47 protein-coding genes are annotated in these 57,671 nt (G+C 31.6%); 18 read left to right on the top strand and 29 right to left on the bottom strand.

Going from position 1 to position 57,671, the window contains the following annotated elements:
* Positions 1-387: 387 nt before the first annotated feature.
* Positions 388-1,830 (bottom strand): tetratricopeptide repeat protein, encoded by a 1,443-nt coding sequence (locus tag IEW40_RS01580; RefSeq protein WP_188616321.1) that lies wholly within the window; start codon positions 1,828-1,830, stop codon positions 388-390.
* 327 nt (positions 1,831-2,157) lie between these two features.
* Complete coding sequence (locus IEW40_RS01575) at positions 2,158-2,967, bottom strand: enoyl-ACP reductase FabI (RefSeq protein ID WP_188616787.1); 810 nt, start codon at positions 2,965-2,967, stop codon at positions 2,158-2,160.
* A gap of 266 nt (positions 2,968-3,233) precedes the next feature.
* Between IEW40_RS01575 and IEW40_RS01570 the strand changes: the two genes are divergently transcribed.
* Positions 3,234-3,788: a DNA-3-methyladenine glycosylase I gene (locus tag IEW40_RS01570; RefSeq protein ID WP_188616320.1), complete on the top strand. Its 555-nt coding sequence runs from the start codon at positions 3,234-3,236 to the stop codon at positions 3,786-3,788.
* A gap of 156 nt (positions 3,789-3,944) precedes the next feature.
* Positions 3,945-6,896 (top strand): VPS10 domain-containing protein, encoded by a 2,952-nt coding sequence (locus tag IEW40_RS01565; RefSeq protein WP_188616319.1) that lies wholly within the window; start codon positions 3,945-3,947, stop codon positions 6,894-6,896.
* Positions 6,897-7,095: 199 nt separating this feature from the next.
* On the opposite strand, the gene IEW40_RS01560 is transcribed toward IEW40_RS01565, so the two are convergent.
* Genes IEW40_RS01560 through IEW40_RS01550 form a run of 3 tightly spaced genes read right to left on the bottom strand, consistent with a single transcriptional unit; the run spans position 7,096 to position 10,816 of the window.
* Positions 7,096-8,436, bottom strand: a complete 1,341-nt coding sequence (locus IEW40_RS01560; protein WP_188616318.1) for a M28 family metallopeptidase — start codon at positions 8,434-8,436, stop codon at positions 7,096-7,098.
* 25 nt (positions 8,437-8,461) lie between these two features.
* On the bottom strand, positions 8,462-9,493 hold the full coding sequence (locus IEW40_RS01555; RefSeq protein ID WP_188616317.1) for a threonine aldolase family protein: 1,032 nt from the start codon (positions 9,491-9,493) through the stop codon (positions 8,462-8,464).
* Between the two features lie 15 nt (positions 9,494-9,508).
* Complete coding sequence (locus IEW40_RS01550; RefSeq protein WP_188616316.1) at positions 9,509-10,816, bottom strand: peroxiredoxin family protein; 1,308 nt, start codon at positions 10,814-10,816, stop codon at positions 9,509-9,511.
* A gap of 134 nt (positions 10,817-10,950) precedes the next feature.
* On the opposite strand from IEW40_RS01550, the gene IEW40_RS01545 reads away from it, so the two are divergent.
* From IEW40_RS01545 to IEW40_RS01530, 4 genes are all read left to right on the top strand, one after another.
* Positions 10,951-11,817: a sigma-70 family RNA polymerase sigma factor gene (locus IEW40_RS01545; RefSeq protein WP_028121529.1), complete on the top strand. Its 867-nt coding sequence runs from the start codon at positions 10,951-10,953 to the stop codon at positions 11,815-11,817.
* A gap of 280 nt (positions 11,818-12,097) precedes the next feature.
* Positions 12,098-12,508, top strand: coding sequence for an RDD family protein (locus tag IEW40_RS01540; RefSeq protein ID WP_188616315.1), 411 nt, complete (start codon positions 12,098-12,100; stop codon positions 12,506-12,508).
* A 1-nt stretch (position 12,509) separates the two neighbouring features.
* Positions 12,510-13,160, top strand: coding sequence for a ribulose-phosphate 3-epimerase (gene rpe / locus IEW40_RS01535; protein WP_188616314.1), 651 nt, complete (start codon positions 12,510-12,512; stop codon positions 13,158-13,160).
* A gap of 9 nt (positions 13,161-13,169) precedes the next feature.
* Positions 13,170-13,442 (top strand): hypothetical protein, encoded by a 273-nt coding sequence (locus IEW40_RS01530; RefSeq protein ID WP_188616313.1) that lies wholly within the window; start codon positions 13,170-13,172, stop codon positions 13,440-13,442.
* Between the two features lie 48 nt (positions 13,443-13,490).
* On the opposite strand, the gene IEW40_RS01525 is transcribed toward IEW40_RS01530, so the two are convergent.
* Positions 13,491-13,910, bottom strand: coding sequence for a nucleoside-diphosphate kinase (locus IEW40_RS01525; protein WP_188616312.1), 420 nt, complete (start codon positions 13,908-13,910; stop codon positions 13,491-13,493).
* Positions 13,911-14,144: 234 nt separating this feature from the next.
* Here IEW40_RS01525 and IEW40_RS01520 point away from each other — a divergent pair, with 234 nt between their 5' ends.
* Positions 14,145-14,798 (top strand): metal-dependent transcriptional regulator, encoded by a 654-nt coding sequence (locus IEW40_RS01520; protein WP_188616786.1) that lies wholly within the window; start codon positions 14,145-14,147, stop codon positions 14,796-14,798.
* 52 nt (positions 14,799-14,850) lie between these two features.
* Here the strand turns inward: IEW40_RS01520 and IEW40_RS01515 are convergent, their stop codons facing one another.
* The 3 genes from IEW40_RS01515 to IEW40_RS01505 form a co-directional block, all read right to left on the bottom strand.
* On the bottom strand, positions 14,851-16,239 hold the full coding sequence (locus IEW40_RS01515) for a tetratricopeptide repeat protein (protein ID WP_188616311.1): 1,389 nt from the start codon (positions 16,237-16,239) through the stop codon (positions 14,851-14,853).
* A 63-nt stretch (positions 16,240-16,302) separates the two neighbouring features.
* Positions 16,303-18,882: a DNA gyrase subunit A gene (gene gyrA, locus IEW40_RS01510; protein WP_188616310.1), complete on the bottom strand. Its 2,580-nt coding sequence runs from the start codon at positions 18,880-18,882 to the stop codon at positions 16,303-16,305.
* A 229-nt stretch (positions 18,883-19,111) separates the two neighbouring features.
* Positions 19,112-19,483 carry a DMT family protein gene (locus IEW40_RS01505; RefSeq protein ID WP_188616309.1) on the bottom strand — a complete coding sequence of 124 codons (372 nt, stop codon included), beginning with the start codon at positions 19,481-19,483 and terminating at the stop codon, positions 19,112-19,114.
* Between the two features lie 41 nt (positions 19,484-19,524).
* Between IEW40_RS01505 and IEW40_RS01500 the strand changes: the two genes are divergently transcribed.
* The gene (locus IEW40_RS01500; protein ID WP_188616308.1) at positions 19,525-19,839 is read left to right on the top strand and encodes a DUF4286 family protein; all 315 of its coding nucleotides are present in this window, start codon (positions 19,525-19,527) and stop codon (positions 19,837-19,839) included.
* 33 nt (positions 19,840-19,872) lie between these two features.
* Here the strand turns inward: IEW40_RS01500 and IEW40_RS01495 are convergent, their stop codons facing one another.
* From IEW40_RS01495 to IEW40_RS01485, 3 genes are all read right to left on the bottom strand, one after another.
* The gene (locus IEW40_RS01495) at positions 19,873-20,562 is read right to left on the bottom strand and encodes a Bax inhibitor-1/YccA family protein (protein WP_188616307.1); all 690 of its coding nucleotides are present in this window, start codon (positions 20,560-20,562) and stop codon (positions 19,873-19,875) included.
* Positions 20,563-20,624: 62 nt separating this feature from the next.
* Positions 20,625-21,473, bottom strand: coding sequence for an aldose 1-epimerase family protein (locus IEW40_RS01490; RefSeq protein ID WP_188616306.1), 849 nt, complete (start codon positions 21,471-21,473; stop codon positions 20,625-20,627).
* A gap of 15 nt (positions 21,474-21,488) precedes the next feature.
* Entirely contained in the window at positions 21,489-22,526 is a 1,038-nt protein-coding gene (locus IEW40_RS01485; RefSeq protein ID WP_188616305.1) for an acyl-CoA reductase, read from the bottom strand.
* Between the two features lie 134 nt (positions 22,527-22,660).
* Here IEW40_RS01485 and IEW40_RS01480 point away from each other — a divergent pair, with 134 nt between their 5' ends.
* The 7 genes from IEW40_RS01480 (at position 22,661) to IEW40_RS01450 (ending at position 29,548) form a co-directional block, all read left to right on the top strand.
* Positions 22,661-23,011: a 4Fe-4S dicluster domain-containing protein gene (locus IEW40_RS01480; protein WP_188616304.1), complete on the top strand. Its 351-nt coding sequence runs from the start codon at positions 22,661-22,663 to the stop codon at positions 23,009-23,011.
* A gap of 67 nt (positions 23,012-23,078) precedes the next feature.
* A complete protein-coding gene (gene serC / locus IEW40_RS01475; protein ID WP_188616303.1) occupies positions 23,079-24,134 on the top strand; it encodes a 3-phosphoserine/phosphohydroxythreonine transaminase in 1,056 nt (351 codons plus the stop codon).
* Positions 24,135-24,210: 76 nt separating this feature from the next.
* The gene (locus IEW40_RS01470) at positions 24,211-25,176 is read left to right on the top strand and encodes an NAD(P)-dependent oxidoreductase (protein WP_188616302.1); all 966 of its coding nucleotides are present in this window, start codon (positions 24,211-24,213) and stop codon (positions 25,174-25,176) included.
* Positions 25,163-26,407 (top strand): DUF1015 domain-containing protein, encoded by a 1,245-nt coding sequence (locus IEW40_RS01465; protein WP_188616301.1) that lies wholly within the window; start codon positions 25,163-25,165, stop codon positions 26,405-26,407. Before IEW40_RS01470 ends, IEW40_RS01465 begins: the two co-directional genes overlap by 14 nt.
* A 90-nt stretch (positions 26,408-26,497) precedes the next feature.
* Positions 26,498-27,862, top strand: a complete 1,365-nt coding sequence (locus IEW40_RS01460) for a M20/M25/M40 family metallo-hydrolase (protein WP_188616300.1) — start codon at positions 26,498-26,500, stop codon at positions 27,860-27,862.
* 70 nt (positions 27,863-27,932) lie between these two features.
* On the top strand, positions 27,933-28,286 hold the full coding sequence (locus tag IEW40_RS01455; protein ID WP_188616299.1) for a diacylglycerol kinase family protein: 354 nt from the start codon (positions 27,933-27,935) through the stop codon (positions 28,284-28,286).
* Positions 28,287-28,357: 71 nt separating this feature from the next.
* Positions 28,358-29,548, top strand: coding sequence for an MFS transporter (locus IEW40_RS01450; RefSeq protein WP_188616298.1), 1,191 nt, complete (start codon positions 28,358-28,360; stop codon positions 29,546-29,548).
* Positions 29,549-29,707: 159 nt separating this feature from the next.
* Here the strand turns inward: IEW40_RS01450 and IEW40_RS01445 are convergent, their stop codons facing one another.
* The 7 genes from IEW40_RS01445 to lpdA all read right to left on the bottom strand — a co-directional run bounded on the left by IEW40_RS01445 (position 29,708) and on the right by lpdA (position 37,237).
* Complete coding sequence (locus tag IEW40_RS01445) at positions 29,708-30,958, bottom strand: DUF3570 domain-containing protein (protein ID WP_188616297.1); 1,251 nt, start codon at positions 30,956-30,958, stop codon at positions 29,708-29,710.
* 17 nt (positions 30,959-30,975) lie between these two features.
* Positions 30,976-31,197, bottom strand: coding sequence for a DUF4266 domain-containing protein (locus IEW40_RS01440; RefSeq protein ID WP_188616296.1), 222 nt, complete (start codon positions 31,195-31,197; stop codon positions 30,976-30,978).
* Positions 31,198-31,222: 25 nt separating this feature from the next.
* Positions 31,223-32,143 (bottom strand): FAD:protein FMN transferase, encoded by a 921-nt coding sequence (locus tag IEW40_RS01435; RefSeq protein ID WP_188616295.1) that lies wholly within the window; start codon positions 32,141-32,143, stop codon positions 31,223-31,225.
* A 3-nt stretch (positions 32,144-32,146) separates the two neighbouring features.
* The gene (locus IEW40_RS01430; RefSeq protein WP_188616294.1) at positions 32,147-32,587 is read right to left on the bottom strand and encodes a thioredoxin family protein; all 441 of its coding nucleotides are present in this window, start codon (positions 32,585-32,587) and stop codon (positions 32,147-32,149) included.
* Between the two features lie 146 nt (positions 32,588-32,733).
* Positions 32,734-34,668, bottom strand: a complete 1,935-nt coding sequence (locus IEW40_RS01425; protein WP_188616293.1) for an SPFH domain-containing protein — start codon at positions 34,666-34,668, stop codon at positions 32,734-32,736.
* 336 nt (positions 34,669-35,004) lie between these two features.
* Positions 35,005-35,772 (bottom strand): patatin-like phospholipase family protein, encoded by a 768-nt coding sequence (locus tag IEW40_RS01420; protein ID WP_188616292.1) that lies wholly within the window; start codon positions 35,770-35,772, stop codon positions 35,005-35,007.
* 79 nt (positions 35,773-35,851) lie between these two features.
* A complete protein-coding gene (lpdA, locus tag IEW40_RS01415) occupies positions 35,852-37,237 on the bottom strand; it encodes a dihydrolipoyl dehydrogenase (protein ID WP_188616291.1) in 1,386 nt (461 codons plus the stop codon).
* A 259-nt stretch (positions 37,238-37,496) separates the two neighbouring features.
* Here lpdA and IEW40_RS01410 point away from each other — a divergent pair, with 259 nt between their 5' ends.
* A complete protein-coding gene (locus IEW40_RS01410; protein WP_188616290.1) occupies positions 37,497-38,075 on the top strand; it encodes a hypothetical protein in 579 nt (192 codons plus the stop codon).
* Positions 38,076-38,114: 39 nt separating this feature from the next.
* Here the strand turns inward: IEW40_RS01410 and IEW40_RS01405 are convergent, their stop codons facing one another.
* From IEW40_RS01405 to IEW40_RS01360, 10 genes are all read right to left on the bottom strand, one after another.
* Entirely contained in the window at positions 38,115-38,984 is an 870-nt protein-coding gene (locus IEW40_RS01405; RefSeq protein WP_188616289.1) for a TIGR01777 family oxidoreductase, read from the bottom strand.
* Positions 38,985-39,279: 295 nt separating this feature from the next.
* Positions 39,280-39,981, bottom strand: a complete 702-nt coding sequence (locus IEW40_RS01400) for a YqjF family protein (protein WP_188616288.1) — start codon at positions 39,979-39,981, stop codon at positions 39,280-39,282.
* A 7-nt stretch (positions 39,982-39,988) separates the two neighbouring features.
* Complete coding sequence (locus IEW40_RS01395; RefSeq protein ID WP_188616287.1) at positions 39,989-40,804, bottom strand: DCC1-like thiol-disulfide oxidoreductase family protein; 816 nt, start codon at positions 40,802-40,804, stop codon at positions 39,989-39,991.
* A 198-nt stretch (positions 40,805-41,002) separates the two neighbouring features.
* Positions 41,003-41,596, bottom strand: a complete 594-nt coding sequence (locus tag IEW40_RS01390; RefSeq protein WP_229663346.1) for a GbsR/MarR family transcriptional regulator — start codon at positions 41,594-41,596, stop codon at positions 41,003-41,005.
* Positions 41,597-41,614: 18 nt separating this feature from the next.
* Positions 41,615-46,234, bottom strand: coding sequence for a TonB-dependent receptor plug domain-containing protein (locus IEW40_RS01385; protein ID WP_188616285.1), 4,620 nt, complete (start codon positions 46,232-46,234; stop codon positions 41,615-41,617).
* 13 nt (positions 46,235-46,247) lie between these two features.
* The gene (locus IEW40_RS01380) at positions 46,248-49,040 is read right to left on the bottom strand and encodes a TonB-dependent receptor (protein WP_188616284.1); all 2,793 of its coding nucleotides are present in this window, start codon (positions 49,038-49,040) and stop codon (positions 46,248-46,250) included.
* A 36-nt stretch (positions 49,041-49,076) separates the two neighbouring features.
* Positions 49,077-50,063, bottom strand: a complete 987-nt coding sequence (locus tag IEW40_RS01375) for a hypothetical protein (RefSeq protein WP_188616283.1) — start codon at positions 50,061-50,063, stop codon at positions 49,077-49,079.
* Between the two features lie 15 nt (positions 50,064-50,078).
* Positions 50,079-50,603 carry an RNA polymerase sigma factor gene (locus tag IEW40_RS01370; protein ID WP_188616282.1) on the bottom strand — a complete coding sequence of 175 codons (525 nt, stop codon included), beginning with the start codon at positions 50,601-50,603 and terminating at the stop codon, positions 50,079-50,081.
* Between the two features lie 136 nt (positions 50,604-50,739).
* Positions 50,740-53,169: an alpha-ketoacid dehydrogenase subunit alpha/beta gene (locus IEW40_RS01365; protein ID WP_188616281.1), complete on the bottom strand. Its 2,430-nt coding sequence runs from the start codon at positions 53,167-53,169 to the stop codon at positions 50,740-50,742.
* Positions 53,170-53,411: 242 nt separating this feature from the next.
* Entirely contained in the window at positions 53,412-53,672 is a 261-nt protein-coding gene (locus tag IEW40_RS01360; RefSeq protein ID WP_188616280.1) for a hypothetical protein, read from the bottom strand.
* Between the two features lie 331 nt (positions 53,673-54,003).
* Between IEW40_RS01360 and IEW40_RS01355 the strand changes: the two genes are divergently transcribed.
* The gene (locus IEW40_RS01355) at positions 54,004-55,707 is read left to right on the top strand and encodes a helix-turn-helix domain-containing protein (protein ID WP_188616279.1); all 1,704 of its coding nucleotides are present in this window, start codon (positions 54,004-54,006) and stop codon (positions 55,705-55,707) included.
* A 326-nt stretch (positions 55,708-56,033) separates the two neighbouring features.
* Positions 56,034-57,671: helix-turn-helix domain-containing protein (locus IEW40_RS01350; protein ID WP_194461763.1), on the top strand; the 1,638-nt coding region annotated here is incomplete at its 3' end.

Raw genomic sequence — 57,671 nt, 5'->3', positions numbered from 1 at the left:
GTGAAGTTGTGAAATTGTGAAGTTGTAAAGTTGTAAAGTTGTGAAATCGTGAAATTGTGAAGTTGTAAAGTCGTGAAGTTGTAAGAATGTAGTGGTATGATGGAGGTTTTTTAATGCAAAGCGCAAAATAATTATTATACTTATATAGCAGAAAAAGGTGGAAGTCAGTTGACTTTCACCTTTTTCATTGAGTTTAATTTGAAATGAATTTTTTGGATTTTTTTTTAAAATAAAACCAGTCAATCTCTCGACTGGTTTTATTTCATCATTTGTGTTTTCCTTGTGTTGTGTTTTTGCAGTGCAAATATGATAAAATTCATTAAAATCAAACGAAAAACAAGCTACTCATCACCTACTCTATGTTTTAAAGCAATGATAATCAAAGCATTACAAATTATTGAAAAACACATAAGTATCTAATTCATTAGGGATATTAAGTTTAGAACGTACTCTGTATTTTTTATTTTGCGCCGTTCTTACCGAAATAAAAGTGTAATTGGCAATTTCTTTTGATGAAAAATTAAGTTTCAGAAGCGCACAAAATTGCAATTCAGAATTGGTCATTTTCGGATTTATTTCTAATAATTTTTTTTCAAAATCTGGATATAAATCTAGAAATCTAGAATAAAAGTTAGCATTGTTGGATTTGGCTAAAGAAATCACTTCATCTAATAGGTCACTTACCTTCCCTTCTAAATTCACAAGCTCTTTCTCTTTTTGAACTAGCGTTCTTTGAATTTCTTCTTTCTCAAGCTTTTTTCTTTTAAAGTTTCTAATGAAATAAAAAAGGAAACCTACTGATAATAAAGCTATTAAAAAAGAAAAAACAGCTACTTTGGTCTTGCTTTTATTTTCGTTTTCGGCGATTTCTGAAACTTTTTTAGCTTCTTTTGCGATTGTATTTACCCCATTGAGTTTCTCAATATTTTCTTCTTGTAAATTTTCTAAGAATAATAACTTGTATTTGTTATGCTCTTTCTCATTACCAATTTTTTTATAAGAATCTTGAAGCAAATCATAGATAGAAGTCATGTAGTAACTGTCTTGCACTTGATTGTTTAATTCTTCGGCTTTTTTCAGAAATTCTATTGATTTATTATATTGCCCTTTCCTGTTATATACCTCTCCTAGTCCTACATAATTGCCTACATTATAGTTTTTTACTTGAATTTTTTCTTGTAGGTTCAATGATTTTTGAAAATAAAAAGCGGCAGAATCTAAATCAATAGAAAGATATTGTAAACCTATATTGCTAAATCCTTTGGATTTTTGGTTCTTTTTTTCTATTGGATTTTTGATTTTATCATACTCAGGGATTGTTTTTTTGATGTAATTAATGGCTTTGTCAAATTTCTCAGTATGGGTATATAAATCAGAAAGGAATTGGTAATTATTGGCTAAAATGAGGTTTTTATCGTGGAAATCATTAGATAAAATAAAATTTTGTGCGCTCAATAATTTTTTTTCGGCATCTTCATACATTTCCAAAAAATTTAAGGTGATGCCCAATCTATTCATAGCAATAGCTTCTAATCTTTTGTTTTTAGAAGATACTGCTTCTTTTTCTAATCTTTGTGCTATTTGATATGCTTTGTTGTAATCTGCTTTGGTAAAATAATAAAAGGCTTTATTGTTAAGCACTTCTAGCTCTGCGTTGTAATTTTTGCTTTGTTTGGCTTTTTTCTCTAAAGTTAATAATTCTTGAAAGCCTTTTTCCATATCACTTTTCATAAGTGATTGATTAGCAATTATTTTGGACACCAAAGAATCTGTTTTTTGCCCAAAAACAAACGCAGTAAACACTAAGAAAAACAATACATATTTCTTCATTTCATCCCAATTTTCTTAAATTTCATCTGTGTTTTGATAGCAAATTAAGAATTTTTTTTTGAATATCTGGTAATTTTATGAGAATTATACGAATTTTTTCGAATTACGTGAATTTAGGGAGTTGGAAGATGGAAGTTGGGAGATGGAAGTTGGGAGGAAAAAAATGGAAAATTATATTTACCTCGGTCCTAAAGGATGCAAAATCTTCCATTTTTTTATTGGAGAAGGATTTTGATTGGATGTCACAAAAAAATCCATTCAACTTTTGCGGTGAATGGATTTATTCTTAACTACCCCGTCTTCAAAGAAGTGGAATTTAGGGAATTGTTATTCTCCGTTGTATTTTTCTACTACTTTCTGAGAAACTCCGGTATTGCTGAAACCACCGTCATTGAACAAGTTTTGCATGGTGACTCTCTTGGTTAAATCTGAGAACATGGCTACACAATAATTAGCACAATCTAATGCAGTAGCGTTTCCGAGCGGCGACATATCTTCTGCAAATCCTAAGAAACCTCCAAAACCTTTCACTCCAGAACCAGCGGTAGTCATGGTAGGAGATTGAGAAATGGTGTTTACTCTTACTTTTCTTTCGCCCCAATAGTAGCCGAAAGTTCTAGCGATAGATTCTAGGTAAGATTTATTATCTGCCATGTCATTATAATCTGGGAAGGTACGTTGAGCAGCAATGTAAGTAAGTGCCAAGATAGAGCCCCACTCATTCATACAATCTTTTTCCCAAGCTGTTTTCATTACTTTGTGGAAAGAAACGGCAGATACATCCCAACCTTTTTCTAGCCAATCATAATTAATATCTGTGTAATGTTTGCCTTTTCTAACGTTAACAGACATCCCAATGGAATGTAAGATAAAATCAATTTTTCCGAATTTTGCAATAGCAGCATCAAAGAGTTTTTCTAAATCTTCCATAGAAGTAGCGTCTGCGCCAATTACTTCTGAACCTGTTTTTTCTGCTAAAGCGTTTATTTCGCCCATTCTCATAGCGATAGGAGCGTTAGAAAGGATAAATTCTGCACCTTCTTCGTGGCAACGTTCTGCCACTTTCCAAGCGATAGATTGGTCATTAAGTGCACCGAAAATAATTCCTTTTTTACCTTTAAGTAATCCGTACATAATAATTTAATTTTGGCAAATTTAAAATAATTATTGTTTACAGCATAAAAAAAGAACCGATTTCTCGGTTCTTGCAAACAAAAATTTGATTTTATGAATAACTATTATTAGGAGGTTTGTAATGATGGGTACAAAAATTTGTACTTTTAACGAATACAAATTTAGCAGAAGAATTGCAAAAAAAATGTTAAGCAATTCATAAAGTTTTATTAAAGTTTAAAAAGCTTATATTCAATTAATTAAAAGTAATAATTAAAGTTTAAGATAAAATGGAAAAAATAAGATGTGCATGGTGCGGAAAAGATGAACTGTATCAAAAATATCATGATGAAGAATGGGGAAAACCAGTATATGATGACGAGACTATTTTTGAGTTTTTGGTTTTAGAGAGTTTTCAGGCTGGGTTGAGTTGGATTACGATTCTGCGAAAGCGTGAGAATTTCAGAAAAGCATTTGATGATTTTGATTATAAAAAAATAGCCCAATATCCCGATGAAAAAGTAGAAGAACTGATGCAAGATGCAGGAATTATAAGAAATCGACTAAAAATAATGGCAACTATTTCTAATGCACAAAAATTCATGGAAGTACAACGTGAATTTGGGAGTTTTTCTCAATATATTTGGGGTTTTGTAGGTGGTAAACCCATTATAAACTTGCCAAAAACATTAAAAGAAGTACCTGCAACTACTGAAATTTCTGATCAATTGGCAAAAGATCTTAAGAAGAGAGGTTTTAAATTTCTGGGTTCTACGGTAGTTTATGCGCATATGCAAGCTACAGGAATGGTAGATGACCACGTAATTGATTGTTGGGTAAAATAGATTTTATTTTTCACTTATTGAGTTCAAAATAAAACAATAGTTTCAATTTCAAATATCTGATAATAAATACAAAATCTATAAAAGCTAGTTCTATCGCTAATAAGATACCTTTAAAAAAAGGAAAAATTTAGTTATATTTGAAAAAACTTCTTTACAATGAATTATCAAAAAATTCTATTCTCTTCTGCTATTCTGGCTTTTTCATTTTATCACGCTCAAAAACTTCAACTCAATACTACCTCACCCGAAGAACGTTGGAAAGGTTATGAACAAAGAAAAGAACTAGAAAACCGCTCTATTTTTAAAAATTTAAATTTTAGAAATATTGGTCCCACTACCATGAGCGGTAGAGTAACAGATATAGATGCTAATCCTGAGAATCCTATAGAATTTTATGTAGCTTATGCTTCTGGTGGATTGTGGTACACCCAAAATAACGGAACCACCTTCACTCCTATTTTTGATAAAGAAGCTGTAATGACTATTGGCGATATTGCAGTAGACTGGAAAACCAAAACCATCTTTATAGGGACCGGCGAAAGCAATTCTTCTCGTTCATCTTATGCAGGAATGGGCATTTTTAAAAGTACGAACCAAGGGAAAACTTGGCAAAATCTAGGCTTAAAAGATACACATCACATTGGAAGAATTGTGGTAAATCCGGAAAACCCGAATGAAATTTGGGTAGCAGCAGTTGGACATTTGTATTCTCCAAATGCAGAAAGAGGTATTTTCAAAACAACTGATGGTGGCAAAACTTGGAAAAACACCCTTTCGGCAGACCAAAACTCTGGAGCAATTGATTTCGCCATCAATCCTCAAAATCCAAAAGAAGTTTACGCAACGCTTTGGTATAAAGAACGTAAAGCGTGGAAATTTGTAGAAAGTGGTGCTTCTTCTGGAGTTTTCAAATCGAATGATGGTGGAGCATCTTGGCAAAAAATTTCAACAAAAAATTCTGGCTTTCCAGCTGATGAAAATGTAGGTAGAATTGGGCTTTCTATTTTCCCAAAAAATCCGAATATTATTTATGCCATCGTTGACCATCAAAAAAACAGACCTGTTTCAACTACAAAAGAAGAAAAGACAGAAAAATCTTTGGACAAAGCCAAAATGCAAAAAATCACCAAAGAAGAGTTCTTGGCTTTAGATGATAAAACCATCAATGAATATCTAGACGGAGAACGTTTCCCAGAAAGATACACCTCTGAAAATCTAAAAAAATCAGTACGAGAAAATAAAATTACCGTAAAAGATATATTTAACTATACACACAACGGGAATGATGATTTATTCAACATCGAAATTGAAGGTGCAGAAGTTTACCGCTCTGATGATGCTGGAAAATCTTGGAAAAAAACCAACGAAAAAAATCTAGATGGTTTGTATTATACCTATGGATATTATTTCGGTCAAATTTGGGTTTCTCCCACCAATCCAGATAAGGTAATTATTGCTGGAGTTCCGATTTTGGTATCGGAAAATGGCGGAAAATCATTTAAATCTATAGATTCACCAAACGTACATGCAGACCATCACGCTATTTGGTTTAACCCTAAAAATGATAATCATTTTATCAATGGAAATGACGGCGGAATCAATATTTCTTATGACAATGGGAATTCATATATTCACTGCAACTCTTTGCCTGTTTCGCAGTTTTATTCTGTGGATTATGATTTAGAAAAACCATACAATGTGTACGGTGGAATGCAAGATAATGGTGTTTGGTATGGACCATCAAGCAATAAATTTGATTATAAAAAAGGAAAATTTGACAACGGTGACAATTTCAAATTCCTTCTTGGAGGAGACGGAATGCAAGTTCGTGTAGATTTCCGAGATAATGCCACTATTTACACTGGTTTTCAGTTTGGGAATTATTTTAGAATTAACAAAAAAACCAATGAAAGAAAATATCTAGAAGTTCCAAGAGAAATTGGTGAAAACCCACTTCGTTTTAATTGGGAAGCACCTTTCCAGATTTCTCGTCATAATCAAGATATTGTTTATTTTGGTGCACAAAGCGTTTACAGAAGTATGGACAAAGGCGAAACTTGGCAAAAAATATCTGGAGATTTAACCAGAAATACCAAACAAGAGAACGTGCCATATTCTACCCTTTCAACCATAGAAGAAAGTCCGAAAAAATTTGGTTTAATTTATGCAGGAAGTGATGATGGATTGGTGAATGTAAGCAAAGACGGCGGAAATTCTTGGCAAAAAATAGGAGATTTCCCGGGATTTTGGGTTTCTATGGTACAACCTTCTTCTTTTTCGGAATCTAGAGTTTATTTAAGCTTAAATGCCTACCGAGAAGATGATTTCCGTGCTCTGCTTTACAGTTCTGATGATTTCGGGAAAACTTGGATAAAAATTGGCGAAGATTTACCTTTAGAACCCATCAACGTTATAAGAGAAGACCATAACAACGAAAATCTTTTGTATGTAGGAACGGATAACGGTTTGTACATTTCACTTGACCGAGGAAAAACGTTTATGTCTGCCAATAATGCCACTCTTCCAAACGTTGCTGTTCACGATTTGAAAGTTCATCACAGAGATAATGAATTGATTGTAGCAACTCATGGTCGCTCTATTTATATTGCCGATGTGAAGAAATTACAAAAAATGACTGCTGAAGATTTAGCTAAGGAATTAATCATTTATGATGTAGAAAGCATTAATTTCAAAGAAAATTGGGGCAAAGCCAATAATAATTTCACTGAAATTGAAAAGCAAAATTTCCCCATAGAATTTTACACTAAAAATGCTGGAAAAGCTGTCATTAGAATTAATAATGCACAAAATGAAACGGTAAAAACCATTCATCAAACCGCTGATAAAGGCTTTAACATTGTTGATTATGATTTAACGGTAAATGCTGCAGAGAAGTCTAAAAAAGCAGATGATGGCCATGTTTACATTACTCCAGGGAAATATACCTTAGAAATTTCTATTAACGGAGTTACGGAAAAGAAAACGCTGGAAGTGAAAGAAAGACCAAAATCTAAAAGCAAAAGAGTAACCGAAGTTCCGCAAGGAACGATGTCTCCGGGAGAATTTAAAAAGTGGAGAAAAGAAGTTGGTTTCAAAAAGCAGTTATGATTTTAAAACGCAAAGAATTTAAAAAAAATATATCTTTTAGTGAGCAAAGCTTATTCCGTAAACGGAATTGATTAAGCTAACGCTTCAAGAGTGAATTTATTCACTTTCTTTGCTTCCTTAAAATCTTTGTAAAGCAATAATAATCTTTGCGTTTAAAAGTTAACACAAAAAAAGTCCCGAAATTTTCGGGACTTTTCTATTATTTTACACTTGGGATAACGATGAGACTTTCGTTCCCTGAGTTATTTACGGCTTGCACTGCAAAGAAATAATTGTCTTTAGAGTATGGCAATTTGATTGAGTTTTCTTTGGTGAAAAATTTCTTTTGCCAAGTTGAAGCATCTGTTTCGCGCATGAGAACGTAGTAACCAGCTACTTCTCCATTTTTTGGTTTTTCCCAATGAATGGTGGTGAAATTGGTTAATTCTTTGACCTCCATTTTTACATTTTCAGGTTTTGAAGGAGATTTTGCCAAGTTAGCCAACACCGAAACATTGATTCCTACGTTTTTCTTAAAATATTCAAAATCCATAAATTCTGGTAAATCCCCATATTGTTTACCGTTTTCTTTTCTGATATCTTGGTGTTGATGGTCATAATTTTCATTAAATTCCGTTAATCTCACCGCTGCAAAACCTTGATTTACAAAAGAAGTATGGTCGCCCCCGCGAAGAAATCTATCGTTTCTATAAATCAATTTCACTTCTAAATTATCAACATAACGCTCTCCTACTTCTTTGATGTATCTTGCCAATTGTCTGGCGTCGCCATCGTTTTCTAAACCTAAATTTCTGATATTTTGTGCTTTTTTATCCCAATCAAATTGCGGCAAACCTTCGGAAAAAACTCTTAACTGATTGGCATTAATTAAATTGGTTTCACTGGAGAGATTATTCCCAATCATATCATTATTCAGCAAAGCTTCTAACTGCCAATTTTCGGTTTTTGCTTTCTCGGCAAGCATTTTAGCGCCTAACAAGCCTTGTTCTTCACCAGAAAATGCTACAAAAACTATAGTTGCTGGGAATTTAGATTGGCTCAGAATTCTTGCAGATTCTATTACAGCGCCTACTCCGCTGCCATCGTCATTGGCACCTGGTGCGAAATCTTTTGCATTCATGACATCAGAAACTCTGGAATCAAGATGACCGCCCATCATAAAAATTCTTTTATCATTAGGGTCAGTTCCATGTAAAATGGCAATGGCATTTCCTAAATCAGTTGCTTGATTGATTCTCTTGCCATCTGGCTGAATGGTTTGGTTTTGCAGAAAAACTTCCATTCTTCCATCAGCATTTTTAGCATAATTTCTGAATTTAGAAAGCACCCAACTTCTAGCTGCGCCAATTCCTTTTTTAGCATCAGTTGTAGAACTCATGGTATGACGAGTTCCGAAACTAACTAGTTTATTGATGTGAGATTTCAAAGAATCTGCACTCACTTGTGACACATAATTCGCTATTTGTGCATCTCTGGAAACGGTCTGTTGCGCAGAGAAAAATGCAGGAATTAAAAGAAGAGAGCATATTAATTTTTTCATATTTAAGTTTAAGTGTTAATACTTTTTATTTCAATTTCAATATTTCATTACAGAAATTCTCTACCACCGCACCATAAGTAGCCCAAGACGTAATAATTCTGATGGCAGATTTCTCTGAATCTATTTTTTTCCAAACATAAAAATCAAATTGTTCTGAAAGTTTCTCAATTTGAGAATTTTCTAAAATAGGGAAAATTTGGTTGGTATCTGTTTCAGCTAAAAAATCTGCGCCAATTTCTTGGAAAGCTTCTTTTATTTTTTCGGCTTGTAGATTGGCATGTTCTGCCAATTCCCAATACAAATCATTTTTTAGAAGTTCTTGAAACTGAATTCCGAGTAATCTTCCTTTGGCCAACAGTGCTCCTTTTTGCTTCAGATGAAAACCAAATTCTTCTTGTAAACTCACGTTATTGATTACAATAGCTTCTCCTATTAATGCGCCGTTTTTGGTTCCTCCTAGATAATATACATCTGTTAATCTGGCGATGTCTTCCCAAGTTATATCGTTGCTTTTAGCAGTAAGAGCGTGCCCTAATCTAGCTCCATCCATAAAAAGATATAGGTTCTTTTCTTTGCAAAATTCTGAAAGATTTTCTAGTTCTTTTTTGGTGTAAATGGTTCCTACTTCGGTAGAATTAGAAATGTAAACCAACTTCTGTTTCACCTGATGCGGAACATTGGTATGTACCTCTAGCACATTCTGAATATCTTCTGGTCTTAGTTTTCCATCTTTGGTTTCTACACCGTGTACTTTATGTCCAGTCGCTTCTATGGCACCAGATTCATTGGTAAAAATATGTCCTGTATTGGCAGAAACTACACTTTCGTGAGGTCTTAAAATACTGGAAATCACAATGAGATTAGCTTGTGTACCACCGCTTACCAAATGCACTTTGGATTGTGGAGATTTTGATTTTTCTCTGATGATGTTTGCTACATTTTCTGAGTAAATATCTAGTCCGTACCCGTTTTGTTGGTCTAAATTATATTTTGAAAGTGCCTCCAAAATTTTGGGATGGCAACCTTCGGAATAGTCATTTTTAAAAGAAAATTTCATTATTATTTTTAAAATTTATTTCAACAGTTGGCTTCTAACAAAAGAATAACCATAAGTTTTTAAGATGATTTTACCATTCTTATCCAAAATGTAGAATTTAGGATTGGCAAATGCATCTAGATTTTCTTGGGTTTTGGTATCCCCCTCTTTATAAGTTACATTTACCCAATCTTTTAAATTATTTTTATCTACAAAATCCTTCCAAAGTGTAGAACTACCGTTTAAGATGGCCAATTTACCTATTTTTTGGTTGGTTTCTTTTTCTAGTTCTTCTATTTCTTTGGTCAATTTAGGCACTTCGGTTTGGCAATGTTCGCAAAGTGGGTCGTAGAACATTACAATATTTACTTTCTCATTTTTAAAATCTGAAAAACGGTAAGTCTCGCCATTTATTTTTTTCATCTCAAACTCTGGCAAAACTGCACCAACAGGCAATTTAGTAAAAGAAGATAGTTTCTTAAATGTAGAATTATAGAAAGAGTTTTGTAGTTCAACACAAGATTTAGTATTTACATATTGATTAAAAACATATTGTGCTGTATCATTTATATTCTGTGTTTGATGAAGTTCTAAATTTTTGAAAATCCATTCTACATAAAATTTGAAATTAGGGCTCTCACAGTTTTGTTTGTTTAAAAGTAAATCTACCCCAGATTTATAATTTTCGTTATCAATGGGCAAAGCACTGAAGAAGTTATTAAGAAAAGCATAGGCATTGGGCATTAACTGAATAGCTTTATCATTAAGATTTACCCCATTTAAGAGGCTTTTTCTGAAAGTAGCACCATCAATATTATTTGGTTTTTTTAGTGTTTTTCTTAGCTCAAAAAGGGTAAAAATTTTGAGTGCTTCATTTTGTGGAAATTTAGCTTGAAGCGTTTTTAGTGCTGTATTTTTTTGTTCAGATGCGGGCATTTTTTGATACTCCAAAAAAGATTTATTGAGTGCATCATTGGTGGTTAGTTCATTGGCGTTATCAGTATTTAAAGCAAAATTTAGTACATTTCCGTTGCTCAATAAAATATCAGATTTGGCAGGTTTTCCAGAAATTGCCATTTGATAAATTACAGGAATAATTTTTTGCTTTTGTTTAAATGAAATAGTTTCGGAATTGGTTTTTACTTTTACGCTATCTATTCTATAGGCTTGTTTGTAACTTCCGCTATAGATAGAAAGTTTGATGGTTTTACCTGCTAGGTTTTGGGTTTTAATATTGATGATGTAACCATCAGATTTAGTGGATGGTACAATTTTGGTTACAGAATTCTGCGAGAATAAAAAAATAGAGGTAAGGATTGTTAAAAAAAACACGAATTTCTTCATTTGATTTTTCTTTTAAACAAAGATATTGAATATAATTAGAAAAAATATTATAGAAATTTTAAATAATGTGTAACCTTTCTATAGAAATAATCGTATAATAAAATAGAACTCTTATTTAGGAGTTAGAATAGTATATGAGACAGCTTAAAATTACAAAACAAGTTACGAATAGAGAAACCGCTTCTCTAGACAAGTACTTACAAGAAATTGGTAAGGTAGAACTCATCACCGCAGATGAAGAAGTAGATTTAGCACAGCGCATTAGAGCGGGTGATAGAGCGGCTTTAGAGAAATTAATTAAAGCAAATTTGCGTTTCGTGGTATCAGTTTCTAAGCAATACCAAAACCAAGGTTTATCACTTCCGGATTTAATTAACGAAGGAAACCTAGGATTAATGAAAGCTGCTAAAAGATATGACGAGACCAGAGGTTTCAAATTTATTTCTTATGCAGTTTGGTGGATTAGACAATCTATTCTACAAGCTCTAGCAGAGCAATCTAGAATTGTAAGGCTACCATTAAACAAAATTGGTTCTATCAACAAAATCAACAAAGCTTATGCCCACTTAGAACAAGAAAATGAGAGACCACCTTCACCAGAAGAATTGGCAGAAGTTCTAGACATGAGCGAAGAAGACATTAAAGAATCTATGAAAAACAGTGGTCGTCACCTTTCTATGGATGCACCATTGGTAGAAGGAGAAGATTCTAACTTGTATGATGTTTTACGTTCGGGAGAATCACCAAGTCCTGATAAAGATTTGATGCTAGAATCTCTACAAATCGAGATTGAAAGAGCATTACAAACGCTTACTCCAAGAGAAGCTGATTTGGTAAGATTGTATTTCGGATTAAACGGAAAACATCCTATGACTTTAGAAGAAATAGGCGAAACATTTGATTTAACCAGAGAAAGAGTAAGACAGATTAAAGAAAAAGCCATTAAGAGATTGAAACACAACTCTAGAAGCAAAATCTTGAAATCTTACCTAGGTAAATAATTTAGCTGATAGCTTATAGCTACTAGCATTTAGCAAAAAGTGGCGAAATATTTTCGCCACTTTTTTATTTAAAAAGAAATCAATTTCTTAACAAATGAAATTTAGTACAAAAATTCATAAACCACAAAAGTGACAAAAGAAATGATTGAAAACAAGTGTTTCAAAAGTAAAAAAAGCGAAATATTTTACTTTTTTTACTTTTGTATTGCTTATAGGTAAAAAAAATTTTGTCACTTTTGCGGTTAAGACATTATTTTAAAAATTGTCATGTATTAAGCAAATGAAATCAAAAATTTTAAGAAAAAGAATTTTTGCTTTTTTATTAGATTATTTAATCTATTTTACCTTTTGTCTTTTTTATCTTATCTATTTTGGTGATAAAAATGATGAAGATGCATACTATGTTTCAGGTTTTAAAGCATTACCAATCTTTTTATTTTGGATAATTTATTTTGTAGTTACCGAATCTATTTTAAAAGCAAGTTTGGGACATTATTTATTAGATTTAAAAGTAATTCAAATTAATAACAAAAAAATTGAGATTAAACATTCTTTCAAAAGACATTTACTAGATTTTATCGATTTTTCTTTTTTCGGATTACCAGCATATATTAATATTAAAAACTCTGAAAGAGGACAAAGAATTGGAGATCTATTTGCAAAAACAACAATTATAGAAAGTAAAAAATAAAATGAAAACAAAACTCATTGCCCCCTCTGTTTTAGCAGCAGATTTCGGGAATTTACAACGCGATATCGAAATGATCAATCAATCTGCTGCAGATTGGTTTCATGTAGATGTAATGGATGGTAGATTTGTGCCCAACATTTCATTTGGTTTTCCTGTGATGAAAACCATTCATCAACATGCCAAAAAATTCATAGATGTGCACTTGATGATTGTAGAGCCAGAAAAATATGTAGAAGAATTTATCAATTACGGAGCAGACTTGGTTTCTGTACATTACGAAGCGTGCACGCATCTACACAGAACCATCAATTTTATTCAAGATAAAGGGGCCAAAGCTGGTGTGGTGCTTAATCCTTCTACTCCGGTTTGGGTTTTAGAAGATATTATTACAGAAGTTGACTTGGTACTTTTGATGAGCGTAAACCCAGGATTTGGTGGACAAAAATTTATTGAAAATACTTATAAAAAAATCAGAGAAACCAAAGAATTGATTCTTGAAAATAATTCTACTGCTTTAATTGAAATAGACGGTGGTGTGAATACAGAAAATGCGGCAAAACTTTTCGATGCCGGTGCAGATGTTTTGGTAGCAGGAAATGCTGTTTTTGCGAGTGAAAATCCTGAAAGAACCATTGAACTGTTGAAAGTTTAATCTAAAAAAATGGAAAATAAAAAGACTATTTTTGAAAAATTAATAGATGCCATTTATTGGATAGAAATCGTTGCCTCTCCTACTATTATTGGGCTTGCAATTGGTTATGCCTGCAAATATTATTTAGAAAGTAGCTTTTTATTTGGTTTTTTCACAATTAGTGGAATTATTTTAGGAATAAAATTTGCCAATAAAATTGCAAAAACTAAAGGAACAACAGAATTTATTTCAAGAATAAGTGCATCGCCAGATATAGATGATGCTATGAAGGATAAAAAGTAAAAAGTTCGAGAAATTCTCGAACTTTTTTATTTTATGTGTTGAAATTTATTAAAAAATCTCTCTTCCAGAAAAATGGAAAGTAGCTTCTATCAAAGCATTTTCATCAGAATCAGAACCGTGTACTGCATTTTCTCCTACACTTCTTGCATATTTTTTTCTAATCGTCCCTTCAGCAGCTTCTGCTGGATTGGTAGCGCCAATTAATTTTCTGAAATCCTCTACTGCATTTTCTTTTTCTAAAACGGCAGCTACAATAGGACCTGAAGACATAAAATCTACCAATTCTCCATAGAAAGGTCTTTCTGCGTGAATTTCATAGAATTTTTTAGCATCTGCTACGGTAAGTTGAGTTAATTTTAAAGCTTTGAATTTAAATCCTGCATTAGAAATCATTTCTAAAATCGCCCCAATGTGGCCATCAGCAACCGCATCTGGCTTAATCATTGTAAATGTAATGTTACTTGACATAATTTTTTTTAAATTTTTTTTGCAAATGTAATATTTTTTTTTGTAGTTTTGCAATGGAAACTTATTCAACGAGACGCCATTTTCTTTTTGGCACGTTATTTGTAATAATAATAACGATTCTCATGTTTAATTTGAGTTTTCATGGTTATTAGTTTTTACCTCCAATGAAAATTGGAGGTTTTTTTATGTTAAAAAATAATGTTAGATTTGAAAATTAATTCATCTAACAACAACATGAACTCTTTAACAGAAGAAAATTATCTAAAAGCTATTTTTCATTTAATGGATGCTGAAAATCAAGTTACCGTAAATGAGCTGAGTAAGTTTTTAAACATTAAAATGCCATCAGTGAATAGCATGATGAAGAAGTTTGCGGATAAAAATTGGGTGATCTATGAGACTTACAAACCGATAAAAGTTACAGAATCTGGAATGAAAGAATCTGCCATAGTTGTAAGAAAACATAGACTTACAGAGATGTTTTTGGTAGAAAAGATGGGATTTGGTTGGGAAAATGTACATGAAATTGCAGAACAACTAGAACATCTACATTCTGAGATTTTTTTTGATAAGATGGATGAATTATTGAATTACCCCAAAATAGACCCCCATGGTGAACCCATTCCTGATAAGGATGGTAACATTATCAATCAAAACTTTAAAAAACTCAGTGAATGCAAAATAGGAGATGTTGTGATTCTGCGTTCTGTAACCATCTCTACAGATGATTTTTTAAATTATCTGAATCAAAGAGAGTTGTCATTAGGAAAAGAGATAGAAATTTTATCCATAGAAAAATTTGATTCTTCTTTTACGATAAGCTATGACTCAAAAAAAGAATCTATGAGTAAAATGGTTTGCGAAAAACTTTTGATTACCAAAAAATAAAAAGTTCTGAAAACATCAGAACTTTTTATTAAAAATACTATTTATAAAAGAATTATTTACCCGCTTTGAGAGCTGCTTCTACAGCTTTCATTTCTTGGAATTTAGCATCATTATGAGCGGTTTGATAAAGTCCTTTTAAAAGTGAAACTACTTCTAAATTTTTAGAATCTAAAGCATACCATTTTTCAGCATAAGGAAGAGCTTTAGCAAATCTATCTCTTCTTTCGGCAAGGAGTTTGTTAAACAATTCTGTTTTTTTTGCTTTTCTGGCAGCATCTATAGCTTCAATGGCTTTATCATCTCCATTAATATAGATATTAAAAATCACTCCTTGTAAAGCCTCTTTATAGGTAGGGTCAATTTCTAAGGATTTTTTAAAATAACCTTCAGCTTCTGCCATTTTAGAAGGGTCTTTACTTGCTAAAACACCTAGATTATACCAGCTTACTTTATCGGTAGGGTCTTTGGCTACTTGTTCTTTTAGGTTAGACATGAACTGGTCCATTTTACCAGATTTATAGTAAGTTGTTCCTTTTTGTTCAGAAAGTTTAGAACTTTTCGGAAATTTTACTAATCCTTTTTCGATGATATTTAAAGCATCATCATATTTTTGAGCATCTATGTATAAAGCAGCAGCCGTTTCATACAATTCTTGTTCAACACTAGGGGTTTTTTCTTCTTTAAAATCAGTATATTCTGATGTAGCCCCCATTTTTTTATAAAGGTCAAAAGTATTTTTATCAAGAGATTCTACTTGTCCTGATTTTTTATTTTTGGCTTTGTATTCAGATTTTACACCAGTATACCCTTCATCAATCAATTCTTTGAATAATTTAGAAGACTCATCAGCAATATTTCCTTGTGCAAAAGCCAATGCAGCATAATACTTGTAAACTTTATCTTCGCTTCCGGCTGCTTTTAATAGGTTATGAATTTCTAAAAATCCTTTTCCAGCTTGAGCATAGTTTTTGGCATTGTACTCCTTCATGGTTTCCTCATTTATTTTATTGAGGATAGGATTAACTTCGTTTCCAATTTTAGAAGTTGTAGTAGGAACATAAGTTTCTTCTTTAAGGCCAGTAACACCAGATGCATCTGCTTCTGATTTTCCTACAAAATACACTTTTTGTTTTTCGGAGTTTTTACCTGTGTAAATTTTAGCTTTTCCTAATTCACTAATTTTTGCTAAAATTTCGGCACCTTCAGAAGTTTTACCCGCTTTTAATAAAGCAATTCCTTTTGCATAATAATATTGTTCTAACACTGAAGGCTCTAGCAAGTAGGTTTTACCTCCTAAACTAGCTTCAGCAGCAGAAATTTGAGAGTTAGCGGTAGCTACATCTCCAGATTCAATAGCTTTAAAAGCATTAGCAATTTCTTTTTTCTGTGCCAATGAAAAACTGAAAGCAAGAACTGCTGCAGTTAAAATTATTTTTTTCATAACGCTAAATTTGATTTTAATGAAAAAGGACAAGCCACGACTTGTCCTTTGTAAATATAATTATTATTCTTCGTCGTTTTGTAAAGTATCCTCCTTAGAATCTTTGGTTTCTTCTGTATCGGTGGATGTTGATGCTATTGCATCAGTATTTTCCGCTTCAGCATTTAGTTCAGATTCTTCGTCTTCTACATCTTTATCCATTGTTACCTTGGCTACGGCAGCAATTTCATCATTTGCTTTAAGATTAATCAATTTCACCCCTTGCGTATTTCTTCCCATTATTCTAAGGGCATCTAAGCCCATTCTAATGGCCACTCCAGATTTATTGATAATCATTAGACCATCTTCATCAGTTACAGATTGTATAGCGATAAGGTCACCTGTTTTTTCGGTAATGTTGAGTGTAATCACGCCTTTTCCACCTCTGTTGGTAATTCTATAATCTTCTACAGCGGTACGTTTACCATATCCTCTCTCAGAAACAACCAATACAGATTCTTTTTCCATATCATTGACAACAATCATACCAATTACTTCATCTCCATCAGAAAGGTCTACTCCACGCACTCCGATAGAAGTTCTGCCCACGGCTCTTACTTTTTCTTCTGGGAAACGGATACACTTACCACCTCTGGTAGCGATCATAATTTCAGAGTTACCCGTTGTTAATTTTGCTTCTAACAATTGGTCATCTTCTCTGATTTCGATGGCATTGATACCATTAACTCTTGGTCTAGAATATTGTTCAAGAGAAGTTTTCTTGATAATACCTTTTTTAGTTACCATCACCAGATACATAGAATTTACGTACTCTGCATCTTTAAGGTCATTGGTTCTAATATAAGCTCTGATTTTATCATCAGGTTCGATATTGATTAAATTCTGAACTGCTCTACCTTTAGCCGTTTTAGAACCTTCAGGGATTTCGAAAACTCTCAACCAATAACATTTACCTTTTTCTGTAAAGAACATCATGTATTGATGGTTGGTTGCAGAAACGATGTACTCTAAGAAATCTTCGTCTCTGGTAGTTGCCGCTCTATTGCCTACTCCACCTCTACTTTGTATTTTGTATTCAGAAAGAGGTGTTCTTTTGATATAACCTGCGTGTGAAATGGTAAGAACTACTTTTTCATTCGGGATAAGGTCTTCTATCGACATTTCGCCACCAGAATAATCTATTTCTGAACGTCTTTCATCTCCGTATTTCGCTTTAATCTCTAGAAGTTCGTCTTTTATGATTTGGTATCTTCTAGGTTCATTAGAAAGGATATCTTCTAAATCTTTGATGAGAGCCATTATTTCTTCGTATTCAGCACGGATTTTATCTAGTTCCATTCCGGTAAGACGTGCTAGTCTTAGGTCTAGAATGGCTTGAGCTTGGATTTCAGAAAGTTCGAATTCTGCAATTAAGCCTTCTTTCGCTTCCTGAGGATTGGCAGAATGACGGATGATGGCAATTGCTTTATCCAAAGATTCTTGAGAACCAATCACCTTCATAAAGCCTTCTAAGATATGTGCTCTTTCTTGTGCTTTTCTTAGTTCGTACTGAGTTCTTCTTACAATTACTTCGTGTCTGTGGTCTACGAAATGATGGATGATATCCTTCAAGTTCAATTGCTCTGGTCTACCTTTTACCAATGCAATATTATTAACAGAGAAAGAAGTTTGAAGCGAAGTATATTTATATAATAAATTAAGAACTACATTTGGGATGGCGTCATTTTTCAATTCGTAAACAACTCGAAGTCCGTTTCTATCAGATTCATCACGAATTTCATAAATTCCAGGTATTTTATCATCTTTCACCAATTCTGCAGTTCTGGCAATCATCTCTGCTTTATTGACTTGGTAAGGAATTTCAGTAACAATGATGGCATTTCTATTGTGTACTTCTTCGAAACTTACTTTGGCTCTTAACACAATTCTACCTCTACCTGTATGGAAGGCATCTCTCACCCCGTCATAACCATAGATAATACCACCTGTTGGGAAATCTGGAGCAATGATGTGTTTCATTAGCTCATCAATTGTAATTTCTCTGTTGTCTATATAAGCACAAATAGCATCTATAGATTCAGACAAATTATGTGGCGCCATGTTGGTTGCCATACCTACTGCAATACCAGAAGTACCATTTACTAATAAATTAGGGATTTTAGTAGGTAAAACTTTTGGTTCGGTAAGGGAATCGTCAAAGTTATTTTGAAAATCTACTGTTTCTTTATCTAAATCAGAAAGAATTTCGTCTGAAATTTTCTTTAGTCTGGCTTCGGTATAACGCATTGCAGCAGGTGGATCACCATCCATAGACCCGAAGTTCCCTTGTCCGTCAACCTGAGGATAACGTAAACTCCATGGTTGTGCCATTCTTACCATAGCATCATAAACTGAAGAGTCACCGTGAGGATGGTATTTACCTAAAACATCCCCAACAATTCTCGCAGATTTCAAGTATTTTCTGTTAGAAAAAACGCCTAAACCATACATACCATACAAAACTCTTCTGTGTACAGGTTTGAGGCCGTCTCTTACATCTGGTAACGCTCTAGACACAATTACCGACATAGAATAATCTATGTAAGACGTTTTCATTTCATCAACAATGTTGATAGGAATAAGTCTTTCTCCTTCTTTATGCATATTTTATTTTTTAATTAAATGGAAATCAACCGATTAAACATGACAATTGACTTCTTAATTTTTCATTTTCAAATAACGCACGAATATACGAAAAATACCCGAAAATCTCCCAAGTTTTCCCTGAAATTATTATCCACAAATATGATTTTTTTCAAGTTTTTTTAATCATCAATAAAAGATGATTTTTCATTTCTGAAAATGGAATTATTTTTAGAAAATTGAATTAATTCTACTTTCTGAAAACAAAATAAACCGCTAGAATGAGGCACACAAAAGCTGCTAGATGATTCCATTTAAAACTTTCTGTTTTAAAAAATAGAATGGCAAAAACAGTGAATACGGTGAGTGTAATGACCTCTTGAATAATTTTTAATTGAAACAAAGAGAAAGGGCCTCCATTTTCCTTAAACCCAATTCTATTGGCAGGAACCTGGAAAATATATTCAAACAATGCAAACCCCCAACTAATTAAGATTACAGACCAAAGTACAGATTTCTTCATCCAGCCCCATTCTTGAAATTTGAGATGACCATACCAAGCAAAAGTCATAAAAACATTTGAAATTAATAAAAGTAGTATCGTGAAAAAACCTTTAGTCATTTTTAAGTATTTTTGTAAAATAATTTTCAAAAATAAGAAAAATGAGCATTCTAAGCATCACCTTTCACACGGTAGAAAGCCAGATAGAAAACTGGAATCAATATGTAGACACAGAATTAGCCTTAATGATAGAGAATCTATACGATGTAGAAAAATATATTTTGTCGGAGGTAAAGTCTGAAATGCTAACCGAAGGAAAAAACACCAATTTACTTTTGATTTTCGAGAATGACCAAAAAAGAAAAGAATTCACCGAGACAGAATTGTTGAATATTTCTGAAAGAATAGCTGCTAGATTCGGTGAGACGGTGATGATTTTTATTACAGAATTAAACACAAAAAAATCCAGATTGTAACATCTGGATTTTCTATAATAAATAATTAGTATTTTATTTTCTACTTGATAAAATTCTCAAAATATACCAAAACAATAGCATGATTGAAGCAAATAATTGCAAAGAAGCTCCTACATACTGATTAGGTGTGTAAACATCTTTTAATTTTTGGGTTTCATATAATATACTAGCAGAGGCTAAAATCACCATTCCCAAAGAGAACCATAGCCCAAGATTAAATCCAAAAATTGCAGCAACAACAATTAAACCTAAAGCTAAAAAACCACCAATAACAATTACATTTTTCAAGAAAGAAAAATCTCTATTGCTGAAAAAAGCTAGAGCGGTTAATCCCGCAAATAACATCCCTGTCATAATAGCAGCCTGCTTCAGCACTTCTATTCCGTTAGTATAGACAATAGCCATATAAATTAATGGTAAGAAAATCACCGCTTCTAAAACTATATAAAATAACAGTCCTAGATATTGAACATTTTTACTCTGAGAAAGCGTCCATTTATTAGCCAATGTAGAACCTAACCAAAACAGTCCTAAAATAAACAACCATGAGATTCTGTTAGAAACCATCGCAATGATATAATCCTCTGGGATGTTAAATAATAATAGATACTCTAGTCCGGCAAATGCTAAGATTGCTAAGCCAACGTGTAAATAAGTTTTTTTGTAAAATTCTGCTTTTTCAATCTCTGAAGATTGAGAAACTAATGTACTTTGAAATTCCATAGATTTTTGTTTTTATTGATTAAAAAGCTAAAATTAAATCTTTTTTTGAGATTGGCAAAATTTTAAAACAATTCTACAGACCAAGACACAGATTTTGCTGTATTGGGTTCTAGCATTTGAATTCCCTCTTTTTCGGTTAAATTTCCTGATGTGGATGCATTATCTGCAATGCCCAACCAAGGTTCTATGCAAATAAAAGGCGCATCTTTTTTGGTCCAAATTCCTAAATACGGAAATTCTGGAAACTCCACTTTCATAACAGGTTTGTTATTTTTTGCTAAGGTTAAAGATTTTGTGGCAAAATTCTTAAAAACCAAGGCATCATTCTCAAAAAGATGATATTGTAAAGACAAACTATTTCCTTCAAGTTTAACGATTTCGGTTTTACCAGAAAATAAATCTTGACTCAATTGATAAGTTTCCAAATCTTTTTCTTCATCAAAAATCAAAGAATATTCCTCGAAATTGCCATCTATTGCAAATGCAGGATGCGCACCTATAGAATAATACATTTTCTCTGAAGAATGATTGATGACCTCATACTTCACTATCAATGTATTGTTTTCTAATACATAAGAAATTTTCAATTCAAAATCAAACGGATAAACCTTATTAGTTTCTTCTGAACTTTTCAAAGAAAACACCACAGAATTTTCTGATTTTTCTGCGACTTCAAACTCAAAATCTCTAGCAAAACCATGTCGAGGAAGCTGATACAACTTATCTTCAAATTGATATTCTCCATTTTTCAAAGCCCCAACTATCGGAAAAAGTATGGGTGAAGTTTTATTCCAAAATTCGGAATTTACTTCCCAGATATAATTTTTACCTTCTTTTTGAAGTGAACTTAGCTCTGCGCCTTTGGTTTTGATAACCGCTTTTGCATTTTGATTTTGAATGGTGATTTCCATGATTAATGATTGATTTTAGATAACTTCTAGAAACTTCATGGTATCTACATTGTCTGCGTAAGTGTCTAGACTAGGATTTTGCGCTTCTCCGAAATGAATAGAATTTGTGATTTCTAGTTCTGCCTTCGCCACGATACACTGAATATTGGTTTCGTTTTCATCAAGAAAAGACTTCACTTGTTCTATACTTTCGTATCTGCTAAAATTCAAAACTGAAAGCGGAGAAAACAAGGCTTCATCTTCTTTTAACATCACAAAATTATTATCCCAAAACAATTCTCTATTTAAAAGATAAATTGCTCTATTGTAATCATAATTGTTAGCATATTTGTGGTGATTAATAATATCTTTAAAGTGAATAAAATTCTCAAAAAGTCTGCTTAATTCAAAATCTTTCGGAATAAAAAGTCGGGTTACATTTCTACAACCCAAGCCAAAATACCTGAAAATATCTTCTGCTAATAGTTGCAATTCTTCATTGGTTTCATCACCTTTTATCACCGCTACAGAAGTTCTGTTTTTTCTGATTATAGAAAGAGAATCCTTAAAGTAATACTCTAAGTAACGTGCCGTATTATTGCTTCCAGTGGCAATTACCGCATCAAATTCTGTCAATTTTTCTACCATTTGATATTCTAAATTCCATTCAGAAAATTCTCCCCATTTATTGAGTAAGAAAGGTAAAATGAGTTTGTCTTTAGACGAGAGTTTGATTATTGGAATATGATTGCTAAGCATTACACAAATCACGTCGTGAAAACCAACCAATGGTATGTTTCCTGCCAAAATGAGTCCTACTCTTTTGGAATGGTGAGATATTTTGTAATTAGCTAACCAATTTTTTATATTTTCTTCTTTTAAAATATCCGCCCAGTTTTTAAAGCAAAATCTTTGATTCTCTTGTGTGAACCAAGGGTTTTCTACTTCACTTCTCTTCATCAGAGCAAAGAGTTCGGCTTCGTCTTGAGAATAATCTTCGGTAGGTTTTTCTAAAAAATGATGAAGAAATTTCCCCAACTTGCTTAGCCCCTGTATTTTAAAATCTTGCTTCATTAGATGCTTTATTTTTTGATTGATTGATTAAAATTTATAAAAAATACCTAAAAAAAGATAAGTTTTACCACCGAAATCTTTTCTCGGTAAGTTGAAAATTACTAATTTTGTGCAAATTTAAAAAAAACGTAGCAATGGCTATTATAATAACAGACGAATGTATCAATTGCGGTGCTTGTGAACCAGAATGTCCAAATAACGCAATCTATGAAGGAGCAGTAGATTGGAAAGCTTCTGAAGGAACCTCTTTAAAGGGAACCGTTACCCTAAAATCTGGATTAACGATAGATGCTAATGCAGCTCAAAAACCTGTGAGTGATGATGTTTACTACATTGTTCCAGATAAATGTACAGAGTGCAAAGGCTTTCATGAAGAGCCTCAGTGTGCTGCGGTGTGCCCAGTAGATTGCTGTGTACCAGACGATGACCACGTAGAAACGGATACGGAATTACTAAGTAAAAAGGCATTTTTACACGGCGAATAAACCCCAAAACCCCGTTCTAAGAGCGGGTTTTTTTAATGATAAATCAGAAAAATAGAATTTAGAAAATATGAAGAAACACAATTTCAGTGCTGGACCAAGCATTTTACCACAAGAAGTTTTTGAGAAGGCATCACAGGCCGTATTAGATTTTAACGGAATGGGATTATCTATTCTAGAAATCTCGCATAGAAGCAAAGAATTTATTGCGGTAATGGAAGAAGCCAGAGCTTTGGTAAAGAAACTGATGAAATTAGGAGATGACTACGAAGTACTTTTCTTACAAGGTGGTGCAAGTTTACAGTTTGTAATGGCACCGTTCAATCTAATGAAAGAAGGCGGAAAAGCAGCGTATTTAGATTCTGGAAGTTGGGCAGCCGCCGCCATAAAAGAAGGAAAAAAATTCGGTACGGTAGATGTAGTTGGCTCTTCTAAAGAAGAAAAATATTCTTTCATCCCAAAAGATTACACTGTAGGTACTGAATACGATTTTTTCCACTGCACTTCTAACAATACCATCTATGGAACCCAGATGAAGGATTTCCCAAAAACGGAAGTTCCTATTGTTTGCGATATGAGTTCTGATATTTTTTCTAGAGAAATAGATTTTTCACAATTTGGAATTATCTATGCCGGTGCACAGAAAAATATGGGCCCTTCTGGTGCTACTCTAGTGGTTGTAAAAAAAGATATTTTAGGAAAAACAGGTAGAAATATCCCTTCTTATTTAGATTATTCTCTTCATATTTCTAAAGATTCTATGTTTAATACTCCGCCAGTATTTGCTGTTTATTGTTCATTATTAACCTTACAATGGATAGAAAACAATGGTGGAATAAGCGCAGCTGAAGCTAGAAATAATGCTAAAGCAAAATTGCTTTATGATGAAATAGACAGCAATCCACTTTTCGAATGTTTTTCTGTACCAGAAGATAGAAGTACCATGAATGTTTCTTTTTATCTAACAGACGAGTCTAAAAAAGAAGCATTTGATGCTGCTTGGAAAGCTGCTGGAATAAGCGGATTAAATGGACACAGAAGCCTTGGCGGTTATAGAGCAAGTATTTATAATGCAATGCCTATAGAAAGCGTACAAGTTTTGGTAGATGTAATGAAATCTCTGTAAATAAGTTATTGAGATTTGGTGTTCATTGAAAAATTAATACCAAATCTCAACTACTAGACCCAATTTTCTTAGTTTTATGAAAGTTTTAGCAAATGACGGAATTTCAAGCTCTGGCGAAACGCTTTTAAAAGAAGCTGGTCACGAAATTCTAGAGCATAGAGTCTCACAAGAACACCTTATCCGATTCATCAATGAAAATCAAGTTGACGTTTTATTGGTAAAGAACGCTACCTCTATTGATGGTGAAGTGATAGACTCTTGCAAAAACTTAAAAATCATAGGAAAATCTGGTATAGACATGAATAATGTAGCAGTAGATTATGCAATAGAAAAAGGTCTATATGTAATTTCTACTCCACATTCATATTCTAGAGCGGCAGCAGAATTGGTTTTTGCTCATTTTTTTTCATTGGCTAGATTTTTACATGATGCCAACAGAATGATGCCTCTGGAAGGAGATACCAAATTCAATTTGTTAAAAAAATCTTATCAAAATTCTACAGAACTTTTCGGTAAAACTTTAGGCGTAATTGGTAGTGGAAATCATGCTGCAGAAGTCATTAAAATAGGCATTTCACTAGGGATGAATGTCTTAACTTATAATGAAATTTCAAAGACAGAAAAAGTAACTTTGGATTTTTTTGATGGTCAAAAACTTGTTTTTGAGTTAAAATCTGTTAAATTTGAAGAAATTTTAGAAAAATCAGACTTTATAAGTGTCATTAATACCGAAAAATCGGGGTACCTTATAGATTTTGAAGAATTTGAGATTATGAAAGAAGGGGCTTACTTTGTCAACTTAGCCAAAGGTGCTGTAAATGAGGTTACATTAGTAGATTATTTAGAAAACAAAAAACTGGCTGGTGCCGCATTAGACGTTTTCGAATATGAGCCCAAACCAGATATACAGGTACTGATGCATCCTTCTTTATCATTATCCCCAAATTTAGCTTCTGTAACCATAGACGCATTAGAAAAAACAGGTATAGAATTAGCCGAACAAATTATAAAAATAAGTAGAGAATATTATGCCCACATTTAAACCATTTCGAGGAGTAAGACCTCATAATGATTTTATTGATAAATTTCCTACCCATCCTATAGAAAATTTTTCTCAGGATGAAATCAATAAAAAAGCTGCAGAAGACTCGTCTTACATTCAAATGTTAAAGCCCTATCTGTGTAGCAAATCAAAAGATGTAGATAGAAATTTGCGCAAAGTAAGAACCAATTTCGAGGAAATGCTTGCTGAAAATAAATTGGTTCAGGATTCATCCAGTTATTATCTTTATGAGCAGATTATGCCTAATAAAACCATTTTTAGAGGACTATTAGGATTGATAAGTATTGATGATTTTTTAGATGGTAAAATCAAAAGACACGAAACTGCGCTTAAAAATAAATATGAGAAATTTACTCATTACTTAGAAAAAGTTCATCTACATGCAGAACCTCTACTTCTTACCTACCAATCTAGTCCGAAAGTGGAACTTCTAATGAATCACGAAGAAAAAAATGTTCCCATTATTAATTATACTGACGAAAGAGGAATCAGGCATAAAGTCTGGAGAATTGACAACAGATTAAAACTTCAGCAGTTCAAAGAAGTGCTAGATCAAATTGATACATTTTATTTGGCTGATGGCAATCATAGAATAGATTCTTCTGCAAAATATGCTCAGAAACTAAAAGAAAAAAACAAAAGACATAATGGCAATGAACCATACAATTTTGTTTTGAGTTATTTGGTTTCTAATCAATCTATCAAAATTCATGATTACAACAGGCTGGTGAAAGACCTTAATGGGTTATCGGAAGAAGAATTTTTAGCAAAGATTTCAGAAAATTTCTTAATCCACGAAAAGAATGATAGACCATACTACCCTTCTCAGAAATATCACATTTCTATGTATATGGGTGGTAAATTTTATTCGCTGCACGTAAAACACGAGCTTCGTAATCTAGATATGGGACTAGACAGCATAGACCATCAATTGTTATTCAAATATATTCTGAGTCCTATTCTAGGAATAGAAAACAACAATGAAGAAAATGAGCGATTGAGTTTTTTAAGAGGTAGTTCTAGTGTAGAGGGAATTTTAAAATTAAAAGAGAAAATAGATTCTGGAGAGTTTTCAGTTGGTTTCGGATTACATCCGGTTGGTTTTAATGACATCACTAAGTTGACCAGCCAAAACCTTCAAATGCCTCCAAAGTGTACTTACATTGAGCCCAAATTGGTCACTGCGCTCCTTATGTATGATATGGATTAAGAATCTATTTAAATTTTAGCTTGCATTAAAAATTCTTTGGGAGAAGTTTCAAAATTTAACTATTTTAGTACTCCCAAAAGAAAATTTGATATGAAGAAACTAATGTATTTACTTCCGCTCTTTTTGGGCGGATTTTTTTATGCCCAAAATTTTAAAGAAGATTCTACCCAATTTAGAAAAATTTCAGACGAGATACTAACCAAAGGAAAAGGATACGAAGACCTAAGAGAACTTACCAAAAATATAGGAAACAGACTTTCAGGTAGTGCCAATTATGAAAAAGCCACCCAATGGGCGTTGCAAAAACTGAAAGATGCAGGTGCAGATAAAGTTTGGCTACAACCTGTAATGGTAAATGTGTGGACGCGTGGTAAAGAATCTCTACAAGTGAAAATAGGAAACGGAAAATGGCAAAATATCAAAATGCTTTCTTTAGGAAATTCCGAAGGTACCCAAGGAAAAGACTTGAAAGGTCATCTAATTTTGGTAAAAAGTATAGAAGATTTTCAGAAACTTCCTGCTGAAGTGATTAAAGATAAAATTGTATTTTTTAATTATCCTTTCAAGCAAGAGTTTATTGTAACTGGTCAAGCTTATGGTGATGCGGGCAAATATAGGAGAATTACCGCTTCAGAAGTGGCTAAAAAAGGAGGAAAAGCAGTGATTATCCGTTCATTGACTTCTAATTTTGATGATGTTCCTCACACTGGAAGCCTTAAATATGAAGACGGAATTGCTAAAATTCCTGCAGTTGCCATTGGAGCTGAAACAGCAGAGGAATTAGAAAAAGCATTGCTCAAAAGACAACTCGTAGAAGTTGTTCTGAACTCTAATTGTGGCATGAACGGTCAAAAACTTACCCATTCTGTAATTGGAGAAATCACAGGAAATAAAGACAACAGCGTAATCGTAGTTGGTGGCCATCTAGATTCTTGGGATGTGGGTGAAGGTGCACATGACGATGGAGCTGGGATTGTACAAAGTATAGAAGTCCTCAGAAGTTTTAAAAATTTGAATATCAAAAACAATCATACCATTAGAGTGGTATGTTTTGCCAATGAAGAAAATGGTTTAAGCGGAGGTAGAACTTACTTAGAAAATGTAAAAAAATCTGGCGAGCCCCATCTTTTTGCTTTAGAAAGTGACAGTGGAGGCTTCACGCCGAGAGGATTTTCTGTAGGAATGAATGCCGAAAAAGCCCAATCTATGAAATCTTGGGAAAAACTTTTTAATCCTTATGGAATTTATGAATTTACAGGGAATTATGGTGGTGCAGACATTACCCCTTTAAGAGAGCTGAACGTACCTGTTTCTAATTTTTCTACAGATTCTCAGAGATATTTTGACATCCATCACACCCCAGAAGATACTTTCGAAAAAGTAAACAGACGAGAATTGCTTCTAGGAGCTGCGGTAATGACACAATTAATTTATATGGTTGACCAGAATTGGTAAAGTGAGTTTAGAAGTCAGAAGTTGGAAGACAAAATTATTTATATTAGGTTAATTTTAAAAGAAAGATAAAGTGAAAAAACCTCCATTTTATAAGAGTTTGCTCTACTCCATCAAAGGTGTTTTTTGGATGTTAAAATCTGAAAGAAACTTTCAGTTGGAGGTTTTTGCCCTGCTTATTAATTTATTTTTAATCGTTTATTTTAAATTAAATTCTACAGATGCTTCACTTATTCTCTTGGTTTGTTTTTTGGTTTTAATTGCCGAAACTTTGAATACAGCCATCGAAAAAATTTGTGATTTTGTAGAGCCTAATTTCAATAAAAACATAGGTTTGATAAAAGATATCGCTGCCGGAGCTGTAATTTTATCTACTTTACTTTCTATTATTGTTGGAATATTAGTTTACAGCAAATATTTTTTTTAGGTTAAGGTTGAGGTTTAGAAATAAAGATTCATTATCATCACTTTTTGTTTTACACTCATTAATTATTTAAAATGCAATCTCCAATTAAATTATATCAACAAGCTTTTGCAGGTTTGCCCAAAAATATTTGGTTGCTTTCTTTGGTGATGCTCATCAACCGAAGCGGAACCATGGTGCTTGCATTTCTTACCTTATATTGTACACAATATCTACATCAAACGCCTAAGCTAGCAGGTTTGGCAATTGCAGTTTATGGTCTAGGTTCTATTTTGGGTGCTTATTTTGGTGGCAGATTGAGTGATAAATTTGGTTATCATTTTGTACAAGTTTCGGCATTAATAGGTGGTGGAGTTTTCTTTATTTTAGCACCATTTGCGCAAAATTTTTATCTTTTTTTGGTGGTAATTTTTCTTTTGGCAGCTGTAAATGAGAGTTTCCGTCCTGCCAATACCGCAGCCATTGCGGCTAATTCTACTCCAGAAATTAGAACCCGTTCATTTGCATTATTAAGATTAGCGATGAATCTTGGTTGGAGCATTGGTACTTTTTTGGGTGGAATTTTGTCTCATTATGATTATAAACTTCTGTTTTATGTTGACGGTTGTACCAGTATTTTTGCGGGATTGATAATGCTTAATTTAAAATTTAAAACTACAGAAATTCACAAAAATCATTCAGAAGAAGCCAAAGAAGAAGTTTCTCCGCTCAAAAATCGACCGTTTATTTATTTTATATTAGGAACGCTACTCTACACTTTTTGTTTCTTTCAATTGTTTACCAACGTACCTTTGTTTTATAAAGTGGGTTTGAAACTTGACGAACAAATTATAGGAATTGTAATGTCATTAAACGGACTTTTGATTGTTATGATAGAAATGGTTTTGGTGAATGCTATTGACCATAAGTATAGTAAAAAAATCATCATCGTAACTGGAACTTTGTTGATGGTTTTGTTCTATTTCTTGAATAGCGGAATGAACCTGATGAATGCTTTTCTCATTGCTTTTGGTGGAATGCTCATCATTACCTTTGGCGAAATTCTTTCTTTACCATTTATGAATTCTTATTACCTAAAATTTGCAGGAAAAACCAACACAGGAAAATACGCTTCTATCTATATGATGACTTGGAGTATCGGACAAATTCTCGCAGGTTACATCGGTGGAATGATTATCAATTCTTTTGGGTTTCCTCCGCTTTGGTTGGTATGTACGGGACTTTCTTTGCTTTGTGCTTTTATTTATTTTAAAGTTATCAAATAATATCATTTTTGATTTGTTCTATTGCAGCCCGACCTGAGTGGAGCTCTTTTTGTAAATAGCTTGGAAAATGCATTGGCAATTTTACAAAAAAGCGGTAACGGAGGGCGGAAAAGCTGCCATAATAAAAACGCTCCAGAATTTCTGAAGCGTATCATTTTGTTATTTGAATGTAAGGCTTAAGGTGAGGTTATTTCCTGATAAACCATCACTCCTTTTATAATGACTGTATCTGAAATCTACATCGTGAAAAACACCCCAATCCTGAGGTACAAAATGTAAATTTAATCCTACATTTTGGCTGTTAAATTTAGACAAATCATAATCTGATGAATAAAAATCTAGACCAGTAGGCGTGGTAGCATATTCATTGAAATACTTGATTCCTGTTTGTGTATGATATCTAAAAAACGGACTTAGACTAAAGTTAGGGGAAAACTTAACAGGAACTTCTAAACTCGCAGTATGTGCGGTCATTCCCCAATCATCCCAATAATACCTATAGTATGTTCTAAAGATAAAATTGTCTCCTAAAAAATAATTAGCTCTTAATCCTACAGGAATTTTAAGTCTCTTATCTGGTAATTTTTCGTTAGAAACAGTATAATTGTCAAAATAAACTCTATTATAAGGAGTAGAGAGCAAACCTTGTTGATAAGCTACATCACCCAACAATGAAATTTGCAACCTTTGATTGATAACCTGAGAATAAGCCATATTAACACTGTAAGAGTTTTTGCTTCTCCAATCTCCATAGCTCATCGTATTTCTCAATTCATAAGGAATAATGTATTGCCTTTGATCAAAAAAAGCCATAGCCTTTATACTAAATTCTCTGTTATTATCTTGCGAGGCTTTTACAAAAGAAACCTCTCCACCCCATGAATTATAATCAAATTCATATGAATAATAAGCACCTAAACCAAATGTGGTGTTTTTTTCTAGATTTTTAACCTTCCAATTCAGTGAAGGATTAAATCTCCATCCAAATAAATTAGAAGCAGAACTTTCTGCATGTGTTTCATTATTATTAGAACCTGAAGCTTTTGATAGGGCAATTCTTTTGGTTTTAATGCCATTAGGAATAGTAGTAGCACCTTCAGGAGATTTGTCTATGTAAGCAGTAGAAGCAGAAGTATGATGTTCTGCGGTTAGGTTTACACCAAAACTATGTTCTAATTTTCCTGATTTTTTAATTAATCTAATATCTAAAGCATTGTGAAAATCTTCTATTTTTTCGCTTCCGTTACCTCCCATTATTGCAGAATGCGTACCAGTCTGATCATAGTACCCCGAAATAAAATTGATCTCATCAATCTTTAATGGTCTTACTTCATATAAACTATCTGTATTTTTTTGGGAGAAAGCCAACGAAAAAACCAAAGCAGCAATGCTGGTTGTAATCTTTTTCATATTTCGATTTTTAGATTTTAATTACAACCGCAGCCACCTCCATTTTTACCTCCATTAGCGCCAGAAGCACCTTCTCTGTATAGTAAAAAATTATTTTCTGTTTTCTCTACTTTCCTAGAAGATAGTTGCATTTCACTATCATTAATATAATTTTTTTGATAAGATTTTACCGATGTACAACTGGTAAAAAAGATGGGAATGGTAAATGCACCCATCATTATTAAAATGTTTTTCTTCATATCTGTTTAATTTTTAAATATGTTTTTAATGTAAATTAATTTGATTAGATGTGTAGACGTTATTATCATCATCTATAATGATACATTCGATACCTTTAATTTGGTTAATCATTGCAAGCCCTGCTCTTATCCCCATAATAGTAACAGGTGTGGCAAATGCATCAGAGATTTCTGCATTGGGAGAAATAATGGTAACACTTTTTATTCCAGAAATTGGATAACCCGTTTTTGGATCTATAGTATGAGAATATTTTTTGCCCTCTATTATTACAAATTTTTCATAATTTCCAGAAGTTGCAACCGCTAAATCTGTAATTTCCATAGTTGAAAAAGTTTGATGAGCTACATCTGGATTTGCAATTCCTATGGTCCATTTTTCTACTTCTTTTGGTTTTCCGAAAGCTGTAAGATCTCCAGAAGCATTTACAATTCCAGCTTTTACACCATTAGAAATCAGGATTTTTTTTGCACATTCGGCTGCATAGCCTTTACCTATTCCGCCAAAGCCAATTCTCATGCCTTTTTCTTTTAAAAAAACAGTGAATTTATTTTCGTCTAGAACAATATTTTTATAATTAATGAGTTTCACTAATTCTTTAGCAGTTTCTCTATCTGGCAAAGTCTTCATTTGAGTATCAAAATTCCAGAAACGTTTATCAATAGAACCGTAAGTAATATCAAAAGCACCTTGTGTAATTTCAGAAATTTTAATGCTTCGTTGGATGAGTCTAAAGGTTTCTTCACTTACTGTAACCGGTTTTATACCAGCGTTATTATTAACTAAATTAGTCTCAGAATGTTCTTTGTAGGTAGAGAGTTTTTCTTCTATCCTTTTGATTTCTTTAACCGCTAGGTTCAAAAAATAATCTGCTTCCTGATTAGAATTTGCTTCAACGGTAATTTCGAAGCGATTTCCCATTAATTTATCAATTCTCTTCTTTAGCATGAATTATTTTTCTAAAAATGGTTTTATATTATCTATTAATGTTTGTGGAGACCAATTATTAAAGCCATCCCAAAATTTTAGGACTTTGCCACTAGGGTCCATTAAAACTAATTTAGGGAAAACTCCGTCTTTATTGAATTTCTCTGCTAGAGCTTCATTCTTTTCTTGTTCTTCTTTTGGCAATTTATTTTTCTTGAGTCTCGGAAAATCTGCATCCATCAATACAAGATATTTATCCGAAAAAAATTGAAATTGCTCAGTGTCCATAATCTGCTTTTGAAGTCTTATACAAGGTACACACCAATCTGAACCAGAAAATTTCAAGAGAATAAGTTTGTGTTCAGCTTTAGCCGTTTCTTTGGCTTTTGCCAAATCTTTTATAGGGTTTTCTGCAAAAATAAATGCAAATAAACCTAACATTAGAACTGTAAATAGTTTCTTCATATAATTGCTTTTTTTTGTAACAAATATTTTTATCAAATATTATCCATAATATAAATTTTATTATAACTTTAACATAAATTAAAAATAATTTAAAAAGCCAACTTAAAAAGCTGGCTTAAAATTAAGATTTAAAAATCTGAATTAATTTAAATATCTGATACTGATTCACCATTATTTGTATTAGGGATTTCTGTATTTTTCTTTTGTAATTGTTCTAGCAATTGTAGTCCAAGAAGTCCGCTAATTCCCCCATTTGCAGAATCTGAGCCACCTCCTATTAAAACATCTGGCATAATTTTCACATTTTGAGATGCGATATTTTCCATAATTTTTAATTGAGTAAAGTTGTTTCCACCCATTGCTTCTACAGAAAGTTTGTAGGCTTCTGCATTAGATTTACCTATGGCAAGAATTTTCTCTGCTTCGGCATTACCTGTTAATGAAATTTGTTCTGCATTTGCTTTTGCCAAAAGTTCTATTTTCTCTGATTCTGCTTTTGCAAGAAGTCTTGTTTTTTCGGCTTCACCTGTTGCCAAAAGTTTCAATCTATCCCCTTCTGCATTAGCTTGTAATCTTACAGAATTAGCATCACCAGTTGCTTTTTTCACGCTTGCATCTGCTATTCTTTCGGCTATTACTACGCCTTGATCTGCTTTTACAATTTCTTTTTGCATATCTGCAATCGCGGTTTCTTTTTCTAAAGTTTGACGCGTTTCTTGAGCCAATTTTTCGGTTTCGTAAGTGATTTTTTGTTCTTCTGCCAATTTTCTATCCGTAAGAGTTTTCATTAAACTTTCTGGCGGAACAATATCACCAATCAAGGTATCAACTCCGAAAACATTATATTGGTCTAAAACATTTCCAATATGCTCTCTTGCAGATTGTTGACGCTCTTTTCTGGTTCCTAGGAAAGCGATAACATCTGAATCTTGCGCAGAATTACGGAAATAGTTTCCGATGGTAGGTTCTAGAACTTGACTCACCAAATTCACCATATTTCCGAATCTAGCAATTACTTTTGGAGCTTCGGTAGTTGGTATGTGAATAATCTGCGAAACGTCTAGATTAAAAGGGAAACCATCTTTACTTCTCACGGTAATGGTAGATAAATTTTTATCTAATTGGTGAGACTCACTTCTGGCAGTAGCCCAGTTGAGAACGAGGTTGGTGGTAGGCACTAATTCTACTTTCATAATGTAAGGATTTACAGGATATTTACCAGGACCTAGAGGTTCTGCCCAAACACCTTTGAAGCCTTTTTCTACAATATTTCCGTGTTTAAATTCACTGCCGCTTAAATCTTTTCCTTCTTCACCTACGTAGGAAATTACTACACCAACGTGTCCGATAGGAATCTCCGTCATATGCACCATTTCTATTTTTGCAAACCACGGATTTAAGAAATATGAACCTGCCAAAATTACTTGTTCTTGCAAACCTTTGTAACCATCAGCATTCAAGAAGCCATCAATATCTTGAAATTTATTGTGTCCTTCTATGATTTTCCCTGCAATTTGCCCTTCTGCTAGAGGCTTTCCTTCTAAAGTAGTAACTACTCCCACTGCATTATCTGGAATCACCACCATATCTGTTAACTCAATATCAAAAAGCAAAGTATTAATTCTGTACGAACCTGGCGTAATAATAGCGGTTTGTCGTCCTTTTCTACCCCCATTATTAAGAAAAGCCACAGCGTCTTGGTAAGAATCACATTCTACTTTTCTACCGAGGATTCTACCAGTTTCTAATTCTGCACCATCTTTCGCCAAAATCAAACCAATTTTACCTGTTGGAATTACTGTAAATGGTTGAAATTGAATAGAATATTGCCAAATCCATTTCCCGAAATAAACTCCCGGAGCTAAGGTTTGTCCTTGGAAACCCGCTTCTCCGTTGGTGGCGATAATTCTACCTTCTGGTAAGGTTTGCTTACCAAACAACACAAACTTTTTGGTTACTAAACCAATTTTATCTTCGGGAACGATTACTAATCCGAAGAAAACTCTCAAAATGAACTTGTAAAACACAAGTGATAATACGGCAATTCCTACAGGAATCATCCAAGATTGAAATTCAAACATAGTTTAATTATTTAATTGTTATTTTAAATTTTGAAAATAAGAGATAGCCCCAACTTATTTAGAAATGACAAATAAAGTTAGGCAAATGAGATGTAAAAGTTAAAATGATTTTTAACAGTAAAATTTAGAATCTAGGCGGTGATGTATTAAAAATCGTGAATATAAATTCCGAAACTTCTAAAAGATAAAATTTTGTAAAATGAATTTTCATTGTTATTGGCTTTATGTAGCAATTGCGCTACATATCATTATACGCAGATGGTTACATCTTAGTTACATTTTTTTGACAGATTTACATAATTAACTGATAATCAATTGAATTATTTTTAATAAATTCTAAAAATCTTTAGGAAAAGTTTTTTCTGCTTCAGAATATCCTAACTGAAAAAGTTCGTCCATTCTTGTTTTTTTGCTTTCAAACATTCCGTAGTTTGACAATTCTTTAGGAGAAATCAACCAATCGCAATCTTTGAATTTATAATTTTCGACACTGTAACTTAGAAGTTCATAAGCTCTAGTTGCCACTGCTTTTATTGAATTCAGTTGAATATTTTTCACATCTTGAAGTGGTGCCACATATACCCCAATCAACTTGTCGCATTTATCTTTGATTAAATTAGAAGGAAAATTATTAAGAATTCCGCCATCACTTAGAAGCAACTCATCTTTTTTAAACGGACTCGCCAATCCTGGAACTGAGCATGAAGCAATGATGGCGTCTAAAAGATAATCATCGCCACTAAAAACAAAAGTTTCTCCTTGAATTAAATCTGTAGCATTGATGATGAGTTCTTTTTTTAAATCTTTAATTTTAATTTCTCCGATGATTGGTTTAAGATACAATCTGAAAACATCAGAATTAATAAAACCCGGTTTGGTCAACGTAAAATGCTTCCAATTAAAGAAATAAACTGATTTGAAAAAGTCTAAAATTTCATTTGGAGATTTCCCGAAAGCATACAAACCACCTACAATTGCACCTGCACTTGTACCTGCAATAATTTCTGGAGAGATGTTTTTTTCTTCTAAAAATTGTAAAACACCAGCTTCCGAAATTCCTTTGGTTCCACCGCCTGATAATACTAATCCTATCTTTTTTTCCATCAATTTATTAGTTTTGAATTGTAAAATTAAAAAAACCACAGAAAAATCTGTGGTTTAATTGTATTTAGCGCATATTATTTTAAATATGAATTACTTCTCCGTAAGCTGCAGCTACTGCTTCCATTACTGCTTCAGATAAAGTTGGGTGTGGATGAACTGTTTTCAAAATTTCGTGGCCTGTAGTTTCTAATTTTCTAGCGGCTACAGCCTCTGCAATCATTTCAGTTACCCCTACTCCAATCATATGACAACCTAACCATTCTCCATATTTAGCATCGAAAATTACTTTTACAAAACCATCGGTATCACCATTAGCTGTAGCTTTTCCAGAAGCTGAAAAAGGGAATTTACCTACTTTTATTTCGTAACCTTTTTCTTTGGCTTGTTTTTCTGTAAGACCTACAGAAGCAATTTCTGGTAAACAATAGGTACAACCTGGGATATTACCATAATCAATGGTTTCTACGTGCATTCCTTTGATTTTTTCTACACAAGTAATTCCTTCTGCAGAAGCTACGTGTGCTAAAGCTTGAGTAGGGATAATATCTCCAATTGCATAATAACCAGGAACCGAAGTTTGGTACCATTCATTCACCAAAACTCTACCTTTATCCGTTTGGATGCCCACTTCTTCTAAACCTATATTTTCAATATTTGCAGCAATTCCTACCGCAGAAAGTACGATATCAGCTTCTAATGTTACGTTACCGTTGGCTGTTTTTACATTAGCTTTTACACCTTCACCATAAGTATCTAAAGATTCTACAGAAGCGTTTGTCATTACATCAATACCTGCTTTTTTCAGAGATTTTTCTAAATGTTTAGAAACTTCTTCATCTTCTACAGGAACAATATTTGGCATAAATTCTACCACAGTCACTTTAGTTCCCATTGTAGCATAAAAATACGCGAATTCTACACCAATTGCACCAGAACCTACTACAATCATAGATTTTGGTTGAGAGGGTAAAGTAAGCGCTTGTCTATAACCAATTACTTTTACGCCATCTTGTGGAAGATTTGGCAATTCTCTAGAACGAGCACCCGTTGCGATAATGATATGATTAGCAGAATATTCAGTAGTTTGTCCGTCTTTTTCTACAGAGATTTTTTTGCCTTTTTGAACTTTGGCATTCCCTAAAATAACGTCGATTTTATTTTTCTTCATCAAGAATTCAATTCCTTTGCTCATTTTATTGGCAACTCCTCTACTTCTTGCTACTACGTTTGGAAATTCAAAACTAGCTTCTACTTTATTTAATCCGAAATCCTCTGCATGATTAATGTATTTAAAAACTTGAGCAGATTTAAGCAAAGCTTTGGTAGGAATACAACCCCAGTTAAGGCAAATACCACCAAGATTTTCTCTTTCTACAATAGCGGTTTTAAAACCTAATTGTGAAGCTCTAATTGCGGTAACATAACCACCAGGTCCGCTTCCAATAACAATAATATCGTAATTCATTTCTGTAAAAATTTTTGCGAATTTACGGATTTTTTCGCACATATTATACTTTACATAATTAATAATAAATGAATGATTACTCTGTAAAATAAAATAAAAAGAGTGTGATTTTATATAAATATTAAATAAATAATATAATTATTATGACAAATGATAAATTTTTATTAAATTTACAAAAATTAAGAGATGGCTATTGTTTTTCATAAAACAAAAGTTTAGATGAAAATTACTACTCAAATTCATTTAAAACTAATTGCCTATGGTAAAAATCTCTACTATTGTATTAACTTTTATTGCATTTCAAATTAATTTTTCTCAACAAAGAAAAATATCTTTTCTTCCCGAAGAAATCTTTGGAAAGCCTAGTAAGCATGGTGCTTTCAAAAAAAACAAAGAAAACGAAGAAAAGAATAAATTTTCTACTTTTTATATTGACAATTACAAAAAGCTTCCTATAAAAAGAGTTCCTGAGGAAATGATAAAAAGTAATGCAAAAGAAAACATCATCCATGTACAAAGAAGCCTCAATTATTTAAGAGAAAACTATAGAAGCGACAGTGTAGTTTTTGATAAAGAACTGGGAAACAGAATTGCAGAAATTAAAAAAATTGATAAAAACTGGAATGTCGACCATTACTTTCAGGAGTTCTATTTCTACGAATTTAGTATCCAAAAAAGAGAACAAGAAAAAATATGGAATACCAATTTCATAGCTAAAAGAAGGCAAGACAGCATTATAAGAGACAGAAGAAACAGATTAATAGACAGTATAAGACTGGTGAGAGCACAGAAATCTGAATCTAAGAACACAACCAAAAAAGTGGTTACAAAGAAATAAAAAAGCAACTTGAAATGAGAGTTGCTTTTTGCGTTTAAATTAAAAATTAGAATATTTAAAATAAAACTTATTCTTTATTAATTTTTCTGGATAAACATTTCTACTTTTCAAAAGAAGTTCTGTTTCTGTTTTTAGAAAAATAGACATTAATTCTAACAGCCAGACTGGACTTGCTATTCCGAAAGGAATTTTTAATTTTTTTCGTAGAGTTTTCATGAATTCTTCGTTTGTGAGAGGATTGGGAGCGGTAACATTTACTGCTCCACAAATTTTTTCATTTTCTATTAAAAACTCTACTGCTCTGCAAAAATCATCTATATAAATCCAACTCATCATTTGCTTTCCTCTGCCTTGTTTACCTCCTAAACCCAATTTGGTAATGAGTTTCATTTTAGGAAAAGCGCCACCAGAATTCCCTAAAACAATAGAAGTTCTCAATGCGATTTTTCTGATGTTTTCGTTTTCTATTTTAAAAAATTCTTGTTCCCAAGACTTACAAATATTCATCGAAAAATCATCACCAATTATCCCGTTTTCTTCGGTATTAAGATGCGTTTCAGAATGAATATAAATGGTTGCAGAACTGGCATTAAGCCAAACTTTTGGTGGATTTTGCAATGTGTCAATTGCCTGTTGTAAAATTCGGGTAGAAAAAATTCTAGAATTGTAAATTTCCAGTTTGTTTTTCTCGGTGTATCTGCAATCAACTGATTTGCCTGTAAGATTGATGAGGACGTCTGAATTTTCTAAAATTTCTGTCCAATTTCCTATGGTTTTAGCATCCCAAAAAATTTCGTTTTGCTGTTTTGGATTTCTGGTAAAGATAATTACCTCGTGGTTTTTATTTCTAAAATAGGTTTCGAGTTCTTTACCTAAAAAACCGCTACCTCCTGCAATGATGATTTTCATAATTTAATTTTTTTTATCAATTTAAAAATTATATAAAAAGCTAAAAATAAAGCAATTAGACTTTCAAATTTTAATATTTGAATTAAATACTTTGAATGACTTTGATTAATTAATTTCTGTAAAAAAAAGAAAGCCGAAATAAATAGAAGATTATAAACAAAAATCATAATCAAGCTAAGCTTCATTTTTTTAAATTTAAGATTTAATATTATCAAAAAAAGAATTGGCAAAAAAATTGAAGAGACTGTAAGCAAGAACATTACATATTCTAAATCAAAATATAAACCTGTCATATTTATATGATTTTCTTTGTTTTCACCTCAATTTCAGAACCTTCTGCCAATAAAATAGAATGTGGTTTTTGGTTTTGCAAAAATTCAAAGTCAGCACCATAATTTTCTTTAAAATCAATTTGAATAAAAGAATTTAAAACTTCATAATTTTTCCATTTTGGATGCGTTACTTCATATTCAAAAGTTTTTTCTCCATTTTTGGTGTACCCGAAATAATGTTCTGTAATAAATTCAAAATCAGAATTTTGAAGCATTTTTTGCTGATTATTTTTTGCAACTAATTGAATGATATTATTCAAATTTTCACCCCAAAAATATTCTACAGTTATTTCTTCTGTATTTTCCGAAATTAGATGTTTCATTGGCAATGTTTCGTAATGTTCTTTGTAAAAAGTATTGGCAATGAATGAAAGTGCTTTTTTAGGAACAATTTCTTTGATAAAAACTACGCCTCTTTTCCATTGTTGGTTTTCCCATTTTTTGACATAAAATCGAAGATTTAGTTCTTCGAAATTACGATGAAAAGGAACAGAAATGCCCAAAAGTTGAGTATTTAAAAACATAAAGCCCACAACACTTATTAAACATTTTCCGTCCCAAAAATCTAGTTCTACTCCGTTTGGAAGGTATTTTTCTAAAATTTCTGGATTTACTTCGTAATTGATAATGGCTAATTTTCGCCATTCTGCGGTGAGGAAATTCATAATTAGTTTATTTTGAATATATTGCGAAAATTAGTAAAGCTAAAGTCAGTCTGAAAATCAACCAAGAGAAAGTAGGCAGAAATCCTAATTTTAAGATTTTGCATCTCCTGAAATGCTCAAAAAACATTACTGAAACTACTGCAAAAAAGTAAACTCCAAAAAATAACGCATTGAAATTGAGAAACAAAGCAGGAATAAGCAATAAAGTTCCCAGAAGAGAAACCGTCATCATATTTCCCAAATAATTCCAAAAATTATCTTTTAAAAAAGATTTCAAAAATAGTGTTTGCCAAAAAATCTGAGCCAAACAAACACTTAATTCTCTATAAAAATTAGGGGTAAGATTTTGCCATAATTTCGGAGAAAATTCACTTAAAACAAAGGCTGAAAGAACAGCAACAAAGCCAATGTAAAGAAGTCTGTATTTTAGATTAAAATCAGGAACACAAGCATCTTTTTCAGTATCTTTTACAGAAGGAATAATCTGTTTTCTATTAAATGAGACCAACTTATAAAGCTTCTGAAAAAACCAATACAATGGCTGTATTTTTGCAATTTTCACCAACAATGGAAAAGAATTTCCGATAATGAGCAATAAACTGTCTAAACCATAAATCACCTTGTTTTCTTGATGATTGATGAGAGCAATCTCATTTCTCGCTTTATTATAATCTAAAAGATTTTTGTCTTCCAAAGAAATTTCGCAAAATGCTTCTCTTCCGTTTTTGTCTAACATTCCTGAACCGATAAAAGCCGATGAATAAACAGCGCACATTGGGCAATCTTTATCGTAAATAAGGGTGTGATTTTTAAGAGTTTTCATCATTATAAATTTTAAAGATTAAACGCACTTCTCTTACTTCTCCCGAAGTAAAGCATTAGAAACAAATAGATGATTATATTTTTCATAATTATAATATTTTCAGTAATTTTTGAAAATTAATTTTAAATAAAAAAAGGATTCTTCCTTTTTATACTTTGTCAAAGTTTTTGCGAAGCAAAGGAATCTTTGACAAAGTTTTTATTTTAACAAATTTGTTATCTTCCCAACTAACCAATGATCATCACTTTTTATCGCCAAATCCATAATATTGTTGATTTTTTGAGTAACTGATGAGAAATCTTCCATTAATTTGATGAATTCCTTGGCTTCATTAGAATCATTGTCTTCTATATTTTTAAGTTCTTCTAAAAACGAAACAACTGGTTCTATTTCTCTTTTCCTGCGTTCTTTGGTAATTTGTTTAAAAAGATACCAAACATCTTTATCTGCAACGAAATATTCCTTCCTCTCTCCTTTTACCAATTCTTTTCTTACAATTCCCCAGTTCATTAAATCACGCAAATTCATATTAGCATTTCCCCTAGAAATTTGTAATGCGTCCATCACTTCGTCTGTAGAAAGTGGTTTATCCGAAGCTAAAAGCAAAGCGTGAACTTGTGCCATTGTTCTATTAATTCCCCAATTGGTGGCAAATGTGCCCCAAGTTTGAATGTATTTTTCTTTGGCTTCTTCTAGTTTCATAATTAATGATTGATTTTCTTTGACAAAGATAAATAAAATTCCTGAACTTTCAATAATTTTTGAAAATAAATTAAAAAAATAAACTGACATTTCTGTCAGTCTACTTTTTTAGTCATTAATTTTTACCTCTACTCCATCTTTCCAATGATAATTTTCGGGTTTATAGTATTCATAAACTTTGTTGGCTTTCCCAATATATCTTCCAGAAAATTCTGCTTTTAAATCTAAATTGAGATTGATACTTGCTTTTTCTTCTAATTTATACCAATACAAAACCAAATAATTATCAAAAATTTCATAATACGCAATTTGCTTTTTCTCAATCATATCCTTCAATAATTTTGGTTGAATGGTTAAACCAGCAGGAATCCCAATTTTTGCAGTAATCATTCCAAGATATCGGTTTTCTTTGTTCTCAATTTTAATATTCATTCTTACATTATCACCTATTTTTGCTTCTTTTTGAGACAAATTAACCTCCATAAAAATTGTAGAATTTTCATCTTTTGGTGGTTGAAGCGAGAAATAACTGGCATAAAAATTCAAAGGCAAACCTTTTCCTTTTGGATAGGAAATTTCGAGTTGGTTTTGTCCTTTTTTCAATAAATCATTGGTTATCAATTGTTCTTCTTTTAATAATTCTCCATTCAGTTTTACTGTAGGTTCAGCATTAGAAGAATTTACATTAAATTTTGAATAATATTCTGACAAAGCTTTCAAAACCAAAACTTTAGATTGAGTAGAATAATAACCATCAGAAAGTTCTAAAGCATCGATTACTTTGGTTAAATTCAATTGCTCTTCGTCGCTTTTCAAAAGAGAAATAGCATACAAAGCCAAAACTTCCGCAGAAAGAGATTTGCCACTTCCTTCCATAAAATTGACTTCCGATTTTAATTTATTATCAGAAAATTTTCGGTACAGTTTTTCTGACAAAACTTTGTAATCTTGTTTTTTGCCTAAATCAAAAGCTACATTTGCCAAAAGTGCCATTTGATAAGCATCGCCAGTTGCTTTATTATGGTTAAGAATTACTTCATATTGTTTAGAAATTTCATCCTTCAAACCAATTGAAGAAAGTGCATACAAAATATACGCTTGTTTTGCCCAATAATATTCAGATTTTTTATCATAATAAGATTCATAATTAGAAAGGTTGAAGGTTCCATTTGGATTTCTCTTTGATAGAACAAATTTTTTGGTTCTTTCCAGCATTTTTTCATCTACATTCAATACATTTTTCAAATCATTAAATTCCATCAAACCAAATGCAGTGAGACTTACATTGGCTGGTTTACTACCAAAAAGACTAAAACCATTTTCCGATGTTTCAAAATTCACCAATCTGTTGTAACCGTGTTTCAAATTTTTGAGCGCTTTTTGTTCTAATTTTTCATCTACCTTTCCTTTAGATTTTAAATATTGCAAAACAAAATAATTAGGATAAGTGGTAGAAGAAGTCTGCTCAAAACAACCGTGAGGTTCGTCTAACAATCTGTCTAAATCATTCAAAATTCTATTAGCGGTATTTCTAAAAATTCTCAATCGGTAAAACGTATTATCATCAATGGTTCTATCCAAAACATTGAACTGATAAACCGTATCTTTATTTACCGAAAAATCTATAAAATGACGGAAACCTTTCGGTTCTACTTTTAGCGGAAGCACTTGTGTTTCTCTTTCATCATCTGTAATTGCAGAAATTTGAAGACTAGAATTAGTACTTCTATTAGCCAATAAAGGCAAAAGCAATCTTCTGTTTTCCATAGGGTTAAGAATTACCAAACTGTCTTTTTTCAACAATCCTATATTTTTTGGCAAGAAATAATTAAGGTTAATTCTTTTAATTTTATCCGTGTTATTTTTTATCACCAAAGGAATTTCTGGTTGATCTGCCATCGTAATATATTGCGGAATTTTAGCATCTATTTGCAAATTACTTTTCACAGCATACGTTTTTTCTGCTCTTCCTAATAAACCGTTGTAAGAAGCACCTTCTGTAATCATTCGGAAAGTTGTATTGGCATCAGAATTATAAAATTCTACTTTTGCTTTTCCGTTTTCATCGGTTTGAATGACAGGATTCCAATAAATAGTTTCTCTGAAATCATCTCTAAAAAGCGTTTTGGTATCTTGGTAAACTGGATACGTGAAAACTCTCTCGTAACTATCACTATTTTTAAGATAACCCGAAGAAATATTAAAATACGCAAAATGATCTTTAGAAAAATTAATGTGTTTAGCATTGTAAGGCATTCCATCGTTGGTATTGATAATGATTACACCATTTGCAGCTCTGCTTCCATAAATTGAAGTTGCAGCCGCATCTTTTAGAACGCTGATGTTTTTAATATCATTGGTATTGATATTGGTATCAATTTTATCTACAATCACGCCATCAATCACAAAAAGCGGTTGATTTCCGTTGAGAGAAGCAGCTCCTCTAATTCTAATATTGGCAGCACTTCCGGGAATTCCTGAATTTTGGGTAATTTCTAAACCTGCCACTCTTCCAGAAAGCGATTGAACAATATTGGCATTGATTTCATTTCTTGAAACCGAAACTACAGAACTTGTTAATGCTTCTTTTTTCGCCATTCCATAACCTACCACTACTACTTGTTCAATGTTTTTAATTTTAGTTGAATCAGATTTACCGCTGTAATATCTTTTGCTTTCAACTTGAACTTGATTTTCTGTTTTATTTTGAATTTTTTCTAAAGCTCTTTCTTTAAAATTTTCTTCAATTTTTTCAAATTCTTTTCCTTCTTTTTGTGAAGATTTTAGCTCGCTTTCAGTAACCATAATTTCTCCATCGAGATGAAATGCCAAAACTTTAATTGAAATTTTTTGCTTCTTATTTTTAGGTTTTGAAATCAATTGATAATCTCTACCCGAAGGAAAATTGGTGAAATAAAATCTCGCTTTTTTTGTGCTTTGTTTCAAAACTTTTGGTTCGGCACTATAATCCATCAAAAACACTTCTGCATCTATATCTTTACCGTTTTCATCAATTACTTTTCCATAGACAGAATTCGATTTTTCATACTCAAATTTCATTAATTTATTTTCCTTAATTTCCGGCAATAATTCAAAATATCGGTACGCATTGGTAAGCATTACCAAATCCAAAGCTTCGTCTGCTTTTGGTTCGTCTTTTTTGAAATAAAATGAAGGTTCTTCTATTTTTCCTGCAATTTCAGAATCCATTTGAAGCCAAGAAAATATGGTGTTTTGTTTATCATCAGCATACGTCCAAAGTTTGTCATCTATCACACTCAAACCGAGATTTGCAGCAATTGGTTTTCCGTTTTCGTCAAGCGTTTCTATATTGAGTTCTACTTTTTCTCTTGGGATAAAAGTATTTTTATTCGGTGTGATTTTCACTTGCATTTCACGAGATTTATTAAGGTAAATCACTCGTTCACAAAGTGGTATATTTTCAGTATTATATACTGTAAATCTGCAAATTCCGGAAGAAAATTTTTTTTCATCAAGTTGGATTTCTTCTTTTTGGCGTAAAGAAAATTCTTTGCTAAAAACTTCTTTATTTCTAAAATTTCCGATTAATTTTAAATTTTGAATTTCATTAGATTGAATTTTTAAAATAATTTTCCCATTGAATTTTTCAGTATTCAAAACCACGGTATTATCCTTTGCAGAAGGCAATTCGTATAATTTTGAAATATTGGGTTGAAGAATTTTTACGAAATATTTTTTACCATTTTTAGGAGTAAAATTAAATTTTCCCATTCCGAATTTATAAGCTTCAAATTCTGAAATTTTTTGTTGATTTTCGTCTAAAATTTCTCCTTTTATATCTACCGGTTGTCCAAATTCATTTAAAGCTTTGAAGGCGATTTTGGTTGAAATATCATTCGCTAAACTCCCACTTTCTGGGAAGAAAAACAAATCTACTTTATTCAAAGTTACAGGTACATTTCTAGAAATAGACTCTTTGAAACCATCGTAATTTACACGAATATTGAGTAAAACATCAGTGGTTTCTAAATCTTTTGGCAAATTAAATTTCAATTGAATTTTACCTTCTTTATTGGTAGAAACTTCGTTTTTTAAAACTTCTTTTCCTGCGATGTAAACTTCATAAGAAAACTGATAAAAAGGAATTACCTCATTATTCAAATTTTTAAGGGAAAAATCTGCCAAAACTTCTTGTCCAGCACTTAATCCTTTTTTTGGGAAGTCTAATTTCATTAAAATTCTTGGCGAAGATGTTTTTTGTACCGTCAGTTCTTTTTCGAAATAATTTTTCCCGATTTCGTTTTGCATATAATTGGTATAAACTCGCAGTTTATAAATTCCTCCTTTTACATCTGCAGGAAAATAGAAATTTCCTTTCGCATAACCATTCAGAACTTGCAATTTTCTTTTATTTACTACCGTTCCAGAAGGATCTATCATTTCTACGGTTACTATTTTACTCAAAAAACTTGGCGAATTATTTTCTGCATTTACCACCAAAATTTTGTAAAAAAGTTCTTCTCCCGGTTTGAAAAAAACGTGGTTGGTTTGTGCATAAACCTTTTCTTTTTTGTAATCAGATTTTACTTTTTTGGCAAATAATTGATAAAAAAGTTCTGCTTCTTCATTAGATTTCAGATAATTAGGAATACTTTCGTATTCAGAATAATAATTTTTGTAAGATTTTTGTGCAAATGAACATTGGAATGCAAAAAGGAAAAGAAAAATATATTGTAAAGTTTTCATTTTCAGATAGTTTTTAAAATTTAACAGCAATTTGGAAAGCAAACGATTTCACAGAAGGCAAATTGTAGAAATCTAAACCTTGCACATCACTAGAATTGTAGAAATTTTGCGTGGAATCTACTCCTTTGTATTTGCTCCAAAGTATGAAATTATTAACCGAAGCGGAAAGTTTCAACTCATTGAATGGCAAAATATTACGCTTGATTGTATAAGAAAGCAAAATGTTATTTAAGCGAATTTGTGTGGCTTTTGAAATGTAATTTTCGGCAACTCCAGTGTAACCGTATCTGTACCAAAGATTGTTTTCAAAATTTTGATTTACGTTGTAAAAATCTACCAAAATAGAATTGGGATTTCCGTTTTGTAAAACTCCAGAAAATGTGTAATTGGCGATGTTTCTTTGTTCGGCAGAATTTTGAGAACGCCCGAAATAATCGAGGTTTGCAGCGGTTCCGTTCCAAACATCGCCACCTTTTCTCCATTCCCAATCGATGTTTAAACTGAAATAATACAACTTAAATTCGTGAGAAAATTTGAGGACAAAATCTGGAATTGGATTTCCTATCACTTTCAAATCTGGAGAAACCAACGGAAAACCGTCATTTCCTATCACAAAATTTCCGTAATTGTCTCTTTTGTAAGCAGTTCCAACAATTACACCTAAAGCTTCACCTTTTGTCAAACTTCTGTAAACGTTGCTAAAACCAGCAATCGGAACGAATAGATTTTGTGAATTAACTTGGGTAACTTCTGAACTGTATTTGGTGAACGTAATCTTGTGATTGTCTCTAAATTCAGAAGAATCTCCAAAAGAAAAATTATTGAGTTGAAGGTTTAATTCAAAACCTTTGTTTTGATGATTGGCGATATTTTTCAAAATTAGATTTCCGTTTTCAAAAGTTGGAAAAACATCATCAGTAAAGGTTTTTTGGAAATAAACTGCTTCTAAATTAATTCTATTTCGCAGTAAATTATATTGCAATCCTACTTTCTTTTCTATGGTTTTTATGGGTTCTAAATTCTTAAAACTCACCACTTCTTTTAATGGAAAATAACTTGAAATTTGAGAAGGCAAAATCTGCGTTGTCGCAAAATTTGCAAAAGATTTATTAATGCTGATTTCGTTTACAGATTCATTATAAGCTCCAAAAATTTTGAAATTATGATATGAATAATTATCAAAAACATCATCTAAATTTACTGAAAAATTCAATTTTGGCAACCAATAAGATTCTGATTTTGAAGTATTTGAAATATAAAAAGAATTAGCGGCATCTATATTAAATTTAAATTGATTATCTCTAAAATCGAAATTGTATTTCAAAATATAATCTTGTGCAATTCTGTTGTATTGATTATTTTGATTGAATTGAAGATAATTAATTTCGTTTTTAGCACTATTAATCAAGCTATTAAAGAAAAAAGAAGAACGAGCATTATAATTTCCAAAACTGTAATTAGCGCCGAAATTGAGGTTATAATTTTCAAAATTTTGCAGTCTTTCAGAATTTAAACCGCTGTAAAAACCAACAGTAAAAGGATTGTAAAAATCTATATTTTTAGTAGAAATTTTTTCATACGCTTGATTGATAAAAAATTTCAAATTTCCTTTAATTTTTTCTATATTTAAAGATATATTATTCTGATTATCAATATAGTTATACTTATTATTTTGTTGAAGTAAATAATATGGATTATCTGCAAAACTATTGTAACTGCGTTGTTTGTTTCCTAATAAATTTCCCTGTTCATTAGAAAATGAAATAGGCGTAAGTAAAGCATTTTGAAATAATCTATTAAAATAACCTATTCTGTTGCTGTTAGTCGCTTTTTCCTGATTTAATTTATAACCAAAAGTTACTTTGATGTCATCAAAATTTCTAAAAACATTCACATTCAAATGATTATTATTGGTAAAATTATCTCTAAAAAGTGAATTTTCTTTGGTGTTTCCCAAATCTAATTTTGTGGTAAATAAATGTAAATCTGCAACAGTAATTGCTGTATTCAAAGTAAATTGATTAGAAGTTTTAATAGAATTTTGTAAGATTCTGTTTTTATAAACTTTGGCAGATTTCAGTCCATTTTGCAACAGAACTAATTTTCCGTTTATATCGTATTCATAAGGATTTCCATCAAAACTCAAGGTAGAAATATCTGGTCCGAAACTGAACATTTCATCAGTTTCTGCACCTCTCCAAATTAGATTACCATTAGAATTTCTACCTTGTACAAATTGGTTTTGAGTTATTGGTAAAGCATTAGCAGAACCGATTTCTACCCAACTTTGAAAAGAGCCATTCAATTTGATATTTGAAGACTTCTTTTTCTTAAAAATAAAAACGCTATCTTCCTCTTTAACGGTTTTATAGTTAGAAAAACTACTCAAATTTCCATTATTTAGTTTTTTTCCTTTTTTTGAGGAAAACAGATAATCTGAATTGTCTGTATTTTTCTTAAAATCAACTTTTATTTTTTCTAAATAAGAAACATTTATTTGTTCGGTAGTAGAGTTCATTTGCTTTCTTGAAGCTAGAATACTGGTAATTTCTTGTAATTCATAGTTTTGTATTACTCTGAAATTTTTTTTGTTCCAAACCAAAGTATCGCCTACTTTTGCAGGAATAATTACAAAACCGTATTGATCTGAAAATTCATAATTCCCTGAATTTTTGTTGGTTACCTTCAGATTATTTTCTGGTTTGTCTTTTTTGTTGTAGAAATTTCCCGCATAATATCGTTGTTCGTTCTGCGAAAAACCGTTCAAAAAAAGATGCACAAAGAGTAAGATATAGAAATTCTTCATATCTGCTGTGTTAAAAGATTAAATAAAAGCTTGATTTTAATTGCTAGTTCCAGACAAATTATAATTTTTAGAATTTTTTTTGAGGTATTCCTCTTCCTGAGAATTTAGACCTTTTGTAGTAATAACCACTACTCCTTTTTTGGCTAGATTTCCGTAGAGTTTTTTGGCATTATCACCTTCTACAATGTTGAGAGAGGTAATTTTTTTCTTGTTGTAATTCTTAAGAAAATTAGTGTCCGCTACGTAACCATCAACAATATAGAGCGGTTCTGAGGCGTGTTTTCTACTGATTTTAAAATCATCATCATTATTTACTGCGTACTCTGAAAAACTTGACTGTTCTGCTGTAGAAGTAAGCAGTTCAGACGTTTTTTGATTATTAAGAGACATTTTAGCAACTTCTGCAGACTTATATTTTTTAGTTTCGATAATTCTTTCTGATTCTAAAGAAGCTGTATTTTCAACTACTGGCGAAGGCGCTGCTTTTGCTAGAATAAATTGATTGTCGTTATTATTTGAAATTTCAATGCTCTTATCAACTTCAGTATTGATATTAGAAGATTCACTATCTTGATTAGAAATCTTGGTAGCTGCTAAAACTTGTGGTGAACTTACTTTCTTTTTTACTAGATTATTATTTGAAGTTTCATTTAATTGAGATTTTTCAATATTTTGCTTAATAGATTGGTCTAGTTTTGCAATATTAGCGCTATCTAAATTATTATTAAAACCCTGATTGTTAATCACTTTATAAGTTTCATTAGAAGCAATTTTTGAATGATTTGAAATTGTTTCTTTTTGATTAAAAAAGTACATTATTCCGAAAGTAAAAACTAATGATGCGGCAATAGAATAAGGCAACCAAATAGGAATGAAGCGTTTTTTTGTTGTGTTTTCAACTTCGTCTAAACGATTTTCAACCTTTTCCCATACCTTTTCGAAAGAAGGAAAAGTAGCATTTTCTTCTGCTTTTTTACTTTCATCGCTGAAAAGTTGGTCTATATTTTCATTAAAATTTTCCATTTTGAGAAATTCTGTTTACACATTTTGAGTTTGTAATAGTTCTTGTAGTTTTTTTCTGGCAAAATTTACTTGAGATTTAGAAGTACCTTCGGTAATAGATAGCATCTCTGCAATTTCTCTGTGAGGATAACCTTCTACAGCAAATAAATTAAATATCGTGCGGCAACCTTCTGGTAAAAAATGAAGTAATGCCAAAATATCTTTTTCAAAAGAAGATTCAGAATGTTGGTCTGCTAAATGCTTTTCTACAAAGGTTTCTTCGTCTATTGATATTAAAATTGATTCTTTTTTTCTTAACGTTTGAAGACATTGATTAACGGCTATTTTCTTTGCCCATGCCTCGAAAACATCTAAGTTTTGTAACTGGTCTATTTTGGTGAAAATGATAAAAAATGTATCTGCTAATGCTTCTTCTGCTTCTTCGTCTTTCTTTAAATATCTTTTGCAAACTGCGTAGAATCTTCCTGCAAACTGCTCATAAACTTGCCTTTGCGCCAATCGGTCTTTGTTTTTAAGTTTTATGAGAAGTTCGTGATTCATGCGTTGCTTTTATAGGTTAGATGCAGGAATAAAAAATATGGTTGGAAAATATTTTAAAATTTTTAATAAAAATACAAAAAAACCTTGCCAATAGATGATTAGCAAGGTTCTAAATTTTTATAAAATTGAAATTCAATTAAAATTTCGGGAATTTATTAGGATTTACTTCGTGGAAAAGTAAGTACACTTTTTCTACCACATCATCTACTGAAGGTTTAGAGAAGTAATCTCCGTCACTTGCATAGGCTGGTCTATGGTTTTTAGCTGCAATACTTAATGGTGAAGAATCTAAATACTTGAATGCACCTTGTTTTTCTAAAATTTGTTGAAGTATGAATGCAGAGGTTCCTCCTTCCACATCTTCATCTATTACAACAAGTCTGTTGGTTTTCTTAACACTTTCTAAAATTTCGTGTTCTAAATCAAAAGGAATTAAAGATTGTACATCAATAACTTCTGCGGAAATTCCTAATTTTTCTAATTCTTCTGCAGCTTCTGTAACTATTCTCCATGTAGAACCATAAGTTACTAGGGTAACATCTGAACCTTCTTTGGTAACTTCTATTTTACCAATAGGAACTGTAAATTCTCCTAAATTATCTGGTTGCTTTTCTTTTAGTCTATAACCATTTAGCGTTTCTACTACAATTGCTGGTTCGTCACTTTGAAACAAAGTATTATAAAAACCAGCCGCTCTGGTTAAATCTCTAGGAACCAACACATTAACCCCTTTAACGAGATTAATAATTCCGGCCATAGGAGAACCAGAATGCCAAATTCCTTCTAATCTATGTCCTCTAGTTCTTACAATAACAGGTGCTTTTTGACCGCCTTTGGTTCTGTAATGTACAGTTGCTAAATCATCACTAAGGCCTTGTAAACAATACAATATATAATCTAAGTACTGAATTTCTGCAATAGGACGAAGGCCACGCATTGCCAAGCCAATTCCTTGACCTAAAATAGTAGCTTCTCTAATCCCTGTATCTGAAATTCTTACACTACCATATTTTTCTTGAAGCCCTTCTAACCCTTGATTTACATCTCCGATATTTCCTGCGTCTTCCCCAAAAACTAGAGCTTCTGGATATTTTTCAAAAATTTTATCAAAATTATTTCTAATCACCACTCTACCATCTACTACTTCTGAATGGTCTGAGTAAATAGGTTTTACTTCTTTTATTTTAGTGACTTTCCAATTCGATTCTGAATATAAATGAGAAGAATAATTTTCCTCTTCAATTTCAAATAAATTTTTATAGATATCTTTCAGTTGGTTTCTCTCTTCAGAATTGATATTTCTGGTCCATAATAATGTTTTTCTTACTAAATGAAATACATCTTTTTTGCCTAGAGAAATTACCGTTTTAAATTTATAAATTTCTTTTTTTAATTCAGGAATATCTACAGAAAGTACTTCTACTAATGGCAAAGTAAGTTTTCTCATCTCATCTATACTCGCTCTGTAGTCTTCCCAAGATTTTTTTTGACCTTCTTTAACAAATTTTTTTGCTTCTTTGTCCATTTCATCTAATTCTTCCCAAGTAGCAATGGTATGGCGTTCACCTTCAATTTCGATAGAATATTCGGCAATCCATTGTTTAAATTTCAAAAGACCATCATGTTCTGTTTCCCATTGCAATCTTTCTTCAGATTTATATCTTTCATGGGACCCCGAGGTAGAGTGACCTTGTGGCTGGGTAACTTCTTCTACATGAATTACCACGGGTACAGATTCTACTCTAGCAAAATGTTCTGCTCTAGCATAAGCATCTAAAAGCGCGGGATAATCCCAAGCTTTAACTTTTATTATTTCGCAACCTTCTGTTTTTCCTTGTTTTCTTTGGAAGCCAGATAACATTTCTGCCATATCTTCTTTTGCTCTTTGGTTATGAGTAGGAACAGAAATTCCATATCCATCATCCCAAATAGATAAAATCATAGGAACTTGAAGCGCACAAGCAGCATTGAGGGTTTCCCAAAAATGTCCTTCAGCAGTAGATGCATCACCAATGGTACCAAAAGCCACTTCATTACCATTAATACTGAATTTTTCAGAACCTGAAAATTTCACTGATTTATAAACTTTAGAAGCCTGTGCCAGCCCTAGTAATCTAGGCATTTGACCAGCAGTAGGAGAAATATCAGAAGAAATATTTTTAATTTTAGTAAGGTCTTTCCAAGTGCCGTCTTCATTTAAACTTCTGGTCGCAAAATGTCCGTTCATTTGTCTTCCTGCGGAAGCAGGTTCTCTTTCTACAGAAGTATCCGCATATAATTGTGCGAAAAAACTTTCTACGGTTAATGCACCTACAGCCATTGCAAATGTTTGGTCTCTGTAATACCCACTTCTAAAATCGCCATTTCTAAAAACTTTAGCCATTGCAATCTGCGGTAATTCTTTACCATCACCTACAATACCAAATTTTGCTTTCCCGGTTAAAACTTCTCTTCTAGCAAGATAAGACATTTCTCTAGAAATTCTACCCAGTTTATAATCTTCAAGAATTTGTTTTTTAAAGTCTAAGAAGGTTACATTTTGAGTTTCAATATATGTTGCTTGCATAATGAATTAGCATTTTTACAAATATATGAAATTTATGGAATTAATAAAATATTTTATTTTTATTGAATATTCCACAAACAAAAAAAGGTACAATGTCGTCTATAAACGCTGTACCTTCACTTAATAAAATATGAATGTATGAATGTGAATACTTATTAATTAAAAATCCCTTCCGTTACCTATAGAAAGGTAACGAAAGAGAAAAACACAAATGATAACTATATTTCTACTTTTATTAACTTCTAATTTCCAATAGGTGGTTTATCTTTTTCATACTCAAGTTCTTGAAAAGAGATAATTGAAGAATCTAATCTTTTTATAGACACAGCGGTATCTTGCTTTGGTTTGATAGGACTAATTGTTCTAGCATTAACCTTTGCTTTTGCCTCATTCAATACCGTTAGTGATTTTAAATCTTCTGAATCCATCAAATCTTCTTGTTGTCTGCATGACAAGACCATTAATGATGAAAACGCTAATAATGCAAATACTATTTTTTTCATATTATATATTTTTAGGTTCATTAAATTTTAATACAAAAATTCTTGTATTAAAAAAAAATTGTTTCATTTTGATAATGCAAATCTATATTGAATGTAAGTTGATTCCAAAAAAACGAACCGTTGTTTTATAAAAAATCACCGTTATTTCATAAAAAATGTGTGGTTTTTTACAAAAAATAACAGTAATATTGTAAAAAAATACAGAATCTACATTTGGAAATCTTTATTTTTCCTTTATTAACAGTACATGAAACCATTTTTAAGAATTATCTTCATCATTATCTTATTGTCGTCGAATATTATACAAATATTCGCCCAAAATAATTCAGAGTTGAATTATTCTTATGAAGAAATTGAAAAAAAAATTGATGATTCACACAATTCTGAAAAAGAAATGTGGAAATGGATTAATTTATATATAAAAAAATCAAAACAAAATAAAAATCAGGAAACATTATTATATGCTTATAGAATTGCAAGCAAGTCTTCTAATTATCCTAATAGCTTTAAATATGCTGACAGTACATTAATGATAGGAAAGAAATCAAATGATAAAAAATTAATTAGTTATGCATACCTTAATAGAGGAACCATTTACATGGAGGCAGAAAAATTTAGTGATGCATTAGACGATATTCTTCTATCAAGTAAATTTTCAGAAGAAATAGGTGATGATTATACATATTATAAAGCAAAGTATTACATTGCTCAAAATAAAATTTACTTAGGACTTTATGAAGACGCTAATAAAGAATTGGAAAAATGTGTAGAATATTTTAAATCAAAATCAAATTCAAATGACCCATTAGGAAAAAGCTATTCTATGTATTATTTATATTCATTAATGATTTACATAGACACAAACATTAAGTTAGGAAAACAATCTGAAAATCAAAAGTTAATCAATGAAGCTTTCAAATACATTGAGTCTAAAAATTTATTAGTATATAAGCCGTATTTTACTTTATTAGAAGGTACGGGTGCTTTTTATAAAAAAAATTATAAAGCCGCCATTGACAAACTAACAGAATCTTTAACTTCTTATAATGACCAATGGCCACACATAACAGATATCTATTATCTAGGCCTATCATTCTGGCATTCTGGCAGAAAAAAAGTAGCTATCAAATACCTAGAAGAGATTGATAATGAATACAATAAAACCAAAAAATTAAATCCAAATTTTAGAACGGCTTATGAAATTCTAATTAAATATAATGACTCTATAGGAAATACAGAAAAGCAATTAGAATACATTAACAAACTAATGGCTTTGGATAAATCTTATGAAAAAAATTATAAATATCTCTACAATAGAATTAATAAAGAATATGATAATCAAAAACTTATAGATGAGAAAAATAAAATTGAAAAATCTCTAAATACACAAAAAATAACCAATCTTATATTGCTTTTTGTAAGTATTTTAGTTGTAAGTATCTTTTTTATAAGATACAGAAAACTTCAAAATACCTATAAAAAAAGATTCGAAGAAATTATTGCCCAAAGTGATGCTAAAAAGTTAGAATTAAAAACTAATACTATTAAAACCGCAGTTGTAGAGAATCTTGAAAAAGAAAATATACAAAATGAGCATAAATTTGAAATTGAACTGAAAGAAGCTAGTTTTGATTACAATTATTTTAATAAAATCCAAGGATTGAACCCCAATTTTGTAGAAAGAATTCTTAATCAACTAGAAGATTTTGAAAATGAAAATAAATTCTTAGACACACAAATTTCACAAAGGCTACTTAGTGAATCCTTTAATACCAATGCCACCTATTTGTCTAAAATAATTAATGTTTATAAAGGGAAAACGTTTAACATTTACATAAACGATCTAAGGTTAGATTACATTTTAGAGTTTCTAAAAAATGATTACAAGTATCTTAATATGGATATTAAGGAATTATCAAGACTCTCTGGTTTTAGCAATACCGAAAACTTTTCAGACAATTTCCAAAGAAAATTTAAAATGAAGCCCTCTATTTTTATTAAAATGATGAAAGAAAATCTAGACTCTAATCCATAAAAAAAACTTCAATACAAATTGTACTGAAGTCATCTGAAGAATAGATAATTTTTAATGGTTATTTTTTTTACCTCTTTATTTCTGATACAAATTTACTCAGTTGCCTATTATTTCTACAATTTTGGATCCGGGATTTTATAAGAATCAACCGGAAAAACATAAAAATTACATGTTTTTTTATTGAATTTTTCGTTTTAAATTTGCCTTTCAAATAATTTAATCCGTAAATGTTTTACAAAAACCTAATAATCAATAGATTATATCTCCTCCTATTATTTTTTATTTTTTCAATAAAAATCAATGCTCAAAATGTCGATTATGAGAAAATGAGTTTGGATGAAATTGATAATTGTTTTGATAGTATTAGTGATAGTAAAACAGGACTAAGGATTGCTAAAATCTACATTAGAAAGGCAAAAGAAGCAAACAATAAAAAATCATTATTTTTTGCTTATCGATATATTACTTTTTATGCACCTTATCCTGAAAACTTAAAATATTCTGATAGTACAATAACTTTAGCCAAAAGAATTAATGCCCCTGAGTTTATTGCAAATGGATATTTAAATAAAAGTACGATTCTAAATATGAAATCAATGTTTCATGAAAGCATTAATAACCTTTTCATAGCAAAGAAGTATTCCAAAAAATTAAATGATGAGTATTTAAATAATAAAATTTTATATAAAATTGCAGAAAATGAAATTTATATTGGTAATAATTATGAAGCTCAGAAAAAGCTTAAATTAATAAATAACTACTTTAATAAAAACTTTAATCGGAATGAAATTGGAAAAGGCTACAAATTATACTATTTCTACTCAACAGTTCAACTAATTGACTCAAATACTAAATTAGGAAAAATATCAGAAAACCTTCCACTTTATAAAGAAGCATATCAAAAAATTAATTTAGATAAAAAACACGAAGTATATAGAGCATATTTCTTATCTTGTGAAGGAGTTGATGCATACTATAATAAAAATTATTCATTAGCCATCAATAAACTCAATGAAGCTATTAAACAATATAAAGATGCTTTTAATCACTATACAGAAATATATTATCTTGGACTCACCTATTGGAAACTCAACCAGAAAGATCAAGCAGTCGACTATTTCCATAAACTTGACAAAGAATATTATAAAGATAAAAATCAAGACCCTCAATTCAGGCCTGCTTATGAACATTTAATACAGTATTACAAAGAAAAAGGAAATACTGATAAACAATTAGAGTACATCAATAAACTACTCTTTCTAGACCATTCTTACGAGAAAAATTACAAATATCTTTTTAATAAAATCAATAAAGAATATACCTCAGAATTACTCATCCAAGAAAAAAACGAAATTGAAAATTCACTGAAATTTCACCAATTGCTCATTATTTTTATCATTATTCTAAGTTTTTCTGTTGGTTCTTTTATTTTTTACAGATACTCAAAAGTAAAAAAGGCTTACAAACAGAGATTTAGAGAAATTTTAGCAGAAAAAAATAAATTTTCAATCAATGAGCAAAATTCTGACAGCTCTAAAAAAACTGTTGACCGTTTAGAAAATCATAAAACATTACTCATTAGCAAAATACCTGGACTAAGCCCAGCAACCATAGATTCTGTTTTAAATAAATTAGATACTTTCGAAAATGAAAATCAATTTCTCAACCCAAAAATAACTCTGAAATCCTTGTGTGAAGAGTTTAATACCAATTCTGGTTATCTGTCTAGAATCATTAATGTGTACAAACAGAAAAACTTTACACAATATATCAATGATTTAAGACTAGACTACATTATAGAAAAAATGAAAACGGATAAAAAATATTTGTCCATAGAAATAAAAGAATTGGCCTCAGAAGCAGGATTCGGTAATGCTGAAAGTTTTTCTGATAATTTCCAAAGAAAATTTAAAATGAAGCCCTCTATTTTTATTAAAATGATGAAAGAAAATCTAGATTCTAAA

It is taken from the genome of Cloacibacterium rupense (assembly GCF_014645495.1).
GTDB classification, from domain to species: domain Bacteria; phylum Bacteroidota; class Bacteroidia; order Flavobacteriales; family Weeksellaceae; genus Cloacibacterium; species Cloacibacterium rupense.
The sequence above is the reverse complement of the archived record's forward strand: the minus strand, read 5'-3'. Positions and strand labels throughout refer to the sequence as shown.

Bases quoted from the DNA above. Each gene is read 5' to 3' on its own strand.
- IEW40_RS01580 (WP_188616321.1), bottom strand. From the start codon at position 1,830: ATGAAGAAATATGTATTGTTTTTCTTAGTGTTTACTGCGTTTGTTTTT.
- IEW40_RS01570 (WP_188616320.1), top strand. From the start codon at position 3,234: ATGGAAAAAATAAGATGTGCATGGTGCGGAAAAGATGAACTGTATCAA.
- IEW40_RS01565 (WP_188616319.1), top strand. From the start codon at position 3,945: ATGAATTATCAAAAAATTCTATTCTCTTCTGCTATTCTGGCTTTTTCA.
- IEW40_RS01560 (WP_188616318.1), bottom strand. From the start codon at position 8,436: ATGAAAAAATTAATATGCTCTCTTCTTTTAATTCCTGCATTTTTCTCT.
- IEW40_RS01555 (WP_188616317.1), bottom strand. From the start codon at position 9,493: ATGAAATTTTCTTTTAAAAATGACTATTCCGAAGGTTGCCATCCCAAA.
- IEW40_RS01550 (WP_188616316.1), bottom strand. From the start codon at position 10,816: ATGAAGAAATTCGTGTTTTTTTTAACAATCCTTACCTCTATTTTTTTA.
- IEW40_RS01545 (WP_028121529.1), top strand. From the start codon at position 10,951: ATGAGACAGCTTAAAATTACAAAACAAGTTACGAATAGAGAAACCGCT.
- IEW40_RS01540 (WP_188616315.1), top strand. From the start codon at position 12,098: ATGAAATCAAAAATTTTAAGAAAAAGAATTTTTGCTTTTTTATTAGAT.
- rpe (WP_188616314.1), top strand. From the start codon at position 12,510: ATGAAAACAAAACTCATTGCCCCCTCTGTTTTAGCAGCAGATTTCGGG.
- IEW40_RS01530 (WP_188616313.1), top strand. From the start codon at position 13,170: ATGGAAAATAAAAAGACTATTTTTGAAAAATTAATAGATGCCATTTAT.
- IEW40_RS01525 (WP_188616312.1), bottom strand. From the start codon at position 13,910: ATGTCAAGTAACATTACATTTACAATGATTAAGCCAGATGCGGTTGCT.
- IEW40_RS01520 (WP_188616786.1), top strand. From the start codon at position 14,145: ATGAACTCTTTAACAGAAGAAAATTATCTAAAAGCTATTTTTCATTTA.
- IEW40_RS01515 (WP_188616311.1), bottom strand. From the start codon at position 16,239: ATGAAAAAAATAATTTTAACTGCAGCAGTTCTTGCTTTCAGTTTTTCA.
- gyrA (WP_188616310.1), bottom strand. From the start codon at position 18,882: ATGCATAAAGAAGGAGAAAGACTTATTCCTATCAACATTGTTGATGAA.
- IEW40_RS01505 (WP_188616309.1), bottom strand. From the start codon at position 19,483: ATGACTAAAGGTTTTTTCACGATACTACTTTTATTAATTTCAAATGTT.
- IEW40_RS01500 (WP_188616308.1), top strand. From the start codon at position 19,525: ATGAGCATTCTAAGCATCACCTTTCACACGGTAGAAAGCCAGATAGAA.
- IEW40_RS01495 (WP_188616307.1), bottom strand. From the start codon at position 20,562: ATGGAATTTCAAAGTACATTAGTTTCTCAATCTTCAGAGATTGAAAAA.
- IEW40_RS01490 (WP_188616306.1), bottom strand. From the start codon at position 21,473: ATGGAAATCACCATTCAAAATCAAAATGCAAAAGCGGTTATCAAAACC.
- IEW40_RS01485 (WP_188616305.1), bottom strand. From the start codon at position 22,526: ATGAAGCAAGATTTTAAAATACAGGGGCTAAGCAAGTTGGGGAAATTT.
- IEW40_RS01480 (WP_188616304.1), top strand. From the start codon at position 22,661: ATGGCTATTATAATAACAGACGAATGTATCAATTGCGGTGCTTGTGAA.
- serC (WP_188616303.1), top strand. From the start codon at position 23,079: ATGAAGAAACACAATTTCAGTGCTGGACCAAGCATTTTACCACAAGAA.
- IEW40_RS01470 (WP_188616302.1), top strand. From the start codon at position 24,211: ATGAAAGTTTTAGCAAATGACGGAATTTCAAGCTCTGGCGAAACGCTT.
- IEW40_RS01465 (WP_188616301.1), top strand. From the start codon at position 25,163: ATGCCCACATTTAAACCATTTCGAGGAGTAAGACCTCATAATGATTTT.
- IEW40_RS01460 (WP_188616300.1), top strand. From the start codon at position 26,498: ATGAAGAAACTAATGTATTTACTTCCGCTCTTTTTGGGCGGATTTTTT.
- IEW40_RS01450 (WP_188616298.1), top strand. From the start codon at position 28,358: ATGCAATCTCCAATTAAATTATATCAACAAGCTTTTGCAGGTTTGCCC.
- IEW40_RS01445 (WP_188616297.1), bottom strand. From the start codon at position 30,958: ATGAAAAAGATTACAACCAGCATTGCTGCTTTGGTTTTTTCGTTGGCT.
- IEW40_RS01440 (WP_188616296.1), bottom strand. From the start codon at position 31,197: ATGAAGAAAAACATTTTAATAATGATGGGTGCATTTACCATTCCCATC.
- IEW40_RS01435 (WP_188616295.1), bottom strand. From the start codon at position 32,143: ATGCTAAAGAAGAGAATTGATAAATTAATGGGAAATCGCTTCGAAATT.
- IEW40_RS01430 (WP_188616294.1), bottom strand. From the start codon at position 32,587: ATGAAGAAACTATTTACAGTTCTAATGTTAGGTTTATTTGCATTTATT.
- IEW40_RS01425 (WP_188616293.1), bottom strand. From the start codon at position 34,668: ATGTTTGAATTTCAATCTTGGATGATTCCTGTAGGAATTGCCGTATTA.
- IEW40_RS01420 (WP_188616292.1), bottom strand. From the start codon at position 35,772: ATGGAAAAAAAGATAGGATTAGTATTATCAGGCGGTGGAACCAAAGGA.
- lpdA (WP_188616291.1), bottom strand. From the start codon at position 37,237: ATGAATTACGATATTATTGTTATTGGAAGCGGACCTGGTGGTTATGTT.
- IEW40_RS01410 (WP_188616290.1), top strand. From the start codon at position 37,497: ATGGTAAAAATCTCTACTATTGTATTAACTTTTATTGCATTTCAAATT.
- IEW40_RS01405 (WP_188616289.1), bottom strand. From the start codon at position 38,984: ATGAAAATCATCATTGCAGGAGGTAGCGGTTTTTTAGGTAAAGAACTC.
- IEW40_RS01400 (WP_188616288.1), bottom strand. From the start codon at position 39,981: ATGAATTTCCTCACCGCAGAATGGCGAAAATTAGCCATTATCAATTAC.
- IEW40_RS01395 (WP_188616287.1), bottom strand. From the start codon at position 40,804: ATGAAAACTCTTAAAAATCACACCCTTATTTACGATAAAGATTGCCCA.
- IEW40_RS01390 (WP_229663346.1), bottom strand. From the start codon at position 41,596: ATGTCAGTTTATTTTTTTAATTTATTTTCAAAAATTATTGAAAGTTCA.
- IEW40_RS01385 (WP_188616285.1), bottom strand. From the start codon at position 46,234: ATGAAAACTTTACAATATATTTTTCTTTTCCTTTTTGCATTCCAATGT.
- IEW40_RS01380 (WP_188616284.1), bottom strand. From the start codon at position 49,040: ATGAAGAATTTCTATATCTTACTCTTTGTGCATCTTTTTTTGAACGGT.
- IEW40_RS01375 (WP_188616283.1), bottom strand. From the start codon at position 50,063: ATGGAAAATTTTAATGAAAATATAGACCAACTTTTCAGCGATGAAAGT.
- IEW40_RS01370 (WP_188616282.1), bottom strand. From the start codon at position 50,603: ATGAATCACGAACTTCTCATAAAACTTAAAAACAAAGACCGATTGGCG.
- IEW40_RS01365 (WP_188616281.1), bottom strand. From the start codon at position 53,169: ATGCAAGCAACATATATTGAAACTCAAAATGTAACCTTCTTAGACTTT.
- IEW40_RS01360 (WP_188616280.1), bottom strand. From the start codon at position 53,672: ATGAAAAAAATAGTATTTGCATTATTAGCGTTTTCATCATTAATGGTC.